Consider the following 57671-nt stretch of genomic DNA (forward strand, 5'->3'; position numbering starts at 1 on the left):
AACGGCAGCGTCTTCAGCAGCTCGCTGCGGCGCGCCTTCATCAGGTCGCGCAGCCAGAAGGACGGGTAGAAAAAGCCCAGCAGGGCACCACCGCCCATGACCTGCGCATACAGCGTCAGCGGGAAGCCCGCCTCGCCGTCGCGCGCGGTATCGAAGGTGTCGATGCCCCACCAGCACAGCAGGGCCACCAGCGACGCGCCGATCACGCGCGCGGCAACCATCTGCGGCGGCGTGACGGTATAGTCGAGCCCCGCCTGCCGCAGCTGGGCGAGAATCAGCCCGTGGCGGCGCGCCGACATCAATGGCTCGATGAAGTAGCTGATCCAGTGGATCGGATACCACACCAGCCGGAAGCCCAGCGGCGGCGCGTCCTTGTACGAGCGGTCCTCGGCCGGCACTTCCGCCACCGCCCTGCTGAGCAGCCAGGCCACCAGCGCGACCGACAGGCCGGCGGCCACGGCCACCAGCGCGATCAGCGCGTTGCCATGTTCGAGCAGCAGCGTATCCATGTTTCTTCCTTTCGCATCAAACGTCGATGGCGATGATCTTGCGGATCACGTACACGCCCATCGCTTCCAGCACGGCCATCACGGCCAGCACGGCCCAGCCGACCCGCGTATGCCACAGCATGTCCATCGCGGCCGGCTCCATCTTCCCCAGCACGATCGCCAACGCCACGGGCAGCAGGCCCACCACCCAGGCCTGCAGCTTGCCCTGCGCGGTCAGCGCGCGGATCTTGCCTTCCATTTGCAGCCGGCTGCGGATGGTGCCGGCGGTGCGTTCCAGCGTTTCGGCCAGTCCGCCGCCCGTTTCCGCGGCGATGCGCATCGCCGATACCACGAGGATCGTGGTCTGGGTCGGCATGCGGTGCGCCAGGTTGTTCAAACTTTGCTCGAGCGTTACGCCGATGCGCTGCTCGCGCAGCATCAGCGAGAATTCCTGGCCCAGCGGTGCCGGCGCTTCCTGCACCAGCTGCACCAGCGCCGAGCCGAAGCCCGCGCCGGCGCGCATGCCGCCGGCCAGCATCATCAGCGCATCGGGCAACTGCTCCTCGAAGTTGCGCAGGCGGCGGGCGCGCAATTGCGCGTACAGCACGCGCGGCGCGAACGTCAGCGCGGCCGCCGTCGCGCCGGCGATCAGGCCGCTGCCGGTGACCAGGTACGCAACCAGGGCGCCGACGACGATGGCGGCCATGTTCAGCACGAACAGCTGGCGCGGGTCGATGAACAGGAAGAACTCGCGCACCTGGAAACGGGCCCGCTCGGTGAAGTCCGAGCGGTAGCGCTTCATCGAACCGGTACCGACGTCGATCGCCAGCCAGGTCAGCATGCCGGCGGCCAGCGCGATGACCACGCTGATGCCGGCGATCATGGCCGTATCGTTCATTACGAAGACCTCCTGCGGTCGACGCCCGTGCGCGGACGCCATTCGCGGCGCTCCACATCCTCGTAGCCGGGCGGCAGCGTGGGCTTGAAGATCCCCATGTCGAGGTCGTTGCCGACGGCGCGCAGTTCCTCGTAGAAGTTCGGCACCATGTCGCAGCCCGTGTAGTAGCCCTGGACGCGCTTGACGCCCTGTCCGTCCGGATCGCCGTAGCCCTGGCTGACGAACTTGAACAGTTCCTGCAGCTGCACCTTGCCGCTCTCCATGCCCGTCAGCTCGGTGATGTTGGTGACCTTGCGCGAACCGCAGGCGAAACGGGTCTGCTGCACCACCACGTCGACGGCCGACGCGATCTGCTCGCGGATCGCCGTCAGCGGCAGGTCCATGCCCGCCATCAGCACCATCGTCTCGAGCCTCGCCAGGCCGTCGCGCGGCGTGTTCGCGTGCAGCGTGGTCAGCGAACCTTCGTGGCCGGTGTTCATGGCCTGCAGCATGTCCAGCGCCTCCGCGCCGCGACACTCGCCGACGACGATGCGGTCCGGGCGCATCCGCAGCGTGTTCTTCACGAGATCGCGGATCGGCACGCCGCCCTTGCCTTCCGCATTGGCCGGGCGCGATTCCAGGCTGATCAGGTGTTCGTGGTGCAGCTTCAGTTCCGCCGCATCCTCCACGGTGATGATCCGTTCGCCCGGCGGAATGAAGTTCGACAGGATGTTGAGCAGCGTGGTCTTGCCGGAGCCGGTACCGCCGGAAACGATGATGTTCTTGCGCGATTCCACGCAGATCTGCAGGAAAGCGGCCATGTCCGGGCTGATCGCGCCGAAGTCCACCAGATCTTGGGATGTGAGGCGGCGCGCGGCGAATTTCCGGATCGTCAGCGCGGGCCCCTTCAGGGCCAGCGGCGCGATGATCGCGTTGACGCGCGAGCCATCCTTCAGCCGCGCATCGACCATCGGCGACGATTCGTCGATGCGCCGGCCCAGCGGCGCCACGATGCGTTCGATGACGCCGAGCACCGCGCGATCGCCGGTAAACGTGAGCGGGTGGCGCATCAGGCGGCCGGATCGTTCGATATAGATCTCGTCATGGCGGTTGACCATGATCTCGCTGACCGTGGGATCGGCCAGCAGTTCTTCCAGCGGGCCCAGGCCGACCGCCTCGTCGAGCACCTGCCGGCTCAGCACCTCGCGGTCCAGTTCGCGCGGCAGGTCCGCCTCCATGTCCTTCATGATGCCGCGGATCACGGTGGCGCTTTCGGTGCGCAGCTGGTCGTCGGTCATGCTCGACACGTCGTGCCGCCGCAGGTCCATCGTATCGAGCAGCTTGGCATGGATGCGCTTGCGCCATTCGAACTCCAGCTCCTTGCGGCGGGGATCGACCCCCGGTACCAGGGCGAAGCCCGTGGCGGCTGCGGCTGCGGGGGCGGCCGCGGCGTTCGTTCCCGCGGCCGGCGCAGCCTGCGGTGCGGCCTGCGCCGCCATGGCGGCCTTGGCGGCCTGTTCGGCGAGGTAGCGCGAATTTTCCAGTTCGTCGGTGGCCTGGCGATTGCGCGCCTTGGCCGAATTCGACCGCGAACCGGGAGCCGCCGCCTGCACCAGTGGCGCCTCGGGCATGCTGTTGAGCACGCGCAGCTTGAACGAAGCGATGCTGATCACGTCGCTCGGTGCCAGCGGGCCGAACTGCGAGTCGATGCGTTCGCCATTGACCGTCAGCCCGATGTACGAGCCGAGGTCCTGGACGATGACGCCGGCCGGCGTGCGGTACAGCCGCGCATGCTCCTTCGCCACGCGCCAGCTTTCCAGCCTGACATCCGTGTCCGCCGCCTTGCCGATGATCGCCTCGTCCGGCACCTCGATGATGCGGGGGGTGCCGTCGTTGTTGATGATTTCGATGTCGAGCATGGGGCCTCCTATTGCGCGCCCGGCGTGGCGGCCGGGGCAGGTGCGGGCGCAGGCGCGTCCACTGGTGCGAACAATTTGCCGGCATCGGTATTCGGCTGGATCGGCTCCTTCAGGAACGGCTCCGCGCCCATGTGCTCGCTGAGCTTCTCCTTGGCGCGTTCCACCCGCTCCACCAGGCCCGGCGCGCGCGTGTCCACCACGGTCGGCGTGACGAACACGACCAGTTCGGTTTCGCGGTTCTGGTAGCGCTTGGAACGGAACAGCGCTCCGAGCACGGGAATGTTGCCCAGCAGCGGAACCTGGTCGATATCCTTGCCGGTGGTCCGCTGCAGCAGGCCGGACAGCACGATCGTCTCGCCGCTGCGCACATTGAATTCGGTCTGGGTACGGCGCGTCAGCAGCGCCGGGCCGCCGATGCCGCTGTTGACGGACGTATCGAGGGAACTGACCTCGGAATCGATCATCGCGCGGATCACGCCGTTGCGGCCCACCTTCGGCTCGATGTCGAGCTTGATCCCGTACGGCTTGAAGAAGATCGAGGTGCCATTGTCGTTCGACACGGCGTAAGGGAACTCCCCGCCAGCCAGGAAGCTCGACTTGCCGCCGCTGCGCGTGGAAAGTTGCGGCTCCGCCAAAATCGCGGCGGTGCCGTTTTGCTCCAAGGCGTTCAGCTGCGCGTTCAAGCCCGCGTTCACCGCGCTCATGATCGACAGGGAGCCCGGCAGCGTCACGCCCTGCGACTTGTCGATATTGCCGATCGGCGGCTGCTGGTTGGTAGGCGACGTGATGTCGATCTGCCGCCCGCCGTTATAACCCCGGTTGATCGGCGCCCAGATGGCGCCGATGGCGCCGCCGCCGGTGGGATTCCACTTCAAGCCCAGCTCGCGCAATTCGTTTCGCGGAAACTCGACAACTTTCACATCCATCAGCACCGTCTGCTCCCAGCCGATCGGGCTGGTGAAATTGACGATCTGCGGATAGCGTTTGGCCAGCTCGGCCACCTTTTCACGGTCGATATCGGACAATTCCTCGCCTTCGACGATCACCTTGTCACCCACCACCGACGCGGTGGCATTGGGGATATGGCGAAGGAACGACGCCACTTCGCGGGTGACGCGCGGCGTTTCGCCCGGCACGATGGTGACCTTGATGCGCTGGTAGCGGCCATCCTCGTTCCACACGAACAGCGACGACACGCCGATGCCGTTGCCGAAGACGATCGTTTCCTTGCCATCGAGCGCGCTGGCGCTGAGGATATTGCCGTTGCCGACGGCGATCCGGGCCACGCCCGGCGTGGGGAAGACGCGCGACTCGCCGACGAACAGCTCAATCTCCGGTACGGGCACGGCGTCGCCGCCTGCGTTGATGGGCGCGTAGGGCTCGACGATTTTCGGTGCGGCGCGGCGGACCTTGGCGGTGCCCGATTCGGTGATGGGGTTGCGGCTGGCGTTGGGCGACAATGCCGGCGCCTGCGGCGCTGGTGCTGGCGCCGCTGCGGCCAGTTTCGTCGCTGCCGGAGCTGCGACTGCCGGCACTGCCGCGGGTGCGGTGCGATTGCCCGCGGGAGCGGCCGGCGCGGCCTGCGCGGCGGCCGGAGCCGCCGCGGGCTTCTGCGGCTCGGCCGCATGGATGGACGCGGTGGCCAGTGCCGCGACGATCGACAGCGACAGGGTCGCGAGTCGGGGTGACAGGGTATTGTGCTTCTGGTTCATCTGGCTCATGTTCAAGAATGGTAAAGGCGGCAAGCCGCGCGGCGGCATGCGTCAGCGCATTCCAATGGTGGTGGTGATGGTTCCGGCGGCATCGGTACTGGCGGGTTGCGCCGGCTGGCTGACCGGCGTCGCGCCCGCTTCGCCCGGGTTGACGATCGCCCGGCCGCCGGTACGGCGCAGGTACAGCGCCTCGGGCGGTACCTTGCTGTTGCCATAGATGACCGGCACGGCGCGGCGCGCCTGGCCGCCGCCGCCAGGCGCCTTGGGCTTGGTCTGCATGCCCAGCAGCGAAGCCAGGTCGTTGACTTCGGCGCCGATCGGCTGCTCGTCCTCCGGATTGCGCAGCAGGGCGGTGAGCTTGCCGAGCTCGCGCGCAACGATCAGGTTCTGCGCCTGCGTCGGCGAGGTATCGATGGTCACCGTCGTGTACTGGTGCTTGTCGCCCGCGGCATCGTCGACCTGACGCTGGCCGGTGGCCAGCACGTGCACGCGCTGCAGCAGCGGGAACGTGAGCTTCTTGCCGTTCTGGTCGACGGTGGCGATCAGGTCGATCATGTCGCCCGGTTCGAGCAGGCCGGAAATGGAGTTGATTTCGTCGACCGGCACCGTCATGGCGCGGCGCCCGGCTTCCACGCGGGCCGAGAACGTGGGCGCCTTTTGCGTTTCCATCAGGCCCCACAGGATCATTTCGCCGGCCTTCACCGGGTAGGCCAGCGCCTGCCCGTCGACGCGTGGAAAGTCGTCGGGCGTCACCGCCACCGAGTGGCTGAACTCGTTGGGCACGTTGCGGATGGCGACGTTGGTGTTGTCCAGCTTGACGCCGCGGGCGATGTCGACCTTGGCCACCACGACCTGCGTGGTCTTGCCCTTGGCGCGGGCTTCGATCGCCTCGACGCGGGTGTTCAGGTAACGCGAGGCGGCAAACGCGGCCAGGCCGCCAATGGCAAGCGCGACGCCCAGGATGATCCAGGTTTTGCCGGGCCGGAAGTGGCGCAGCTCTTTGAGGCGGTCCAGTTTCATGATGTTCAGTTCGGTAAAGAGATGGCGTGGCTGATCTTCCGATAGCCTTTTGCAAATTCGTCCAGCACGATTTGCAGCGTCGTGCGAGCACTGTCCGGGCTGGCGGCGTCGCCGCCGATGGGCACGAACAGCGCGAAGGCCAGCGCGGCGCTGACGACGACGTACTCGATGGAGGTGTGGCCTGTTTGTCGGAGTTTCATTTGAACGAGTCGATCGAAGTAATGGTGTTGAGGACGATGGATACCCGGTTGTCCGGCATGCGGCTGATGACGGCGATGGCTTCGCGGCCCTTGCCGCGGAAAGACAGCGTGCGGCCGTTGGCAGCGCCGCGCGGCAACCCCGCCAGGGCTGCGCCGCCGGCTTCGGCCGAGCGGGCGTCACTTTCCAGCTCCAGGCCTTCGGCGCCCAGCATGCGTTTCACGCGCTCGGCATTGGCTTCTTCGCTGTAGGTGTTGACCAGGACGAAGAAGGTCGAGTTGCGGCCGGCGTCGTTGGAGGTCATCGCATTGAGCAGTTTCGTGCCCGATGGCATGGCCGCGACGATTTTCTCGTTGGCGGCGCGCGTGGCGGCATAGTTCGCCGCGGCACCGCGCAGGTCCGTCACCGCCACGATGCCTTGCGTACCGCTGCCGCTCGGGCTCAACTGGATCGTGATGTAGTGCGACGTGCCGCTGGCGCGTCCAAGCACCAGGCGGCCCTTCACCTTGTTTTCCACCAGGGGCCGCGGCAGATGATCGCGGAACCACGCCGCCGTGCGTTCAGGCGAGCTGTCCGCGGTGAAGCCACGCAGGCGCATGGGCATGCCGTTTACGCCCAGCTGTTCGCCGATGGGATACGGCTGGGCATCCGTTGGCAGGGGCACTTCCGGCCACGGTTCCGCCTTTGCGGAGGCCCAAGTACCGGTGCACAGCGCGAACATTGTGGCAAATGCGAAGACCAAGCACCGGCAACGCCATGCGCCGATGGCGGCGAGTATCGATGCGAACTTCATTGCTTGCGGTCCGCAGGTAGCTCGTCGCGCCAGAACTCGAGTTCGCCGAGATGCGGTTTCTTAATGCCAGGAAGTTCAACAATACTAACTGCAGCATCTGTTGCGATTTTTGCGTCTTTCAGAATCCTGCCGGGAAACAGCACCGGCTGATCAATGCGATTTTCCACTTGTACAGGACCGGTCGCCGTCCACGAATCAGGCAACACGGCCGAGTGGCGCGACACTGTCAGGTTGATGTTCTTAAAGCCTTCATAGGTGGAAGCAAAGCCGGGACCGATATCCTGCAGGTTGGCCAGCTTGACATGAACGTTCGCACGGTAGATACCCGATTTCAGGTCCAGCTGGTTGGCGGTCTTGAACGGCACGGGCATATTGAACGGCTTGTCGTCGTCCGCCCCGGTGATGCCGTCGGCGTGATTGGTTTTGTTCGCAGCGCCAAAACTGACGCTGACGTCGGAGAACTTGCTGATCAGCGCATTGCCCTGGGGATCGACCCACATCAGGTTCTGGTTGGCCTTGAAGTCGCCCGCTTCGTCATTGGTCTTGATGGGCGCGTCGGAATTGCTGTAGAAGCGGCGGCGTACCTCCTGCTCGAGCTGCGCGCGCGGCTTGAAGGCACTCATTCCCGCGTTGTTGGCCATCGCGTCGAACGCCACGTAGCGGCTTGCCATCGCGGTGGCATGGCTGATGCTCTGGTATTTGCCGATCAGCGGAATCAGCAAAAACAAGGGCACCAGTACCAGGGCGATGACGATGAACTCGGTGAGTGCCTGCCCGCCTGAATGCCGCAGGCCGTGCGGGACGAAGCGAGTGCGCGTCATTGGTCCCCCTTGTCGGCATTGACCGCGAAACCTCCACTGGCGTACGGTGCGAATACGTTATTGCCCACCATCGTGTCCAGGCTGGCGTCGACTGCCTTCAGTTCGAAGCCCTTCGGTGTACTGCTTTCCAGCAGCAGGCCGCCAAAGCCGTCGTTGTCCATAGCGCGCAGCGGCAGGAACGAACCGCCGATGGCGTAGCACAGCGTTGTCTGCTTGCCTCCCATAGTTTGCGTCCAGCTGTTGCAGCGTACACCGTGGATGGTTCGCTGCTGTCCCCGCACGGGAGCCAAGCCGGCGACTTTCTGCATCGACGCGGCGAATGCCGGGTTGCTTGCCATCTGCTTTATCAAGTCCGCAGGCGGCTTCGTGGTACTGCGCGGGGTAGGTGCGGCATCAGCGTGCCCACTGGTGTCGCACTCGCCGGAGGCGGTTTTCCTCACCAAGTCGATCTGGCACACGCCTTTGGATGACGCCAGCAGCGCCCTCTGATAAGGCTTGGACAACAGGCTGCAATCGCTGTTGTTGACAATATGCGTGGTGCCGCTGGTGTAGGTAATCAGGCGGTTGGCCGTGGTGTAGCGGTCTTCACGGGCAATGAGTACCCAGTCGGGCCATGCCGTGGGCGGACGCAATGTGACGCCGCTGTCCGCCAGCGACTTCATGCATGACTGGACACCCTGCTTCAATTCGGCCAGTGCCTTGGCGTTGCCTCCCTCGCCGCCGAAGTAGCCTTGCAGCCGGGCGCGATGCACCTTCACGGCTGCGCCACCGCTATAGGTGGCATGAGGCGCTACCGCTTTCAACACTGCGGTCTCGTATTCGGTGGTTGCGTGCGCCGGCCCCCAGTACAGGGCCAGCGGAATGCCGATTGTGACGGCCGCCGTCGCAAGTCGCGTTGTCTTCATGGTTGGCATCATGGATTTTGCAAGGCAAGCGCCGCGGCCTTGACGGCAGCGGAATTGCCGATCAGGTGCGCTTGCCAATAGGGGTTGAACAGGCTGGCCAATTCGGTTTTTCCATCGGTACGAGCGATCGGGCGCTCGAAAAATACTTCGGAACTGGAGACGGCGGCCATCACGTCCTTCGCCTCGGCACCGTCGAAGATCGCCATCTGGCCGGTCGGCTTGACCAGCGACGTACCCGACGACGTGCGCAAGTCGGCGCTGCCGCGCGTGAGGCGTATAGAGAACTTCAGGCGCACTTCCCGCTTGTCCTGATTGGAATGATTCGGCTTGTAGCCCAGCGCTGCCGTCGACAGCTCGTAGAAACTGGGCACACCGCTGTAGTACCAGTCGCCGCCGTTTTTCTTCGCGGATTGCTTGCCGTTGCCGAGCGCATAAGAGCGAATGGTCTTGCACTTCAGCTTTGGTATCCAGCCTGAAAGATCCCACTTCTTCTGTACCGCTGACAGGCTTGCCTTGTCATCTGCAATCCAGCTGTCGAAATTCTGCAACTTTGTATTCGAGTCGTGGCGTGCCGTGCCCATTGGGACAAACTCATTGCATCCCAAGCCCAAGGGATCGGGTGTCTTTTCCACCCAGCCCCGCTTCTCGACAAAATCGTCGCCGTACGCAGCAGCGACCTCAACTTCCTTGAATCGTGTGCGTTCGCTGCCGGAATAGCGCTTGATGATGGGGCCGCCGTCGAACAGCAGGTAGTTGTCCTGCAGAAGTGGCTCCACCTTGACCGGACCAAGCCCTGCATAGTTCGCGTCGGCGACTTGCTCCATCAGCTTCTTGCGCGCGGGCAGGAAGGCCACGAACGCCGCATCCTGCGCTGCCTGCAGCGCGAGCTTGGAAGCCTCGGTTCCGGCCACGACAGCCTGTGCGATGGGGTCGACAATTTCCCTGACTGGCGTGATGACGAAATCGCCATAGGCCAACACGCTGCAGACTCCAAAGTACTCGATAAGCCCCAGCCAGCCTGGGACCGAGTAGATGTATGGGGGATAGCAGTTCAGCGGAGCAACACGCTGGCTGTGCTGTTCAACGTATTCAAGCCATGACGATACGCTGACCATCTGAGCGATGGTCACCTCATTGGCGATCATCGCCCGATTGGTATACGCATCGAAATTCAACGCCCGCGCATGCATCACCGCGGCGCTGTACGCCACCGCGTCCGCAGTATTGACCAGCTTGGTCTTTTCAGCGCTGAGCTGCCCGGTGTTGAACATGAAAAACATCCCCGCCAGCCCGGCGACCAGTACGAACAAACCGAATATCAGCGCCTGGCCGCGTTGGCGGGCCAGCTGCGGAAATGCGCGGATGTTTGGACGGATGGCGGGCATGGCAGTGGGGAACAACGATTATTGCTTGCCGGTGGTCGACTGGTCGCCGAACGTCGACAGCGAGTTCTTGCTTGCATCTTTCGCGGCGGTAGCGGCCTTGCCGGCGGCGGTACCAGCCTGGGTGATCGCAGCAGTACCGTTGGTACCGGAAACCTCTTGGGCGATACCGGCCATCTGGTTACGGACGGTAGCACCGAACAGCTGGGTGACAGCGATGGCTGCCACAGCGATCAGGGCAACGATGATGATGTACTCGGTCATGCCCTGACCTTTTTGTTTGCGAAGTGCAGATTGTTTTGCAGCGAGTTTGTGCGAAATCATGGTGTTTCCCCAAAAGTGTCGAAAGAGACGGCACTTTAATCGATGAAACAGGCTTGAAATCTCGCAAAATGTCACAGTTGAAAAAATATAAAAAAATACATGGATTTTGGACTTTTGGTATCCACAAGTTGCTAATCTTGTGCTACCCTCCGACCCGGAAAAATTACAGCAACTCGTATTTTTCCAATTGGAAACAATGACTTATGGAAAAAATCGTCGACTCTTCATTACTGTTCTTTCGTGAGCAGCGAAATCCCCCGCGCGGACCTGTCCAGACAACTTATGTCACTTGCATAAACGGAGTGTTAATTCCCGGACACAATGATTGCTGACTGCGAATTTGCACTTTTCTCTCTTGAATATTCCGCTGTCCTACCAGCGGTGCTCCCCTTCTCCACATGACTCGTAGTACACGCCAGCGATCGGCAATGTGCCGCTCTCGCAATGCATGGCGTTGCAAGACATTGACCGACCGCGCGCTTTCAGAGTTGTGCAACGGCCTCACCGACAACTTGCCTGCTCGTGAAGAGATCGACCTGGAACATGGCCACTGCCTGTTTGCTGCGCAGTTGCATCGCTAACAATGCTTGCGTTACCGTTGGGCAGTCGAGACAGTCGAGGCCATGCAGCTTCGCCGCGAATTCGGTTAGTTGCATTTATATCGTGTGGACCGATGCAGTTCAGCTGTACGCATCGACCTGGAGATGTAGCCGCAGGGTACTCGTGGCGCCAGGGCGTCGCCTGATGCCGATGCCGTGTCGCCCATCGCAAGCCGGGTGAAACATTGAGCGTCAATATGTGCTTCAGAAGCACGACTACGAAAAGCAATCAGGCAGTGGCCATCTGGACCGGCAGGCACACCAGGTAATGGCGACTTGGCCCCTGCCCCAATTTGCGCTAACTTGATCCCGGTCGAATCATCCTCGCCCTTCTCCGGCAAGCAAGCCAACGAGCAAGGCAATTCCGCTCACTGCGCCCCGGTGGCCTGGTAAGCGCAGTTATACGAAATTCGCTTGCTTTCCGGATCGCCAGTCAGGCCTTCACCTTTGAATACCGCGAGCTGGTATTTGGGCGCGGCGAACATCTCAAGAACGCTCGGGTCGGGCGGAAGCGATGTCGGCGTCAAGCCTGATTGCTCGCGTTGAACGAATTCGACCAGCGGCCTGGAGTCCGCGCGGCACAGGGTGCCCATCGACATGAGCACGCCGAAGGCTGCTCCGACTTTCACATTTTCGATGCAGAGCTCACCCGCCTGGACACGGTCCACAGCAACGAACGGGCCGTCGTCGCCCTTTTTCGCGGCATGCGCCTTCAACACGCGCGACGCTTTAGAAAACGTCTCGTTATCGGCCTGCACGGTACAGGTAACAACGTGGGCGATGGTAATTTCCTCCTCGGCCATGGCGCCGGCCGTCGGTGCGGCCAACAAGCATGCCAATGCCATGCCCAATGGAGTGCGGGGCTTTACGCCTGGTACCTTGTCACGCACTGCGCCCAATTGTTTTTTATTTATCATGCTTATGTCGACCTTTATTTTCTGAAGCGTACAAGACTGCGCTCTTGCTCGATTAATGTGAATTCAATGCCTGCAACTCCGCTCTCATGCATCATTGACGAGAGCAGTCCGAAAATATCTGCCTCGATCTTTCGCCGGGTTCGACGCGATAACCCTGTTAAACGAACTGAAGCAGTCAATATCGATTGCAGTCCGTCGGTGCCCACTGGCGGAAAACAGTCTCACAAAACAGGTGCATCCAGCCCCCGGCAACAGAAACTACTCTACGCATTTCGGCAACGAGTCATACCCCCTTGCAGGAACCCGCCGCAATTCCGCCGCATCGGGAATCCAGCTCCTTCCCTCATCCTTTGTTTCAACCTTCCAGCGAAGTGTATTCCTGTCAACGCGTAATGTCGCCGTGCCGGTCCCGCCCCAGGCGCTGCGATACCGCACTGACGCCATGCTGCCGCTTGCATTTCCCTCCATGGACATCTCGAAATCATCGCTCCCGTCGACGCGATTGTGCAACTGGGCAGTGGCCAGGTGGGCAATGCAGACACGGTCGCCATCCACCTGGATCGCAAGCATGAATACATCGCGTTCGCCTTTCTTGCATCTTTCCTCGTAAACGCCCGTTGCATGGGCGCAGGAATGCTCGATTTTCCAATAGCCGACGATCGGACTGGCACTGGCGATTCTGGCCTGGAGCTCGGCAATGCGCGCGTAGTATGTGCGCTGAATGCATTCGTCATCCTCGCATGCATCCCTGATTCGCAGCCACGCAAGTTGCATAGCTTTCTCCGCTCTCCTGTCGCCGGTGGCCGCAAGGAAGCTGGCATAAACCGCAGCAAGCTCGTCGTCACGCTTTGTCAGGTCGCTGTCGGCGCACACCCGGGCTTCCAACCTGCCCCGGGCCAGTTTGCAATCGAAGCTTGCCGCGTTGGCAGCCGTGCCAACCACACCGATCAGTAGCATCAAAATGCGCTGTAATAACATCGATATATCCGGTCCAATTAAAAGAGGCGAGTGCCCTGCGAATATCCGCGTGATCCTGGCAGCAGTTATACATTCGGTAGCTGACACAATTTGTATGTATCGGCAATTATATCGTCGATAAATCGACAGCATTAGTCTATTGCTCGCGCAAGCGTATCCGAAATCGCCCTGTCGTATCCGCGGAATGCCGCCTAAGGGCCCACGGGCAGCCAGCAATCACCCGAGAGGAAGAAAAAACCAGTTCGTGACAATTCGTGAGTTTTTAACGGAAAAACGATAGTAAAATCCTACGAAATTTTTTCCTCGCGATATGCCGGCTGTTATCCGTAGTGTAATTTCTAAAAAGAAATTTAAATCGATGCCTGAATCGGGTGACCCGGCGAGAGGCAAGACTGCATGGGATCGCGCGGCTGCTTTTCACGGTATTTGAACTGCGTTTCGGTGAAGACGGTGGCGGTCGCGATGCGATCCACATGCCGATGTTGACGATCCCCACGGCCGTTCGCGTATCGGTGCGATATTGCCCGCCGACGAGCCGGTTGCGGCCGGCGACATCGGCCGCAGCGGGCCATGGCAATGGTGTAGCCAATTCCGGAATTGGCGCTTTCGTACCGGAAAAGCGCGCAGTCCGAAAAACGGTTGCCGTCGGTTCAGGATCCGGCGCGGCGACACCGCTTGAATCAGCACTTATCCGTGTCAGTGGTCATCAATCCGGACTGCAGGAATTCCACAAGTCCGCCGGGAATCGTGGCCTGCCCGCCGCGGATGGCCAATGCCATCGCTTGGCGGAACCCGGCATGCCGCATTAACGAGTTTTAACAGGAGCGCAATTGAACATCTTCACCCGACATCTGAACTCGTTGTTGCCGGCAAGCGCCGGGAGTGCGGCGGCATTGCGAGCCATCCGCAGCACCGGACTGCGCAAGGGGTGGCTGGCCGGCGCGGTGCTGGCCGCGGCTGCGGGCACGGTTGTGGCTTGCCCCGGCGACGCCGGTCCCACCGGCAAATGCGGCGCAAAGGCCGCGCCGTCCGGCCAGAAGTCCGGTGCGGCCAGTGTCGACATCGGCGCCGGCAACCCGATCAATGTCATGACCGGCAACAAGTACCAGCGCGAAGAAGACATGGCCGCGCTGCCGGGGGTGCTGGGACTGGAGATCGTGCGCCACTACAACAGCCTCTACAGCAATAGCGGTGCGATGCCGGGGCTGCTCGGGCGGGGCTGGAAACTGTCCTATGAAACGGCACTGGTGGTCAGCGGCCAGACCTTGCAGGTGTTCCAGGCCGATGGCAGCAGCCTGATGTTCAGCCGCGACCTGGCCAACCCGGCGCGGGCGGTCGGCGCCGATCCCGCCCGGGGCAGCATCGCCATCCGGCGCAGCCGCCAGGGCGGCGACGAATATGTATGGCGCTGGATCGACGGGCGGGAGCTGAGCTTCGACCAGCGCGGCAAGCTGGTGCAGATCAAGGCCGCCACCGGCGAAATCCTCAGCCTGATGTATGACACCAAAGGCCTGCTGGTCAAGGTGACCGACCCGCAGGGGCGCAGCCTGCGGCTGGTGTATCCGGACCGCCGGCAGGCCGCGGGTGCGCGATTCCGTGGCGTGCACGGCATCGACAGCCCGGTGGGCCGCTTCGCGTACGAGCATGACGACGCGGCCGGCGCGGCGCAACGCGCGCGCGTTGCCAACCTGGTGCGCGTGCGCTACCCGGGCGGCGCCGAGAGCCGCCAGTACCATTACGAGGACGCCGCCCATCCCTCCTATCTGACCGGCATCAGCATCGCGGGCGCGGCCGCCGGAAGCCGCCCCGCCACCTGGCGTTACGCCACGTATGCCTACCAGGCGGACGGCAAGGCGGTGTTGTCGACCCATGCCAACGATGTCGACAAGGTCACGCTGCGCTACGACCGCCCCGGCCTGACCACGGTGACCAACAGCCAGGGCGGGCGGACCGTCTACCGCTACGCCACCATGGCCGACGACTATCGGCTGCTGGAAGTGCGCGGCGCCGGCTGCGCGCTGTGCGGGCCGAGCAACCAGCGCTACACCTACGACAAGCTGGGACGCCTGACCGGGGTGGCGCAGCTCGACGCGCAAGGCATACCGCTGCAGCAGGCACAGACCGAGCTCGATCGTTATGGACGGGTACTGCGGCACAGCCTGGTCACCTACCGCGGCGGACGCCCGGGCGCGGCGCAGCTGCAGGCGCGCTACGAATACGGCAGCGCCACGGCGACGGGACCGACGCTGATCGCGCGCCCCAGCGTGGTTCCGGGCAAGGAAGCGCTGACGCGCATCCTGTACGGGCGCGAGCGCACCGCGCACCTGCCGCTGGCGGTGCGGCAGACCGGTTTCGTACCGGATTATGAAGGCGTGGGCGCCACGGCGGAACTGCGCCGCGCCACCGGCTACCGTTACGATGCGGCCGGCCGCCTGGTCGAGCAGGACGGTCCGCTGCCCAATGCCGACCGCGACGCCAGCCCCGCCAACAGCGACATCAGCGTGACCAGCTACGACAGCCGCACCGGCCTGCCGCTGCGCAATGTCGCGCCGGGCAATGTCGTCAGCGAAGTCATCGAACGGGACCAGGCGCTGCGGCCGGTGCGCATGCGCGTGACCGACGGCCAGCTGGTGCAGACCACCACCACCCGCTACAACTGGCGCGGCCAGCCGCTGGAAATCGACGTCGAAGCGTACTTCAACGATGCCGCCGGCAAACCCGACGCGGCAACGCGCCAGCACCGCGTGCGCAGCTATCGCTATGACGCCATGGGCTTGCTGACCAGTACCACCACTGGCGGCGTGCTGACCACCCACATCCTGTACGACGCGGCTGGCCGGCCCACGCATCGCATCCTGCCGGACGGCAGCCAGATCGTGCTTGCCCACGACAGCGAAGGACGCAAGCAGTCGGAACTGCGTTACGCGGGTGCTACCGCGGGCGACCTGCGCAACCGCATCGATTTCCAGTACGACGGGGCCGGCCGGCTGGCCCGGGTCGGCGACAGCCTCGGCGTATTACGCCGCAACAGCTATGACCAGAATGGCCAGCTGGTGGCGAGCAGCAACGCGATGGATATCGCCACCCGTTACGACTACGACGAGCGCGGCATGCTGGCGCAGCGTACCGACGCCGATGGCACCGGCGATGCCGCGCAGATCCGCTTGCGCCGCGATATCCTGCAGCAGACGACCTCGGTCACCGATGCCAATGGGGTCGTGACGGAACGGCGCTACGACGATTTCGGCCGCAAGGTGATGGAAGCGAATGCCGATCGCGGCGTTTCGCTGTACCGGCACGACGCTGCGGGCCGCATGGTGGCGCGCGTGGACCAGACCGGCAGCACGGTACGCTACACCTATGACCACGCCAACCGCCTGCTGGCACTGGGCGTCGGCGCGGAGCCCGCGCTGACGCACTATCGCTACCAGGGAACGCGCCTGGCGGCGGTGCTGGTCACGCGCGACGGCAAGCCGGAAAACGTGATGGAACAAACGCAATTCACCTACGATGCGCTGGGCCAGATCACCGAAGAGCGGCGCTGGCTGGCCAGGGTGGATGCCGGGCAGGCGCGCGGCGCGGCGCTGCGCACTGTTGCGCTGAAGCCGGCTGCCGGACTCGATTTCGTTACCCGCAGCAGCTACGACAGTGCCGGCCGGCTGATCAAGCAGGTGCTGCCGGACGGGCACACGCTGAGTTACCGTTACGCGCCGCAGGGCGCCAAGCTGCAGCAGGTGCTGTTCGACGACCAGGTGGTGGTCGGCGACATCGAGCAGACCATCGTCGGCGGCATGACCGGCTACACGTTCGGCAACGGCATCCGCCAGCAGATGCGGTTCGACGGCCGCGGCCGGATGACGCAGCTGCAGGCGCAGCGCAACGCGCCGGAAACCGCGCGCTGGCTGGACCGGCTGCACGCCTGGTGGGACGACAGCAAGCCGGCCGAGCCGCTGGTATACCGCCAGGACAACCGCTACGATCCAGCGGGACGCCTGGTCGATCTTCGGCGCGCTCACGGCGCTGCGGGCGGATTGCCGGCCGGTGTGCGCCGCGAGCAATTCCAGTACGACGCTGTAAACCGGCTGACGGCGGTGGCAGTGGATGGCGCCGCGCCGCAGCGCTATGAGTACGACCGCGGCGGCAATCGCCTCGGCATCGACAACGGTGCCGGACCGGCGCTGCGGTATTCCTATGCCGCCGGCAGCAACCGGCTGCAGGCGGTATCGGCCGATACCCGCGGCGGGCCGCCGCAATCGGCCTGGCTGTATCACGCCGCAGGCATGCCGCTGGTCCAGCTGGCCAGTGGTGCGAGCGGCCTGCTCAACCAGCGCATCGCCTACAACGGCGGACGGCGGCCAGCGGCGGTGTATGCGGCGAATTCCCGCCCACTGGTGCGCTATGCCTACGGCAGCCTGGGCGAACGCGTCGCCAAAACGGTGTATGGCAGCGACGGCGCCGGACGGACCAGCTACAGCCTGTACCGGGACCAGCGCCTGACCGCGGAAACCGACGCCGACGGCCGCATTACCGCCCACTATATCTATTTGTACGGCAAGCCCGTGGCCAAGGTCGATATCGTGCCCGAACGCAGTGCGATTGCGCGCCTGTGGCACAAGGTCGGCGGTGCCGCCGATGCCGGTACCGTGGCACGGCTGTCGGCGATCCATACGGACCACCTGGGCGTGCCGCAAGCCATGACCGATGCGCGGCAGCGCATCGTCTGGCTGGCGCGCAGCGACGCGTTCGGCGCCGCCACCGTGCTGTATGCTGCCCAGGTCGATGGCCAGCGGGCCAGCATGCCGCTGCGCCTGCCCGGCCAGGTGTACGACGCGGAAACGGGCCTGCACCAGAATTACTACCGCGACTACGATCCGCGTACCGGCCGCTACACGACGCCCGATCCGATGGGGCTGGAAGGCGGGCTCAATCCGTACGCCTATGTGTCGTCTAATCCGCTGGCCAATATCGATCCGCTCGGCCTGTACGAGAGCGATATCCATTACTACACCACGTTCGTGCTGGCGATGGCGGCCGGGCTCAGCCAGGCGGATGCCCGCATGCTGGCGCTGGGCACGCAATATGTCGACGAGAACCCGTTGACGGAGCCGATGCCAAGCGGCGTCAGCCTGGAATCGATGCAGAACAATGCCGAAGCACTGAAGAAATATCACTTCGTGCTGCCCGCCGGCGTCAATGGCGACAACATGATGAATCCGAGCAGCGACCAGTTGAACAACCTGGAGAACGCGGCAGCCACTGCGGCGGCGGCGGGAAACCGCAATGCATGCCTTCAACTCGCCGGAGAATTCCTCCACACGTTCGAGGATACATTCTCGCATCGGGACCCCAACAACGTCTCGTTCGATCCGGTCGTGAATATCAACGTGATACGCTGGGGATTCCTGCACCTGACAGTCGACCAGAAAAACCTGGGGCTCGGCCACGGCATGTTTGCCCACGATCCCGACTATACATACAACCACAAGGGCAATGAGTGGGGCGAATGGACGACGGATAATGGCGGCACGGTCAGATTGTTCCTTCCGCCCCACCCCGTCGACTGGAAAGTCAACGAGACGCGTACGCTGAAGATGGAGGAAGCCACATTCAACAAGCTATTGGCTTACGGTGACCCGTCGAAGGCGAAAAGCTGGTCTGCCATCAGCCCGTTCATGGCGGAATTCAATGCCATCAAGGAGAACGAAACCGATACCCCTAAATTTACGAAGAAGTTGGATAAGCTGGCAGATTTGTTGAAGGCGCTCAAGATCGAGGGTGTCGATCTGAATGGTGCCGATCGTTTCAGCGAATCCGAGGCTGCGGCCAATCGGGAAGCGAATCTGAAGAACCTCAAGCCGGCCGATTACAATGGAATCATTCTGCCCCAACAAGGAAAGAAATAATGAATTCACAGCATCTTATCGGCGTCGCAGCGATCCTGATGATTACAGGATTGCTGCGCGTGAACGCCGAGGAGATTGGGGGCGGACAGCTGGTCTGGCTCTTGCTGAGCGAAGGCGTCAAGCAGCAATTCGTACCGAGTCCGGCGACTAGCGTTTCCCAAGTGCAACCGAAGCCTGCGGTTGTTCAGGCAAGGAAGGATGCTCACAGCTGCGAGGTATTGCAGTGGGATCGTGACAAGTTTAACAAGCCTGTAATGGGTATTTTTCGCCCTGGAAAGTATTGTCTGGACCAGGATTACGAGTTCGATTGCTCCTTTTTTAATCACGGCTGTGCTGGCCAGATGATCGAAATCCGCGCCAGCAATGTCGATCTCGACTTCCGTGGTCATACGCTGCGCATGTCCGGAACCCGGGGTTACATCGGCGTATGGGGATTAGGCCAGAATATCCGCGTCCATAACGGCCGTATCCAGGGCGCCGGCCTGGGCGTAACACTGATGAATCGTGGCGCTTCGCCAGGCAATGCCTATCCCGTACTGGAGGTCAAAACGAAGGATGTCTTCAGCGATACCGGCTTCGTGGTGGAGCACATGCAGTTCAGCGACGTGCTCACGGCAGTCGAAGTCGCTGGCAGCGGCAACAGAATCCGCGACAACGTGATCGATGCTCGACTCGACGCCAAGGCCGCCAGCGGCCTGCCCTTTGCACTGCTCAGCTACGGCCCATCGGCGCGCATCGAGCACAATACTTTCCGCTTGCATGACCTTACGCCAGGCTCGAGCGGCTACGCGATGTATCTGCGTTCTGCCGATGGCACGGTCGTCGAGGGCAATACCGTGCGTGTGGACGACACGCCTACCGGCACCATCGGCGTCGGGCTGAGCAGCAGCAAGAGCGTTGTATTGCGGCGGAACCGGATCGATACGGAAAAATCCGTTGAGCTCGATAGGCGCAGCAGCATGATTCAATGAAGTTGAGTCGTCTGATGAAGGCTTCGATTCGAATGGCGAAGGCCTATACCTTGCCAGCGGCAAAGGTCGATCGAAATCCTGACATCAAGCACGTTTACCCCGCTCATTGCATGCATCCCTGAACAGAAATTAACGATGAATTCAAAGCATGCTATCAGCGTCGCAACGATCCTGCTAATTACAGTGATGCCGCGCGTCAGCGCCGAGGAGATCGGCGGCGGACAACTGGTGTGGCTGTTGCTAAGCGAAGGTATCAAGCAGCAGTTCAGGCCTCTTGCGGCGGCAAGCGGTCAGGAGACGCGGGCGGCGCCCGCGGTGGTATCAGCGCAGAAAGCTCCCAACGCGTGTGAGGTACTTCAGTGGGACCGTGAAGCGTTCGGCAAGCCCTCTATGAGCATATTTCGCCCTGGCAAATACTGCCTGGACCAGGATTATGAATTCAACTGCTCAATTTTTGATCATGGCTGTGGTGGCAAGATGATCGAAATCCGGGCCAGCAATGTCGACCTTGATTTTCGTGGTCATACGCTACGCCTGTCCGGGACACGCGGCTACAGCGGCGTGTGGGGATTTGGCCAGAACATTCGTGTTCACAACGGTCGCATTGAAGGGGCCGGTGCAGGCATCATGCTTATGAACCGGAACAATTCTCCTCAGGTTGCGTATCCCGCCATGCTAATTAACGAGAAAGACGTTTTTACTGAAACCAACTTTGTCGTGGAAAACATGCAGTTTAGCAATGTGGTCACTGCGGTCATGATGGCTGGCATAGGCAACCAGATCCGCGATAACCAGATTGATGCCACGCTCAGCGCCAAGACTACCAGCGGCCCGCCGTTTGCGCTGCTCAGCTATGGCCCGTCCGCGCGCATCGAGCGCAATACTTTGCGCTTGCATGACCTCACGCCAGGATCGAACGGCTATGCGATATATCTGCGTTCTGCCGATGGCACGGTCGTTGAGGGCAATACCGTGCATGTAGATGACACGCCCAACGGCACCATTGGCGTCGGGCTGAGTAACAGCAAAGGCGTCTCATTGCGACGAAACCGGATCGATACGGAAAAATCTACTGAGCTCGATGGGCGCAGCAACATGCAGCAATGAATCCAAAGCGTTTGAAAATCGAATCGATTTAATTGGCGACAGACTGCGCCTGGCCCCGTAAAGGCCAGCTGGAACGCCAACCTCTAGAACATTTACCCGGCTGGCTACATTGCGCAAACCCGCACTGAACAGAAATAGATCAACGATGAATTCAAAGCATGCTATCGGCGTCGCAGCGATCCTGCTAATTACAGTGATGCCGCGCGTCAGCGCCGACGAGATCGGCGGCGGACAACTGGTGTGGCTTTTGCTGAGCGAAGGCATCAAGCAGCAGTTCAGGCCTCGTTCGGTGACAAGCGGTCAGGATACGCAATCGGCGCCCAGGGTGGCGCCAGCGCAGAAAGGTTCGAACGAGTGCGAAGTACTTCAGTGGGACCGTAAAGCGTTCCGCAAGCCTTCGCTGGCCATCTTTCGCCCTGGCAAATACTGCCTGGACCAGGACTATGAATTCAACTGCTCAATTTTTGATCATGGCTGTGGTGGCAAGATGATCGAAATCCGGGCCAGCAATGTTGACCTTGATTTTCGTGGTCATACGCTACGCCTGTCCGGGACACGCGGCTACGGCGGCGTGTGGGGATTAGGCCAGAATATTCGCATTCACAACGGTCGTATCGAAGGCGCCGGAGCCGGCATCACGCTGATGAACCGTGGCAGTTCCCCTCAGAATGGCTATCCCTCCAGGCCGCTCAACACGGAAGATGTCTTCACCGATACCGGCTTCGTGGTGGAGCGCATGGAGTTCAGCGACGTGCTCTTTGCGGTGATGGTCGCCGGCAGCGGCAACCGGATCCGCGACAACGTGATCGATGCCACGCTCGACGCCAAGGCCAGCAGCGGGCCGCCCGTTGCGCTGCTCAGCTATGGCCCTTCCGCGCGCATCGAGCGCAATACTTTGCGCCTGCATGACCTCACGCCAGGATCGAACGGCTATGCGATCTATCTGCGTTCCGCCGATGGCACGGTCGCCGAGGGCAATACCGTGCGCGTGGATGACACGCCCACCGGCACGATTGGTGTCGGGCTGAGCAACAGCAAAGGCGTCTCGTTGCGACGGAACCGGTTCGATACGGAAAAATCCACTGAGCTCGACGGGAGCAGCAGCATGCAGCAATGAATCCGAAGCGTTGGAAAATCGAATCGATTCAGTGGCAGAAGACTGCGCCCGGGCCAGCGGTAGAGGCCAATCGGAACGCCAACCTCAAGAACATTTACCCGGCTGGCTACACTGCGCGACCCAACGATGAACAGAAATCCACGATGAATTCAAAGCATGCTATCGGCGTCGCAGCGATCCTGCTAATTACAGTGATGCCGCGCGTCAGCGCCGAGGAGATCGGCGGCGGGCAACTGGTGTGGCTTTTGCTGAGCGAAGGTATCAAGCAGCAGTTAAGGCCTCGTTCGGCGACAAGCGGTCAGGATACGCAATCGGCGCCCGCGGTGGCGCCAGCGCAGAAAGGGCCGAACGAGTGCGAAGTACTGCAGTGGGACCTTAAAGCGTTCCGCATGCCTTCGCTGGGCATCTCTCGCCCTGGAAAATATTGCCTTGATCAGGATTATGAGGTCGAATGCTCGATTTTTAGTCATGGCTGCAGTGGCGAACTGATCCATATCCGCGCTAGTAATGTCGATCTGGATTTCCGTGGCCACACGCTGCGCGTGTCAGGGGCACGCGGTTATGGTGGCGTCTGGGGATTGGGTCAGAATATCCGGGTTCATAATGGTCGTATCGAAGGGGCCGGCGCTGGGATCATATTAGCGAACCGGGGCAGCTCTCCCCTGCGGGCTTTCCCTAGCATGCCCCCTAATTCGGATGACTTTTTTACCAATACAGGATTCGTGGTGGAGCACATGGAATTCAGTGACGTCAACAGCGCGGTTATGGTCTCCGGCAGCGGGAATCAGATCCGCGATAACAAGATAAGCGCCACTCTCCATAGCACGAGCAGTGCCAAAACATCTTTCGCGCTGCTCAGCTACGGCCCATCCGCGCGTATCGAGCGCAATACTTTCCGCTTGCATGACCTCACGCCAGGATCGAACGGCTATGCGATATACCTGCGCTCCGCCGATGGCTCGATCGTCGAGGGCAATACCGTGCGTGTGGATGACACGCCCTCCGGCACGATTGGCGTCGGGTTGAGCAACAGTAAGGACATCTCGTTGCGGCGAAACCGGATCGATACGGAAAAATCCACCGAACTCGATGGGCGTAGCAGCCTGCAGTCGACAAATTTGAACAACATCGAACGCAAGGACGAATAATCCGGCTTCGAAAAGCCTCGGTTCAGGCCCGCCCTGCCGCCCGGACATCAAGGTCAATGCGGTACAACAAGCACCCCAAGCCGAGCCTTCTGAATGTGCGGTGCCCATAACAAAAAAGGCCTGCAACCGAATGTTGCAAGCCTTTTCTATCACAGCGAATCCTGGTGGGAAGTGCAAGTTTCGAACTTGCGACCCCTGCAGTGTGAATGCAGTGCTCTACCCCTGAGCTAACCTCCCAACGAAGCATTATTATAGGTGCGGCATTGATACACGTCAAGGCACTGTTGAGTCACGCAGCAGTGCGCCAGACGCACGTGCCCTTCACCGCCTTGTCCAGGCCGTTGAGCAGCTCCTCGTGTGCGGCCGCTTCGCTGTCCGTTGCCCGGACGACGATAATTTCGGCCAGCGCCACCTGCTCCAGGTTCAGGCCGCCGCCAACCGCTTCTTCCTCGACATCCATGCCCAGGCTGTTTTGGCCGCGCGTCATCGACAGATAGACGTCGGCCAGCAGTTCGGCATCGAGCAATGCGCCGTGCAGCTTGCGGTGCGCGTTTGAAATGCCGTAGAAATCGCACAGCGCATCGAGCGAGTTGCGCTTGCCCGGACGCAGCTCCTTGGCCTGCACGAGCGTGTCGATCACGCCGCCGATATGCTCGTCGAACGGCGGCAGGTTCAGCGCGCGGAACTCGTGATTCAGGAAGCCCAGGTCGAACGGCGCGTTGTGGATGATGACTTCGGCGCCCTGGATGTATTCCCGCAGTTCGTCCGCGATCTCGCGGAAGCGCGGCTTATCGGCGAGGAATTCCGTGGTGAGGCCGTGCACCGCCAGCGCGCCCTCTTCCGAATCGCGGTCAGGATTGATATAGCGGTGGAAATTATTGCCGGTCAGCTTGCGGTCGACCAGTTCGACGCAACCGATTTCAATGACGCGGTTGCCCAGCTTGGGATTGATACCGGTGGTTTCGGTATCGAGAACGACTTGACGCATGGTAGATGAGGCTTTTCAGGAACAGCCGCGCAGTATAGATGATCTCTGCACCACGCGGCGAAACGGGCTGCCGATGGCAACCCGCGGGATTTTTTCGCTTGTATTTCGTTAATATTCCGCCCGATTTACGGCCGTGGTTCGCTTATTTGCCGCGCACCGCATCGACGCCGCGGTTCGCCAGCATGTCGGCCCGCTCGTTGCCGGGATGGCCGTTATGGCCGCGCACCCAGCGCCAGTCGACCTTGTGCACCGATTGCGCGGTGTCGAGCGCCTGCCACAGGTCGGCGTTTTTCACCGGTTCCTTCGCCGCCGTTTTCCAGCCACGCGCCTTCCAGCCATGGATCCATTCGCTGATGCCCTTCTGCACGTACTGGCTGTCCGTATGCAGCGTGACTTCGCAGGGCCGCTTCAGCGCGTTCAGCGATTCGATGACGGCCTGCAGCTCCATCCGGTTGTTGGTGGTGTTCAGCGCGCCGCCGAACAGTTCTTTTTGCGCTTCGCCCGCCACCATCAGCGCGCCCCAGCCGCCGGTGCCGGGGTTGCCCTTGCACGCGCCGTCCGTGAAAATCTCGACTTTATCCATGTTCCCTGTGTTTGTTCGTTGCAGGCACCGCCACCGGCGATTTGGCCTTCTTCTTGCTCCAGGCTGGCCCGATCAGCCGCATGCCCTTGACGCGCTTGATCGCCTGGACGACATACACGGCGCCGAAATACGGCCACCAGCGTTCGCCCGCGCGATCCATGAATGCGTAGCGCGCCAGCCAGCGCTCGGTGCGGCAGGCAGGCGCATAACAGCCGAAGTGGCTGTGGCTCACGCTCATGTTCAGCAATTTTAACCAGTCTTTCATGCGCGGCATAGAAATGAGCTCGGCGCGCGGCAGGTAGCGCGTGCCCGTGACCCTGCCCCGCATCTGGCGCAGGCCCCACAGGCTGGCAGGATTGAAGCCGCAGATGATCAGCTGCCCCTCCGGTATCAGCACCCGTTCCACCTCGCGCAGCACCTGGTGCGGGTCGGCGGACAGTTCCAGCACGTGCGGCAGCACCACCAGGTCCAGGCTTTGCGACGGGAACGGCAATTCGGTGGGATCGAGCGTCAGCGTGACGGGCCGGCCGCCCGCCTCGACGGTACGGCCGGGCAGCGTATCGGCCAGCCATTTATGCGGCATCCGGTTCGCCGCCAGCGCATCGAGCTGCGGCATGCCGATCTGCAGCGCGTTATAGCCGAAGATATCGGCGGTCAGCATATCGAGCCGGCGCTGCTCCCAGGCGCGCGCATAGGTGCCTGCCGGCGTTTGCAGCCAGCTGTCCAGCGCTATAATGGATTTTTCGGATGTTGCGCTATCCATGCGTTCCCTTGGCGATGACTGAATCCACTCCCGTGTCTAGTTCCGTGCATGCTTCCGTGCCTGCTGTTCCAACCGCCTCCCCGGCCGCGTCCGCCTCTGAGGCCGCATCCGGGTCCAGCCCCGCTTCTCTGCACATACTGCCCGTTCCCGCCTTCAGCGACAACTACCTGTGGCTCATCCACGATGGCCGCCATGCCGCGGTCGTCGATCCCGGCGATGCCGCGCCCATCCTGGCCGCGCTGCGCGAGCATGCGCTGACCCTTACCGCCATTCTACTCACCCACCACCATCGTGACCACATCGGCGGTGTGCCGGCCTTGCTGCAATGCCATGATGTGCCCGTGTACGGCCCGCGCCATGACGGCATCGCGGCCGTCACCGTGCCGCTGGGCGAAGGCGACCGGATCACGGTGCCGGGTCTCGGGCTGGAACTGGCGATAATGGATGTGCCAGGTCATACGAACGGCCACATTGCGTACTACAGTGATAGCGAGGAAGCGGGTGGCGAAGGAATGCGCCGGCTGTTCAGCGGCGATACGCTGTTTGCCGGAGGCTGCGGGAGGCTGTTCGAGGGTACCCCGGCGCAAATGGCGGCATCGCTGGACAAGCTGGCTGCGCTGCCGCCTGACACGCAGGTTTTTTGCGCGCACGAATACACCTTGTCGAACTTGCGGTTTGCGCTGGCGGTCGAACCCGGCAACGAGGCGTTGCAGGCGCGCATGGCGGTGGATTCGGCAAAACGGCGGGACGGCGTGCCGACCGTGCCGAGCACGATCGGCATCGAACGTGCGACGAATCCCTTCCTCCGTTACCGCGAGCCACGGATCGCACAGCGGCTTGCCGCGGATGGCAAGGTGGCACCGGATGCGGCGCCGCTGGCCGTGTTCGCCGCGCTGCGCGAATACAAGAACCATTTTTGACAGGAATATGTATGGAGAAAGTCAGGTTTTACTACGACCCGATCAGCCCCTATGCGTGGCTGGCAACCAAGCAGATCGCCCGCATCGAGGCCGCGGGCGTGCACCTGGAAATGGAGCCCGTGCTGCTGGCGGGCCTGCTGAAGGCGCATGGCACGAAGGGTCCGGCCGAAGTGCCGGCCAAGCGCGAATTCCTGTTCCGCGATGTGATGCGCATCGCCGATGCGCACGGGCTGCCGTTCCGGGGGCCACCCGGGCATCCGTTCAATCCGCTGCTGGCGTTGCGCATGTGCCTGGCGATCTCGTCGCTGACGAGCCGGCGGCGCTTCACGTTCATGCTGTCGCAGGCGTGCTGGGAACGGGGGCTGGATATTTCGAGTCCCGCCGTGCTCAAGCAGCTGGCGGCCGAATGCGACCTGAATGGCGAGGCCTTGCAGGCGGCGGCAGGCGAACCGGCCATCAAGCAGGCGCTGATCGATGCCACGGAGAGTGCCGCCGCGCTCGGCGTGTTCGGCGTGCCCACGTTCAGCTACATGGGTGAGCTTTTCTGGGGCGGCGACCGCATCGACCTGCTGCTGCGGCGCATTGCCGGGCACCGGATCGATGAAGCGCGGCTGAAGGAGTTCCTGGCCCGCCCCGCGCTGGCCGAGCGGCAGCTGTAACGGCCGGGGTCAGCGGCGTATCGCGGGGCCAGGCAGCCCGGGTTTGCCCGGGCTGCCGGCTTGCGCGCTCGGACTTGCTTGCTCAGATTTCCTCGTACAGCGGCAGCGTGAGGAATTCGGCAAACGATTCGGACGTCGACATCTCCTCGAAGATCCGGGCGGCGCGCCCGTAGTTCGGGCTCGTGCCGTCCGGGGCCGATGCCTGCACCTTCGGCAGCTCTTCGGCGATCATCGTCCGCACGATGTCGGCCGTGACCTTGCGGCCGTCATCGAGCACGCCCTTCGGCGAGCGGATCCACTGCCACACCTGCGAGCGGCTGATTTCGGCCGTGGCCGCATCTTCCATCAGGTTGTGGATCGGCACGCAGCCGTTACCGCCGAGCCAGCTGCCCAGGTAATGGATGCCCACGTTGATGTTGTAGCGCAGGCCCGCTTCCGTGATCGGCGCTTCCGGCTGGAAGTTCAGCAGGTCGGCCGCGGTCACTTCGACGTCCGGCCGCTGCTTGCCGATCTGGTTCGGCGCATCGCCCAGCACCTTCGTGAACTCGGCCATTGCCGGAGCAACCAGGCCCGGGTGGGCGACCCAGCCGCCGTCGTAGCCGTCGGTGGCGTCGCGCGACTTGTCGCCGATCACGCCGGCCATCGCCACGGCGTTCTTTTCCGGATCGTTCTTGATCGGGATCAGCGCGGACATGCCGCCGATCGCCGGCGCATTGCGCTTGTGGCAGGTCTTCAGCAACAGCAGTGCGTAAGAGCGCATGAACGGCGCGGTCATCGTCACCTTCGGCCGGTCGGCCAGGCAGAAGTCCTTGTCCAGCTTGAATTTCTTGATGCAGCTGAAGATGTAGTCCCAGCGGCCGGCGTTCAGGCCGGCGCTGTGCTCGCGCAGCTCGTACAGGATCTCGTCCATCTCGAACGCGGCCAGGATCGTTTCGATCAGCACGGTCGCCTTGATGGTGCCCTGCGGCAGGCCCAGCTCATCCTGCGTCATCACGAAGATGTCGTTCCACAGGCGTGCTTCCAGGTGCGATTCCATCTTCGGCAGGTAGAAATACGGACCTGCGCCGCGCGCCAGTTGCTCGCGGGCGTTATGGATCATGAACAGGGCGAAGTCGAACACGCCGCCGGAAATACGCTTGCCGTCGACCAGCACGTGCTTTTCATCCAGGTGCCAGCCCCGCGGGCGCACCACGAGCGTGGCGGTTTTTTCGTTCAGCTTGTACGACTTGCCGTTCTGTTCCAGCGCGATGGTCCTGCGGACGGCATCGATCATGTTGATCTGGCCGGTAATCTGGTTGTCCCAGTTCGGCGTGTTCGAATCCTCGAAGTCCGTCATGTAGCTGTCGGCACCGGAATTCAGGGCGTTGATGACCATCTTGCGCTCGACCGGGCCGGTAATTTCCACGCGGCGGCATTGCAGCGCGGCGGGAATCGGCGCAATGGTCCAGTCGCCGGCGCGCACGTGCGCCGTTTCAGCGAGGAAGTCCGGGCGCTCGCCCGCATCGAGGCGTTTCGCACGGACCACGCGGGCGGCCAGCAATTCCTGGCGGCGCGGCTCGAACGCACGCGACAGCTTCGCCACCAGCGCCAGCGCTTCCGGCGTCAGAACGCTTTCGTAACCGGGCTTGATCTCGCCCGTGATTTCCATACCTGCCGGTAACGTGATGCTCATGTCGATCTCCTTGTGCTCTGGTGAAATTGGATGCCTTGCAGTATATTGACTGCAAACATATCTAAACAAGACAAATAATCACTTCATCTGTGCGAATTTGTCATAAATCGAGACCATGGCACAGTTCAAGCAGATTTCCACTTTCGTGGAAGTGGTCGCGCGAGGCAGCTTGTCCGCTGCGGCGCGCGCCGAGGGTATCGCACCGGCCGTGATCGGCCGTCGCCTCGATGCGCTGGAGCAGCGGCTGGGCGTCAAGCTGCTACAGCGTACCACGCGCAAGCTCGCGCTGACCGACGAAGGCGCAGCGTTCCTCGAGGATTGCCAGCGCATCCTGGCGGACCTGGAAAGCGCCGAAGCGGCGGCCGCCGAACGCAGTGCACGGGCTACCGGCCACCTGCTCATTTCGGCCCCCGCCGGCTTTGGCCGGCATCACGTGGCGCCGCTGATTCCTTCGTTCGTGGCCGAGCACCGCGACGTGACGGTGACGCTGAACCTGGCCGACCGCGTGGTCGACCTGATCGGCGAAGGAGTGGACGTGGCCATCCGCATCGCCACCCTGGAAGATTCCAATCTCGTCAGCCTGAAGCTGGCGGACAACCGCCGCGTGGTGGTCGGCGCGCCCTCTTACCTGCAGCGCCACGGCGTGCCGAAAACCCTCGACGACCTGACGCGCCACAACTGCATGGCCATCAGCAGCGCCGGCAGCCAGCGCGGCTGGACGTTCCGCGACGGCAGCAAGAACGTCACGCTGCGCACGGCGGGCAACATGAGCTGCAACGACGGCGCCGTGCTGCACGACTGGGTGCTGGCCGGCAAGGGACTGGGATGGCGGTCCATGTGGGAAGTGGGTGCGGATATCCAGGCGGGCCGACTGGTCACCGTGCTGGACGAGTACGCGGCACCCGGCAACGACAACATCTACGCGGTGTTCGCACAGCGGCGGCACTTGCCGTTGCGGATCCGCGCCTTTGTCGACTTTCTGCGGCGCACGTATGCGCAGCCCGGCTACTGGGCCAAGGGCTGACGAGCCGGCGCCGCGCCCTGTACTGTCCGGCCCGCGAAGCTAAGCCGCGGGCCCGCAGCTGCTGGGGTCCGCCGGGGCCCGCCGGATTCACGCGTGGCGATTGGACACCTTGAAGGATGCATCGCGCGTCATAGTCATGAAGGCGACAGGCAAAAAAAAATCCCCGGAAACCGAGGATTTTTTGATCGTTAGATCCAGCGTATTACAGCGGCTGAATGTTCGATGCTTGCTTGCCTTTAGGACCAGCGGTCACATCGAAAGATACGCGTTGGTTCTCTTGCAGGGACTTGAAGCCGTTCGACTGAATCGCCGAGAAGTGAGCGAACAGATCTTCGCCGCCTTCGTCAGGGGTGATAAAGCCGAAACCCTTCGAATCATTGAACCATTTTACGATACCAGTTGCCATTACAATTCCTATTACAGTTAAATGAGCTTGCGCCCGTGATATCGTTTGAAGCAAGTATGCAATGGCAGACAAACTGCACTACCCTTGAATCTAAACGATCCCGCATTATACCGAATGCAGCGCCAAAAGCACGTCGTGAGGCACGATTTCGTGAAAATAATCCAAAATTTCCAAAAATCTTCACTACTGTCGAGCGAAAAGTGATGAGAAGCACACGATTCACAATGCCATCGCCCGGAAATCAGGCAAAGGATACTGTGGAACAATGATTCACGACACTTTCGGTGCTCGGGAGACTGCACAACGAACAGTCATGAAGAACAGCGCGGAAACCAGAAAAACCAGGAAACTTCAGGTGGAACTACAGTTGCACTGCAGGTTGAAATCTCAGGTTGCTTCGGGATGTCCGTAATGTTTCCTCGTGCCATCGAAATGCCCGCCTCGCAAGAATGCCCTCGCGTCGTTCGGCATATGTGTAACTATAGACAATATCAGCCGTGACCGTTTGATTAATGTCAATCGTGCGGCAGATATGTTGTTGCGCGGGGATTGTCGCTTGCCCAGTCGAGATAGGCCTGGATTTGCGGCAGCAGTTCTGGCCACCCCGCCATATTGCCGCCATGTTCATTCATCAGGCCGCGCACGGCCTGTTCGAGCCGCCGCGCCTGTTCGCCGAGCACGGTAAAACCGAACGAACCTGCCGAACCGGCCACGGTATGCAATGCCGCCTGCAGGCGCGCGAGCTGTTCCCGGTCCGGCGGCGTTCCGGCCGGCGCGAGGGCATCGGCGATCGCCGCCATGCGTGCGGGCACGCTGGCGGCGAACATGTCGCCCAGTGCCTGCAGGTGGGCGCGGTAGTTGGGGTCGAGCGGCGCGGCCACGTGATTACTTGGTGCCGAAGATGCGGTCGCCCGCGTCGCCCAGGCCGGGCACGATATAGGCGTGATCGTTCAGGTGCGAATCGAGCGAGGCGCAGTAGATCTTCACGTCCGGATGCGCGTTCTGCACCACGGTGATGCCTTCCGGCGCCGCCACCAGCGCCAGGAAGATGATCTGGTCGTCGGGCACGCCGCGGTTCTTCAGCACGTCGATGGCGTGCACCGCCGAATTGCCGGTCGCCACCATCGGGTCGCACAGGATGAAGATACGGTCGACGAGATCCGGCAGCCGCACCAGGTATTCGACGGGCTGATGGGTTTCGGGGTCGCGGAATACGCCGATGTGGCCCACGCGTGCCGACGGCACGAGGTTCAGCAGCCCGTCGCTCATGCCGATGCCGGCACGCAGGATCGGCACCACGGCCAGCTTCTTGCCGGCGATCACTGGCGCATCGATCGTCATCAGGGGCGTTTCGATTTCGCGCGTGGTCAGCGGCAGGTCGCGGGTGATTTCATACCCCATCAGCAGCGTGATTTCCTTCAGCAGTTCGCGGAACGTGCGGGTCGACGTGGCCTTGTCGCGCATGTGGCTCAGCTTGTGCTGGATCAGCGGATGATCGGTGATGAACAGGTTCGGGAAGCGCGGATCTTGTTTCATATATATCTAGGTGCAGACGGTTTGTGTCCCGCATTATCCCAGCCAGCCACGCGGGCTGTCCATGCCAGGTTCGAAAAAACCGGGGCAGTTCCTTTAGGACACTGGCAACGCACGCGCAAGGATCGCCGCGCAATCGGTTCCCGCGGGCAGCCGGCCGTACGCCCCGCCCGGCTCGCGCGCCAGCCGCGAAGCGACGAAGGCCGATGCCACGAACCCCGGTGCATGCCGCAACAGCAGGCCCGCCTGCACGGCCAGCACGATCCGTTCGGCCAGCACGCGCGCACCGGATTCGTCGGCCTCGAACCGGGCGAGATCGCCGTTCAGCTGCGCGGTAAAGCGGGCATAGTCGGCATTGCCCGTGCCGGCGATTGCCAGTTCCGCAGCCAGCGCCTGCGCGGCGGCGGGCGAGCGGCCGAACGCACGCAGCACGTCCAGGCACATCACGTTGCCCGAACCTTCCCAGATTGAATTGACCGGCAATTCGCGGTACAGGCGCGCCAGGTCGCCGTCCTCCACGTAGCCGCCGCCGCCCAGCACCTCCATCGCCTCGGCGCCAAATCCGGGCCCGCGCTTGCAGATCCAGTACTTGCCGGCCGGCGTGAGCACGCGTGCCAGCAGTGCCTCGCCGGCATCGTCCGGGTGGTCGAAGCAGCGCGCCAGCCGCAACCCGAACGCCGTGGCCGCCTCGGATTCGAGCGCCAGGTCGGCCAGCACGTTCTGCATCAGCGGCTGCCCGGCCAGCGGCTTGCCGAACGCATGGCGGTGGCGCGCGTGGTGCAGCGCGCGCGTGAGCGCCGCCCGCATGATGCCGGCCGAACCGAGCACGCAGTCGAGGCGCGTGTGGCTGGCCATCTCCAGGATCGTGGCGATGCCGCGCCCCGGCGCACCGAGCAAATGTCCGCACGCGCCGGCGAACTCCACTTCCGACGACGCGTTGGAGCGATTGCCCAGTTTGTCTTTCAGGCGCTGCACGCGCACCTCGTTGTGCGTGCCGTCCGGCAGGAAGCGCGGCACGAGGAAGCACGACAGGCCGGCGCCGGAATCGGTCTGCGCGAGCACGAGGTGGGCGTCGGCCTGCGGCGCGGAGAAGAACCACTTGTGGCCCACCAGCCGGTACGCGCCTTCCGCGTCGTCGCCGAAGATCGCGCGCGCCTGCGCCGGGTCGAGCGGCTCGGCGTGCGTGGTGTTGCTGCGCACGTCCGAGCCGCCCTGCTTTTCCGTCATGCCCATGCCGATCAGGGCGCCCTGCTTGCGGTCGACGGGCAACGGCCTGGGGTCGTATTCGCGCGACAGGATTTTCGGCAGCCAGCGCTGCGCCAGCCGGGGCGTTTGCCGCAGCGCAGGTACGCTGGCGTACGTCATCGTCACCGGGCACTGCGAACCGTTTTCCACCTGGCCGAACAGGATGTAGCGCGCGGCCCGCGCCACCTGCCCGGCGGGCTCGCTGCCATCCCATGGCGAGGCGTGCGCGCCGGCGCCGATCAGCAGCTCCATCAGCGCGTGCCAGGCGGGATGAAATTCGATCTCGTCGATCCGGCGGCCGTTCCGGTCGAAACTGCGCAGCACCGGTGAATGGGCATTGGCCAGCCGGGCCAGGTCGAGCGTTTCCTCGCGGCCCAGTTGCGCGCCCAGCGCCAGCAAGCCCTCCACGGCGCCGGCGCCGCCTTCGCGCTCGACCGCCTCGCGCAGCGCGGGATCGCAGCCGAACAGGTTCAGGTTGCCGAACGGCGGCACCCCGTTGAACACCTCGTGCGTATCGAATTGGCGCATCGCAGTCTCCGCCGGCATCCCGGCCACCATTGTGTTTTTTCCAGCCTAGCGGAAACGACATGGCGCTGCAAGAACAAGGCGCTGTCACGTGACGGCGCCCGGAACAATGCCGGCGTGCCCGGCAGCATCCGGTTGAATAAAACAAGGCACCTGATTGCGGGCACCGCAGCAACAATTTGCGGAAACCTGCGTAAATGTTGCCTCATTTCATGTAATTTCTTGGCGTAAAGTGATACATTCACGCACACGTGACCGACCGTCTCGCCCGGATCGCGCGTACTGCAGGAGTCACTGCAAGAGATACCAGCACAACAGTACAGCAACCTCATGCTTTCCAGTTCCACCACGCCACTGCCGGAAAATGCCCGGCACGCTGTCGACGCCATGCTCGAAGAAGCCGGCGACATTGTGTTCCGGCTCGATCCCTTCGGACAGATCCTGTTCGCCAGCCGCCGCGCCACGGCGCTGCTCGGCGCCGGCCATCCGGTGGCGGGCCGGCGGCTGCACGATTTCGTGTCCGGCCTCGACGGTGCGGCGCTGACGGGCGCGCTGGCAGGGCTGGCCGATACCGGCCTCGCGCGGCTCGAACTGCGCGTGCAGCCGCCACAAGGCGAAGTGTGGTTCGACCTGCGCCTTTCCAGCTATCCGGATGCGGAAGGCTCGACCGGCGTGCTGGTGGTGGGCCGCGACCTGTCGGCGCAGCAGGCCACCGAGGAACGCCTGCGGCACATGGCCACGCACGATACGCTCACCGGGCTGCCCAACCGCCTGCTCCTGGCGGACCGGATCCGGATGACGATCGCGCAGGCGCGCCGCTCCGGCCAGGGCTTCGCCGTGGCGGCCATCGGACTGGACAGTTTCAAGAAAGTCAACGACGGCCTCGGCCATCCGACCGGCGACGCGGTGCTGCGCCTGGCGGCAAGCCGGCTGCGCAAGACGCTGCGCGACAGCGATACGCTGGCGCGCGTTGGGGGCGACGAATTCGTGGCGGTGCTGCCGGGCACGTTCAGCGAACAGCAGGTGCGCCTCGTCACCGGCCGCCTGATGGCCACCCTGCAGGCGCCGTTCGAGGTCGACGCGCACACGATCCATATCGGCGCATCGATCGGCGTGGCCGTCTACCCGCAGCACGCCGAGGACGACCTGCGGATCGTCGCGCTGGCCGATGCCGCGCTGTCGCGCGCGAAGGAAACGGGCAAGGCCCGCTGCGTGGTCTACAGCCCGCGCCAGAACGGCCCGTCCGAACACGACATCTCGCTGGAAGCGGCCATGTTCCAGGCCGTGCGCGAAGGCGAATTCATGCTGCATTACCAGCCGATCGTCGATGCCCGCACGCGCGAGATCGAGGGTTTCGAAACCCTGATGCGCTGGAAGCACCCCACGCTGGGCATGGTCTCGCCGGCACGCTTCATTCCGATCGCCGAAACCAACGGCCTGATCAACCTGCTGGGCGCCTGGGCCCTGAAAGCGGCCTGCGTGCAGCTCAAGCAGTTCCAGGAGGTGGCGAAACGGCCGCTGTACATCTCTGTTAATATCAGCCCCCGCCAATTTCGCAACGACAAGTTTTTAGACGTGCTAGACGATGCCATCACCTATTCCGGCCTGTCCGGCGAACATCTCGTGCTGGAAATTACCGAAGGCACGCTGATGATCGATCCGGCCCACGCCGAAACCATTCTCGGCAAGATGGCCGAGCGCCGCGCCCGCATCGCCATCGACGATTTCGGCACCGGCTACTCGTCGCTGGCCTACCTGAAACGCTTCCCGATCTCGGTGCTGAAGATCGACCGCGCCTTCATCCGCGACCTGCCCGGTTCGCAAAAGGATGGCGCGATCTGCAACGCCGTGCTCGACCTGGCGCGGCACCTGTCGCTGTCGGTCGTTGCCGAAGGGGTCGAAACCGAGGAACAGCTTGCCTATATGCGCGAACGCGGCTGTCAATATATCCAGGGCTACCTGACCGGCAAGCCGATGGCCGCCAATGTCGCCATCGCGGCGCTGAACGAGCGTCGTTACAAAGATGTACTGGGCGAAGATGTCCTGCGCGACGATGTGCTGCGTGCGGATATGCCGCGTGCGGATGCGGCGCGCACCCACGTGTTGCGGGTGGTCCAGTGAACCGGTCACCCATCGCCGCCCCGGCGGACGCCGCCGCCGTCACGGCCCAGGGCGAACAGACGCTGGCCCTGCTGTGGGAACGCACCCGCCGCCAGGGCGACATGCCGGGCTTCGCGAAAGCCATCGGCGCCGTGCTCGGCGCGATGCGCGGCGAGGATGACGGCGGCTTTTCGATGACAGAAACCGTGCTGTCCGATCCGGTGCTGACCAACAAGGTGCTGCGCCTGGCCAACAGCAGCATGTATTCGGCGTTCGGCCAGCATGTCAACACGGTCAGCAAGGCGGTGCTCGTGCTGGGCACCGAGGCGATCGGCCACCTGGCGCTGGGCCTCAAGCTGGTCGAGGAACTGTCGTCCGGCGCCGCCGATTCGAGCCACGCGCACATCGAGATGGAAAAGGCGGTGCTGGCCGGCATGGTGGCGCGCGAACTCGCCGCCACCGTGCGCAGCCCGCAGACGGAACAGGCGGTGGTGTGCTCGATGCTGCACACGCTTGGCCGGATGATGGTCACTTTCTACCTGCCCGAGCAGTGGATGCTGCTGCAGCAGCGCGGCGGCCCCGGCAACGAAGACACGGCGGCGCCGGACCTGCTCGGCATCGGCCTGGCCGATATCGGCATGGCGGCCGCGCAACGCTGGAACCTGCCGCGCAATCTCGTATCGGGCATGCGCGTCATCGAAGCACCCGGTCCGGCCGAGGCGCTCCCGGAAGACGAAGCGTCCGGCGAGCGCCATCCCGCCGCGCTGCCCGCCGCCGACTGGGTGGCGGGCATCGCCACGCTGGCGCGGCATTGCGCCGCGGCGCTGTGGCACGACGACGAAGCCGGCGCCGCCGAACTGCAGCGGCTGAGCGCCGCGTTTGCGCCAATGCTGGGCCTGGAACCGGAACAGGTGCAGGGCGCCATCGCCCAGGCCCGCGAAACGGCGGCCGGGGAACTGGCGATCGCCCCGCTGTCGAAGCCGCTCGAACGCCGTGCCAAGGAACTCGCCAGGACGCGCCAGCGCGCCGCCGGCAACCGCATCCTCGAGAGCGGCCTGGCCGACATGCGCGACATGGTGGACAATGCCAGCCCGGGCCAGATGGTATCGGCGGCGCTGGAAACCGTGTACCAGGGGCTGGATTTCTCGCGCGCGGTCGCTTTCGTGCGCAACCGCCGCGAACAGTGCTACGCGGCGCGGATGAGCTTCGGCAACCTGCCGAAGGAACGGCTGGCGGCCATGTCGTTCGACGATGCGTACGAGGCGAACGTGTTCCACGCGGCGCTGAGCAACGACCGCGTGATCTTCATCGAGAATGCGCGCGATCCGAAGTTCGCAGCCAAGCTGCCGCACTGGTGGAAGGCTGGCCTGGCCGACGCACGCAGTTTCGTGATCCTGCCGTTGTCGGCCAATGGCCAGCCGGCCGGCTTCCTGTACGGCGACTGGGATGAAACCTTCCCGCCGATCGAACTGTCGCAGACCGAGTTCGCGCTGCTGAACGATGCGCGCGCGCTCGTCGTCAAGGCGATCGAGCGGCGGCACCAGGCCGAGCTGCTCAACAGCCGGGCGGCCTGAAGGGTCCGCGTCAAGCTGCCGGTTTCACCCGCCGGTTGCATGCCGGCAGACTTTCACGCCGTTGACGCGGGTTCTGTCGTCAACCGGCGTTGCGGGCGATGTCCGGCGTAGCCACCCGCACGTCGCCGCACTGCGCGCGGTGCATCAGCGCATGGTCCATCAGCACCAGCGCCAGCATCGCCTCGGCGATCGGCGTGGCGCGGATGCCCACGCACGGGTCGTGCCGGCCGAACGTTTCCACCATCACCGGGTTGCCGGCCTTGTCGATCGAGCGGCGCGGCGTACGGATCGACGAAGTGGGCTTGATCGCGATCGACACCGTGATGTCCTGTCCCGTGGAGATGCCCCCCAGCACGCCGCCGGCATGGTTGCCGACAAAGCCCTGCGGGGTCAGTTCATCGCCGTGCTCGGAACCGCGCTGCGCCACCGAGCCGAAACCGGCGCCGATCTCCACGCCCTTCACGGCATTGATGCCCATCATCGCGTAGGCGATGTCGGCATCGAGCTTGTCGTAGATCGGCTGGCCCAGCCCCACGGGCACGTTGCGCGCCACCACGTCGATGCGGGCGCCGATCGAATCGCCGTCCTTGCGCAGCGCGTCCATGTAATCTTCCATCCGCGCGATCAGGGCCGCATCGGCCGTGGCCGCGAAGAACGGGTTGTCGGGCACGTGAGCGAAATCCTGGAACGGCACTTCGATGTCGCCCAGCTGGCGCATGCAGCCGGCGAACTCGGTGCCGAACTGCTCCTTCAGCCATTTCCTGGCGATCGCCGCGGCGCCGACGACCGGTGCAGTCAGCCGGGCCGACGAGCGCCCGCCGCCGCGCGGATCGCGCACGCCGTACTTGTGCCAGTACGTGTAGTCGGCATGGCCCGGGCGGAAGCTCTCGACGATATTGCCGTAGTCCTTGCTGCGCTGGTCTTCGTTGCGGATCAGCAGCGCGATCGGCGTGCCGGTCGTGAACCCTTCGTATACGCCGGACAGGATCTGCACCGCGTCGGGCTCCTGGCGCTGGGTGACGTGGCGCGACGTGCCGGGCTTGCGGCGGTCCAGTTCGGGCTGGATGTCGGCTTCGGACAGGGCCAGCCCCGGCGGGCAGCCGTCGATGATGCAACCGATCGCCGGCCCGTGAGATTCGCCAAAAGTCGTTACCGTGAACAGCTTGCCAAAGGAATTGCCGGACATGAGATCAATCTGAAAGAGCCGAGGAATTAGCAATTTTACCGCTTTAGCATCGCGTGATCCAGCAATTGCAATACTGCCTACTTCGTACACCTCGCGCAACACTTTCCTTACAGCAATGACATTAGCTGCTTATAATAGGGAAGTTGCGCCGGTATCCAGCCCAATCCGCTATAAAGGGACCGGAAGACCCAATTTGGAGAACGACGCATGCCCCCACCGAGCACTCCCCCCGGCACCGGACAAGACGGGCCGCAGGACGACCTGGTGTTCCTGGACGAGTCGCCCGCCCAGCCCGGCACGGCGGCACGCGGCGCGTGGCGCGTGATGATCGTCGACGATGACGAGGATGTCCATTCGACCACCACCTTTGCGCTCGGCAACCTGGACATCCAGGGCCGGCCGCTGGAATTCCTCCATGCCTACTCGGCCGCCCAGGCGCGCGAGCTGCTGCGGTACGAGCATGATATCGCCGTGATCCTGCTCGACGTGGTGATGGAGCAGGACGACGCCGGCCTGCACCTGGTGCGCCATATCCGCGAAACGCTGAAGCTGGCGGACGTGCGCATCATCCTGCGCACCGGCCAGCCGGGCTATGCGCCCGAGATCGATGCGATCCGCGACTTCGACATCAACGACTACAAGACCAAGTCCGAGCTCACCCGCATCAAGCTGTACACGACGGTGACGGCGGCGATCCGCTCCTATGAGCAGATCCGCCGCATCGACGACAGCCGGCGCGGCCTGAATCGTATCGTCGAGGCCGGCACCGCGCTGATGACGCTGCACGGCGTGCGCGATTTCGCCGCCGGTGCGCTGGCACAGGCCGCGGCGCTGCTGGACGAGCCACCGGGCGGCCTGGTGTGCGTGGCGGGCGATGCCGGCGCGGTGCACGTGGTGGCCGCCTGCGGCGCCTGGCAAGGCTGCGAGGGCCGCCACCTGGGGCCCGATACCGAACCGCCCGTGCCGCCCGCGCTGGCGCGCGCGCTGGCCGAGCGGCGCAATGTCCATGGCGATGCCGGCGTCGCGCTGCACCTGGCCGGCAAGGCCTGCCGCACCTTTGCCATGCTGCTCGACGTGTCGCACCGGCCCGCGGAGCTGCAGGAACGGCTGCTGAACGTGTTCGCCGCCAACGTGGCGGTGGGCCTCGACAATGTCGAGCTGCTGTCGCACCTGCACGACGCGGCGTTCTACGACACGCTGTCCAAGCTGCCGAACCGGACCCGCCTGATCGAGATCCTCGACGCGGCGCTGGCCGGCCCGGCCCGTGCCAGCGCCACGCTGTGCCTGGTGGACCTGGATCACTTCGCCGAAACGAACGATGCGCTGGGGCATGCGTTCGGCGACCTGCTGCTGTCCACCGTGGCGGCGCGGCTGCAGAACAGCCTGAGCCGGCACCTGACGGTGGCACGGATCGGTGGCGACATCTTCGGTGTGCTGGGCGACGCCGCCCACGTGTACCCGGCCGGCATCCTGGCGCTGTTCCAGCAGCCGTTCGAGATCGAGGGCCAGACCGTGCAGGTGTCCGCCACGCTGGGCCTGGTGCGGCTGGCCGAGCACGACGGCAGCGGCACCGATGCGCTGAAGGATGCCGATATCGCGCTCAAGCGCGCCAAGTCGCAGCAGCGCGCCGGCCACTTCTATTTCACGCGCAACATGGGAGTGGAAATCCGCGAACGGGTGCGCATGATGCACGCGCTGCGTTCCGCCTTCAGCAAGCACGAGCTGTTCCTGGCCTACCAGCCGCAGATGGACCTCGTCGCGCGCCGCCCGGTGGGCGCCGAGGCGCTGCTGCGCTGGAAGACCGAGGACGGCAAGCTGGTGCCGCCGGACCGCTTCATTCCCATCGCCGAATATTCCGGCCTGATCATCGATATCGGTGAATGGGTACTGCGCACCGCGTGTGCCGAGCTGGTGCACCTGCGCGCCGCCGGACACGAGAATTTCACGATGTCGGTCAACGTCTCGCAGGTGCAGTTCCGCCACCCCCAATTCCTGCAGGTGCTGCGCAACGCCCTGGCGGACACGGGCGCCCCGCCCCGCTATGTCGAGCTGGAAATCACGGAATCGATGGCGATGGAAGAACCGGACACGTTCATCGAAATGCTCGCGCAGGTCAAGGAAACGGGCGTGCACATCGCCATCGACGACTTCGGTACCGGCTTCTCGTCGCTGTCCCACCTGCAGCGGCTGCGCATCGACCGGCTGAAGATCGACCGTGCGTTCGTGACCGAGATCACCGGCTCCACGCGCGGCAGCAGCATTGCCGAAATGGTGATCCAGCTGGGCCGCAACCTCGGCCTGTCGGTCGTTGCCGAAGGCGTCGAGGACGAGCACCAGGCCAGCGTGCTGCAGCAGCTGGGCTGCCCGCTGGCCCAGGGCTTTCTCTTCGCGCGCCCGATGGGGGCCGATGAACTGTCCGGCTGGCTGGCCGGGCAACCGGCGCTGCGCGCCTGACATCGCGCCCTGCGCATCAGCTGTCGAACCCGCCGCGGCATCGGTGTCAGACACCTTTTCCGGAAGATTCACCCGGAAAAAGTGCCTGGCACCGGTTTTTTCTCCCAGCACCCGGTTGTCCCGGTAACGAATTCCCAAACAAAAAACGCTGCCTCGGCAGCGTTTTCCTTTTACCCGACAAACAGCTCAGTTCGTCGCCTCATCCTGCTCGGCCGGCCAGTCCCGGATATACGCCTTCAGCATGCGGTTTTCAAAACTCTGCGCCTCGAGCACGGCGCGCGCCACGTCGTAGAACGAAATCACGCCCAGCAGGGTCTTGGCATTCATCACCGGCAGGTAGCGCGCGTGCTTTTCCAGCATGATGCGGCGCACCTCGTTGACCTCGGTATCGGGCGTGACGGTGATCGGATGGTCGTCCATGTGCCTGCGCACCGTGCCGCCGCCCACCGAGCCCTCGTTGGCATGCAGCGCCTTGAGCACCTCGCGGAAGGTCAGCATGCCGACCAGGTCGCCATACTCCATCACGACGAGCGAACCGATATCCTTCTCGGCCATCGTGGTCGCGGCATCCACCAGCGGCTGGTCCGGGGTGATCGTGTAGAGGATGTTGCCCTTGACTTGGAGGATTTCTGAGACTTTCATGGTGGCCGTCCTGTCCGCGTGAATGAGTGTTTTTATTCTATGCCTTCTGGCGCAATGTAGCGTATGCCCGGGAAAAAATCCAGCCTTGCACGGAATAAGCCGGCGAACAACGGCCTGCATCAACCGGCGGCGGTCTCGCCGCTGCGTGCCACGGCCGGGCCGAAATGGTCGCCCAGCGTGAGCCCGAGGCCGGCTTCGACCGCATCCTCGACGCTGCGTGCCAGGCTGGCCGCATCGCGCCGCGCCTGGACGTCGCGCGGATCGTCCGACTCCTGGGCCACGCCGGCGTTGACCGGGATGCCGCCGAACACGAACAGCCGGTAGACCTCGGCCACGGCCAGCGTGTCCGGGTTGGCCAGCAGCACCCAGTTGTCGCCGGTATCGTTGACATGCTTGCCGAACTGCACGCGCGGCACCGGATCGGTGCGCACGCGGCCCACCCAGCCCTTGTCCTGCATCCGTTCCAGCAGCGTATCGAGTTCGTCGAAACCGATCCGCGTGCGGGCCCGCAGCGCGGTGGAGGAGACCAGCGCCGTGTCGCCGTAGCGGCTGGCGCCGTGCAGCACCTTGAGCACCGCCATCGCATCGACGAATGCGCCGCCCGGCACCGGCTCGTACCACCAGCGTTCGTACTTGACCACCGGCAGCGCCGCCGCCAGCAGCGCCCCGACCAGCGTGATCAGCCACGACACATAGACCCACAGCAGGAACAGCGGCAGCGCCGCCAGCGCGCCGTAGATCCGCGAATACGTGGGAAATTCGGTGATGAAGACGGCAAAGCCCCGCTTGGCCAGCTCGAACGCCAGCGCGGCCAGCACGCCGCCGGCCAGCGCGTCGCGCCAGTCGACCACCTTGTTCGGCACCGTCACATACAGGAACGTGAAGGCGGCGGTGGTGAGCACCAGCGACAGCACCGAATAGGCCAGCGCCCCGAACACGCTGCCGACCAGGCTCGACGTGGCCGACGAAAAGTCGGTCGAGAGCGAGATCGACACGCCGATCAGCAGCGGCCCGAGCGTCATCAGCGCCCAGTAAACCAGGATCCGGCGCGCCCAGCGCCGCTCGGCCTTGACTCGCCAGATGCGGTTGAAGACCCGCTCGATCATCGTCATCATCGCCACCGACGTGGCGATCAGCGTGACCGCCCCCACGGCGGACAGCCGCGTCGCCTGCGCGGCGAAGGTGGTCAGGTACGACAGGATCGTGCTGGAAATCGCCTTCGGCATCACGCTCTGGATGAAATAAGCCTCCAGCGCGGTGCGGAACGTGGCGAACATTGGGAAGGTGGTGAAGACCGCCAGCGCGATCGTCAGCACCGGCACGAGCGCGAACACGGTGGTGAACGTGAGGCCGCCGGCCACCTGCGGCAGGCTTTCATCGCGCAGCCGGCGGCGCGCGAACAGGAACAGGTCGCGCACTTCGGCCCACGACAGGGCGCGCAGTTCGGCCACGCCCCTTGCCACGCTCTGGTATAGAGTGCTTATACGTTGCTTCAAACGGTTCCCGCCCCTGTTCACGATGTAAAGCGTTCTATAATACCAACGATGAATGCGCCCAACCTGACTATCCTTGTTTTGTTCTATTCCCGGCATGGGGCCACCCGCAGGCTCGCCGAGCTGATCGCCCAGGGTATCGAGAGCGTGCCGGGCTGCGACGCCCGGCTGCGCACCGTGCCCGCCGTATCCACCGTCGCCGAAGCCACCGCGCCGGAAATACCGGTGGACGGGGCACCCTACGTGGAGCTGGCCGACCTGGATGAATGCGCCGGCATCGCCGTCGGCTCGCCCACCCGCTTCGGCAACATGGCGTCGGCGATGAAATATTTCTGGGACGGCACGTCGAGCCAGTGGCTGTCCGGCAGCCTGGCCGGCAAGCCCGCCTGCGTGTTCACGTCCACCGGCAGCCTGCACGGCGGCCAGGAATCGACGCTGCTGTCGATGATGATCCCCCTGCTGCACCATGGCCTGGTGGTGCTGGGCCTGCCCTACACGCATCCCGACCTGATGACCACCTCCAGCGGCGGCACGCCGTACGGCGCGAGCCACTGGGCCGGCGTGGATGGCCGCAAGCCGGTCACGGACGAGGAAAAGCGCATCGCCGTCGCCCTCGGCAAGCGCCTGGCCGAAACGGCCGCCAGACTGCGGGGCCGGTAATGTACGGCACCCGGCAGAAGGTACTGTGGTGGGGAGCGCTGGTCAGCGTGGCCGCGCTGATCGCCTGGTGCCTGCTGTGGGAAACCGTGCTGGCGCCGCTCAAGCCGGGCGGCTCGTGGCTGGCCCTGAAGGCCGTGCCGCTGCTGTTCCCGCTGATCGGCGTGCTCAAACGCGACCTGTACACGCTGCAGTGGTCGTCGATGATGATCCTGGCCTACCTGGCCGAAGGCGTGGTGCGCGGCTACAGCGACGCGGCCATGCCGTGGCTCGGCTGGGGCGAGGCGGCACTGGTGTTCGTGTTCTTCTGCTGCGCGCTGCTGTACGTGCATCCGTACAAGCGGGCTGCGAAGAAGGCTGCCCGCGAGCTGCTGGACAAGGTTGCCCGCAGCCGGAACGGCCACAAGTAAGTGAACGCCATCGAAGTCGCCAAAGGTACATGACCGCATTCCTGGACCGCTGCCGCGCGATCGCCGGCGCCGAATTCGTGCTCGACCGGCCGGCCGACATGGCGCCGTTCCTGCGCGACTGGCGCGGCCGCTTCACGGGCGCCGCGCGGGCCGTGCTGCGCCCCGGCTCCGTCGACGAGGTGGCCCGGCTGGTGCGCCTGTGCGCGGACGAGCGCGTGCCGATCGTGCCGCAGGGCGGCAACACGGGGCTGGTGCTGGGCAGCGTGCCCGACGCGAGCGGCACGGCGGTCGTGCTGTCCGTCGCGCGCCTGAACCGGGTGCGCGCGCTCGACCCCGTCAACCGTACCGTCACCGTCGATGCCGGCGTCATCCTGCAGCACGTGCAGGAAGCGGCGGCGGCCGCCGGCTGCCTGTTTCCGCTGTCGCTGGCGGCCGAAGGCAGCTGCACGATCGGCGGCAATCTCGCCAGCAATGCCGGCGGCACCGGCGTGCTGCGCTACGGGAATGCACGCGAACTGTGCCTGGGCCTCGAAGTGGTCACGCCGCAGGGCGAGCTGTGGTCCGGCCTGCGCGGCCTGCGCAAGGACAACACCGGCTACGACCTGCGCGACCTGTACATCGGCGCGGAAGGCACGCTGGGCATCATCACCGGCGCGGTCATGAAGCTGTATCCGGCGCCGAAGGCATCGATCACCGCGCTGGCCGCGCTGCCCTCGCCGGCCCACGCGCTGCGGCTGCTGTCGCTGGTGCAGGACCGCGCCGGCGCCAGCCTGACCGGTTTCGAACTGATGTCGGCCTACTGCCTGGCGCTCGTGGCAAAGCACTTCCCGCAGTTGCCGCGTCCGTTCGGAAGCGTCCATCCGCAGTATGCGCTGCTGGAAATCTCGTCGAGCGAATCGGAAACCCATGCGGTCGAACTGCTGGAAGGCGCGATCGGCGCGGCGCTCGAAGCCGATATCGTGCTCGACGCGGTCGTCGCCACGTCCGTCGCGCACTCGCGCGGCCTGTGGCAGTTGCGCGAACATATCCCGCTGGCGCAGGCGGCGGACGGCAAGAACATCAAGCACGACATCTCGCTGCCGGTATCGATGGTGGCCGATTTCATTGCCGGCACGGAGCCGCTGCTGCGGCAGGCGTTCCCCGGCTGCCGCCTGGTCTGCTTCGGCCACCTGGGCGACGGCAACCTGCATTTCAACGTGGCGCCGCCGCCGGGCATCGACAACGAATCGTTCCTGGTCAACCAGGAAAAAGTGAATCGCGTGGTACACGATGCCGTCGTGGCCTGCGGCGGCTCGATCTCGGCCGAACACGGCATCGGCGCGCTCAAGCGCGACGAACTGGCGCGCTACAAGTCGCCGGTGGAACTGAACCTGATGCGCGCCATCAAGGCCGCGCTCGATCCGCTGAACATCATGAACCCGGGGAAGATCCTGTGAAGGCGTGGCTGCCGGCGCTGTGCCTGCCATTCGTGGCCGCCCTGCCCGCGCACGCGCAGATGTACAAGTGCACGCACGGCGACAGCGTCACGTACAGCGAGGCGCCGTGCGAGCGCGGCGCACAGACCGTGATGGCCGTGCCCGATTCGCCGAAGGCCAGGGCCGCGCCGGAGGAGCTGAAGCGGCTGCAGAAGGAATCGGCCGCGTTGCAGAAGGAACGGCTGGCGCGCGAAGCGCAGCAGGCCCGCGCCGATGCATTGCACGACCGCCAGGCCGCGCGCCGCCGCGACGCGTGCGCGAAGCTGGAACTGGCCCGCAAATGGGCCGAGGACGACGTGCGCCGCGCCAGCCACGGAACCGCCGATGCCGCGCGCCTGAAGGCACGGCGCGCCGCCGAGCGCCACGCGGCAGAGTGCAAGTGACGTCGCGCCGCACGCTGTCGCGCTGGCTGCTGCTGGGCGAGTGGCGCGCCCACCCGGTACGCGCGCTGACGGCGGTGATGGCGATCGCCGTGGGCGTGGCCCTCGGTTTCGCGATCCACCTGATCAACGCCGCCGCGTTCAACGAGTTCTCGGCCGCCGTGCAAAGCCTGTCCGGCCAGGCCGACGTGCAGGTCGCCGGCGCCGAACCGCTGTTCGACGAAGATGTCTACCCCCGCCTGGCACTGCGGCCGGAAGTGGCGGTCGCCTCGCCGGTGCTGGAGATCAACGCCTCGTTGCCGGGCGGGCGCGAACCGTTGAAGGTGATCGGCCTGGACGTGTTCCGCGCCGGCTACATCACGCCCGACCTGATCGGCGCGCCCGCCAGCGGCGTGGCCGGCGACACGCTGGCCGGCGATGCGCTGTTCCTGTCGCCGGCCGCGCAGCAGTGGCTGAACGCCAAGGCCGGCGCGAGCCTCGCGTTCATGGCCGGCACCGGGACGATGACGTTGCGCGTCGCCGGCTCGCTGCAGCGCGCACGGGTGGGCCAGCGCCTGGCCGTGATGGACATCGGCGCGGCCCAGTGGCGCTTCGGCCGCCTCGGCAAGCTGTCGCGGGTCGACCTGAAGCTACGCGACGGCGTCGACCGCGATGCGTTCCAGGCCGCGCTGGCGCGCGAGCTCGAACGGGACTACCCTGGGCGCTTCCGCATCGGCCAGCCGAACGACGCCGACCAGGAAAGCCGCACCAGCAACATGAGCCGCGCCTACCGCGTCAACCTCAGCGTGCTGGCGCTCGTGGCGCTGTTCACGGGCGCGTTCCTGGTGTTTTCCACGCAGGCCTTGTCCGTGATGCGCCGGCGCAGCCAGTTCGCGCTGCTGCGCGTGCTGGGCCTGGAGCGCCGCCAGCTGCTACGCCAGGTGATGGTCGAAGGCGCCAGCCTCGGCGTGGCCGGTTCGCTGCTCGGCATAGCCGGCGGCTACGCGATCGCGGCGGCCGCGCTGCGTTTCTTCGGCGGCGACCTCGGTGCCGGCTACTTCGCCGGCGTGCAGCCCGAAGTGCAGTTCACGCCGGTCGCCGCCATCGTGTACTTCAGCCTGGGCCTGGGTGTCGCGCTGCTCGGCTGCGCCGCGCCGGCCTGGGAGGCGGCCCGTGCCGCGCCGGCCGTCGCGCTCAAGTCGGGCGCCGACGAGGTGGCGCTGGCGCGCCTGTCCCGGCCGTGGCCGGCCATCGCCTGCCTGGCGCTGGCCGGCGCGCTGTCGCAGCTGCCGCCCGTGACCGAGCTGCCCATTTTCGGCTACCTGTCGATCGCGCTGCTGCTGATCGGCGGCATCGCGCTGATGCCGCGCATCGCCGCGACCACCTTCCGTTTCGCGCACCGGCGCTGGAGCGCGGCCACCGCGCACCGCGCCGCGACCGCGGGCCACGCCATTCCGGCGGTGCCCACGCTCACGCTGGCGCGGCTGTCGAACGCCTCCGGCCAGGCCGGCATCGCGCTGGGCGGCGTGCTGTCGAGCTTTTCGCTGATGGTGGCGATGGCCATCATGGTCGCCAGCTTCCGCGTCTCCGTGGATAACTGGATCCTGCAGGTGCTGCCGGCCGACCTGTATGCGCGCATCGCCAGCGCCGGCGCCACCGCCGGCCTGACGCCGCGCGAACAGGCGGTGCTGCGCCAGGCGCCCGGCATCGCCCGCGCCGAATTCCTGCGGCTGCGTTCCGTGTCGCTCGCGCCCGACCGGCCCAACGTGGCCCTGCTGGCGCGCGACATCGATCCCGCGCACCCGGAGAAATCGATGGTGCCGGTCGGCGGCCAGGCCGTCCAGGCGAACGGTTCGCTGCCGCGCGCCTGGGTATCCGAGGCGATGGCGGACCTGTACGACATCCGGCCCGGCCAGACGCTGCGGCTGCCGCTGGCCGGCGGCGCGGTGCCGTTCTTCGTGGCCGGCGTGTGGCGCGATTACGCGCGGGTTGCCGGCGCGGTGATGATCGAACGCGCCGACTACGTGCGGCTGACGGGCGATGCCGATGTCAGCGACGCCGCGCTGTGGCTGGCCAAGGATACGAGCCCGGCCGATGCGCAGGCGGCACTGAAGCGGCTGCCGTTCGGCGCCACGCTGGCGGTGGAGGCGCCGTCGGCGATCCGCGCGCTGTCGCTGCGCATCTTCGACCGCAGCTTCGCCGTCACGTACCTGCTGGAGGCGATCGCGATCGTCATCGGCCTGTTCGGCGTGGCCGCCACGTTCTCGGCCCAGACGCTGGCCCGCGCCCGGGAATTCGGCATGCTGCGCCACATCGGCGTCACGCGCGGCCAGATCCTCGGCATCCTCGCCTTCGAAGGCGGCGCGCTGACCTTGCTCGGCATCGCCACCGGCTTCGTGCTGGGCTGGACGATCAGCCTGATCCTCGTGCACGTCGTCAATCCGCAGTCGTTCCACTGGACGATGCAGATGCATTATCCGTGGCCGCTGCTGGGCGCCGTGGCCGGCGCGCTGCTGGTGGCCAGCATCCTGACGGCGCTGGTGTCCGGGCGGCAGGCGCTGTCCGGCGGACCGATACGCGCGGTGCGGGAGGACTGGTGATGCGTTTCCTGGTTTCCCTGTTCCTGTTGCTGTGCGGGCCGCTGCTGGCGGCGCCGGCCGCGCCCGGGCTGGCGCCCATATTCACGCAGGTGGTGCCGCTGGCGGACGGCAAGGCGCTGGCCTTCCCGCGCGACTTCGGCGCGCATCCTTCCTTCCGCACGGAATGGTGGTATGCGACCGGCTGGCTGACCACGGCCGAAGGCAAGTCCGTCGGCTACCAGGTCACGTTCTTCCGCAGCCGCACCGACACGGACGACGCCAACCCCAGCAAGTTCGCGCCGAAGCAGCTGATCATCGGCCATGCCGCGCTGTCCGATGCGGCGCACGGCAAGCTGCTGCACGACGAGCGCAGCGCCCGTGCCGGCTTTGGCCTGGCGTTCGCCGGCGAGGCCGATACCGACATCAAGCTCGATGACTGGCGCATGACGCGCGGCGCCGACGGCCGATACACGATGCGTATCCCGGCATCGGGCTTCTCGCTGGACCTGGTGCTGGAGCCCACCCAGCCGGTGCTGCTGCAGGGCCGCGGCGGCTATTCGCAGAAAGGGCCGCGGCCCGAGCAGGCCAGCTACTACTACAGCAAGCCCCAGCTGAAAACCTCCGGCACGATCGTCGGCGCCGACGGCAGGCGCACGGCCGTTTCCGGCGTCACGTGGCTCGACCACGAATGGTCCAGCCAGGTGCTCGATCCGGACGCCGCTGGCTGGGACTGGGTCGGCGCCAACCTCGACGACGGCGGCGCCCTGATGGCCTTCCGCATCCGCGGGAAAACCGATGGGAAAACACATCAAGGCGGCGGTGCTACACTATGGGCCCACGCGACGTGGCGCGACGCATCCGGTAAGATCACGCATTTCGGCCCCGAGGATGTGACGTTCACGCCGCGCACGCTGTGGCGTTCGCCGCGCACCGGGGCCGAGTACCCGGTGGCCGTCACGATCGCGACCGGCGAGACCAGCTGGCAGCTCGATCCGCTGCAGCCGGACCAGGAACTGGACTCGCGCCGCTCGACCGGCGCCGTGTACTGGGAAGGCGCGGCGACCGTCCGCCGCGGCGGCCGGCAGGTCGGCCGCGCCTACCTCGAGCTGACCGGCTATGTCCGGCCGATGAAACTATAAAAACCAACCCGTCACCAGAATGAGCAACAGCACTAGCAGCAGGAGCGGCAGCGCCCGCGAAACCGTGTCGCCCTCCGAATCCCGCGAACTGAAAAAAGGCAGCCTGGCCGCATTGCGGGGCCTGATGCCTTTCCTGAAACCGTACCGGTCGCGCTTCGCGATGGCCGGCATCGCGCTCGTCGTCGCCGCCGGCGCCACGCTGGCGATCCCGTACGCGTTCAAGCAGATGATCGACCTGGGATTCGGCGCCAGGGCCGGCGTGCACAGCGCCGAAGCAGTGAACGCCGTGTTCCTCGCATTGTTCGGCGTGGCCGCGGTGCTCGCGGTGGCCACCGCGGCGCGTTTCTATACCGTTTCGTGGCTGGGCGAACGCGTAGTCGCCGATATCCGCAGCGCCGTGTACGGCCACGTGGTACGCCAGAGCCCGGCCTTTTTCGAGACCACCCAGACCGGCGAGGTGCTGTCGCGGATCACCACCGACACCACGCTGATCCAGGCGGTCGTCGGCACCAGCATCTCGATGGCGCTGCGCAATGCGCTGCTGTTCGCGGGCGGCCTGGTGATGCTGTTCATTACGAGCCCCAGGCTCACCGGCATCATCATCGGCCTGCTGGTGCTGACCGTGCTGCCGATCGTGATGTTCGGCCGGCGCGTGCGCAAGCTGTCGCGCGATTCGCAGGACCGCATCGCCGACGCCTCGGCCGTGGCCGGCGAGATCCTGAACGCGATGCCCACCGTGCAGGCCTTTACGCACGAGCACATCGAAACGAAGCGCTTCGGCAACTCGATCGAGAACGCCTTCGGCACGGCGATGCGGCGTATCCGCGCGCGCGCGCTGCTGACGATGCTGGCCATCGTGCTGGTGTTCGGCACCATCGTGTTCGTGCTGTGGCTGGGCGCCCATGCGGTGCTGGCCGGCACGATGTCCGGCGGCGACCTGGGCCAGTTCATCCTGTATGCGTCGATCGTCGCCGGCGCCGTCGGCGCGCTGTCGGAAGTGATGGGCGAGGCGCAGCGCGCCGCCGGCGCCACCGAGCGCCTGCTGGAACTGCTGGCCACGCAATCCGATATCCGCGAGCCGGATCGGCCGCTCGCGCTGCCGCCGCGCGCCGCGAACGGCGCCGCGCTCACGCTGGCCGATGTGACGTTCTCGTATCCGTCGCGCCCCGAAACGGCGGCGCTGGCGCACCTGGACCTGGACATCCGTCCCGGCGAAACGGTGGCCATCGTGGGGCCGTCCGGCGCCGGCAAGACCACGCTGTTCCAGCTGTTCCTGCGCTTCTACGATCCGCAGCAGGGCACGATCCGCCTCGACGGCGTCGATATACGCCACCTCGCGCTGCACGACCTGCGCGGCGCGGTCGGCATCGTGCCGCAGGATACCGTGATCTTCTCGGCCGACGCGATGGAGAACATCCGCTACGGCCGCTTCGACGCCACCGACGAGGAAGTGATGCGCGCCGCGAAACTGGCTGCCGCCCACGAATTCATCGAACGCCTGCCGAACGGCTATCAATCGTTCCTCGGCGAGCGCGGCGTGCGGCTCTCCGGCGGCCAGCGCCAGCGCATCGCCATCGCCCGCGCGCTGCTGAAGAACCCGCCGCTGCTGCTGCTCGACGAGGCGACCAGCGCGCTGGACGCCGAATCCGAGCGCCTCGTGCAATCGGCGCTGGAAGCGGCCATGGTCGGCCGCACCACCGTCATCATCGCTCACCGCCTGGCCACCGTGCAGCGCGCCGACCGCATCATCGTGATGGAAGACGGCCGCATCGTGGAAACCGGCACCCACAAATCGCTGGTGGCGCTCGGCGGCATCTATGCCAACCTGGCGGCGCTGCAGTTCCACAATGTCCACGTCGAGCATTCGCACGAATGAGTCACATGCTTGAGTCACATGAATGAGCAACATGAATAAGCCCATGAACAAGCCGGCCAGCGAAGCGGACCTGCGCCAGCAGTGCACGGTGGTGCTGCCCGGCCACCACCAGCCGACACCGGCGCAGACCTTCGCCGCCATGGCGGCGTGGTGCGAAGAGAACGGCATCGCGCACGACGTGTACGGCGAGGGTGAACTGATCGCATCGCTCGAACGCAAGGTGGCGGCCCTGCTGGGCATGGAAGCGGCCACGTTCTGCATCACGGGCACGATGACGCAGGCCACCGCGCTGCGGCTGGCCTGCGCCGACCGCGGCAGCCGCCTGGTCGCCATGCACCCCACCGCGCACATCCTGAAGCACGAACGGGGCAACCACCAGCTGCTGGACCATTTCCACGCGCTGCAGGCGGGCAGCCCGCACCGGCCGTTCACGGTCGACGACCTGCGGGCGATTCCCGACCATCTCGGCGCCGTGTCGCTGGAACTGCCGGCGCGCGAGATCGGCGGCCAGTCGCCGTCGTGGGAGGAACTGCAGGCGATCAAGGCGCATTGCCGCGCGCAGGACACGCACCTGCACATGGATGGCGCACGGCTGTGGGAAGCGGCCGCCGCGTACGGCCACGACGGGGACCGCACCCTCGCCGACGTCGCCGCCGGCTTCGATACCGTCTACGTGTCGCTGTACAAGGGCATCGGCGGCCTCGGCGGCGCGCTGCTGGCCGGCAGCGCCGCGTTCGTCGCGCGGGCGCAGGAATGGTATCGCCGCCAGGGCGGCAGCGTCATCCACCGCACGCCGTATGTCGTCGCCGCCGCGATGCAGCTCGATGCGCGGCTGGCCGCGATGCCGGCCTGCTTCCGCCGCACGCAGTGGCTGTACGAAGCGCTGCGGGCTTACCCGCTGCTGCGCGTGAACCCGGCGCGGCCGCACGCGAACATGTTCCACCTGCACCTGCCGGTCGACCGCGAGCGTGCCATCGAACTGCGCAACGAAATCGCCCGCGAACACCGCGTGTGGCTGCACAACGCCGTGCATCACGCGCAGGTCGAAGGCACGAGCTATATCGAATGGTACGTGGGCGACCAGCTGCTGAACCTGCCGGACGGCCAGGTGCATGCGGCGCTCTCCGCATGGCACACCGCCCTGGAGGCCACGCAATGACGTTCGCCGCGCTGAAACTGATCGACCCGCTGCTGCGCGCGCTGCAGGAGCTGGGCTACGACGACCCGACGCCCGTGCAGCGACAGGCGATTCACGCCGTGCTGGCCGGCCGCGACCTGATGGCCGCGGCGCAGACCGGTACCGGCAAGACGGCCGGCTTCGCGCTGCCGCTGCTGCAGCGGCTGACGATGGAAGGCGTTGTCGCGCCGCTGGGCGTGCGCTGCCTCGTGCTGGCACCAACGCGCGAACTGGCCGAGCAGGTGTACACGAGCTTTCGCAAGTACGGCGCCCACGTGCCGCTGCGCTTCGCCGTCGCGTATGGCGGCGTGCCGATCGAACCGCAGATCGCCAGGCTGAAGAAGGGCCTCGACGTTCTGGTGGCCACGCCTGGCCGCCTGCTCGACCTGCTGCGCCAGGGTGCCCTCACCTTCGCGCAATTGCAGACGCTGGTGCTGGACGAGGCGGACCGCATGCTCGACCTGGGGTTCGCCGCCGACCTGGATGCCGTGTTCGCCGCATTGCCGCCGCAACGCCAGACGCTGCTGTTCTCGGCCACGTTCCCGGCATCGATCCGCACGCTGGCCGGCCAGCTGCTGCGCGACCCGGTCTCCGTGCAGGCCAGCCCGGCCAACGCGGCCGCCAGGACGGTGCGCCAGCTGGTGATCACCACCGACAAGAAATCGAAGCCGGACCTGTTCCTGCACCTGCTCCGCGAGCGCGGCTGGAACCAGGTGCTGGTGTTCGCCAAGACCCGCAAGGGTGTCGACCAGCTGGTCGGCGTGCTGCAGCAGGAAGGCGTCCGCGCCGACGCGATCCACGGCGACAAGCCGCAGCCGGCGCGCCTGCGCGCGCTGGAGCGCTTCAAGGCCCGCGACGTGCAGGTGCTGGTGGCCACCGACGTTGCCGCCCGCGGGCTCGATATCCAGGGCCTGCCGCTGGTCGTCAACCACGACCTGCCGACGGTGGCCGAGGATTTCGTGCACCGCATCGGCCGCACCGGCCGCGCCGGCGCCGCCGGCGAGGCGATCTCGCTGGTCTGCGCCGACGAGGTGGAACTGTTGCGCGCGATCGAGGCGGTGATCAGGCAGGTGCTGCCGCGCGAGGAAATCCCCGGCTTCGAGGCGGCCCACAGGGTACCGTCGACCGGCACGCCGGCCAGGGCGGCGCAGCCGGCCGGCCGCAAGGTGTCATCGAAGAGCGCGCCGGCGTCGAAGCCGGGCGTGAAGCCGGTATTGAAACCGATGCCGAAACCGCCCACGAAGCCAGCTTTTGCGCCGTCCACGCCGCGCCCTGCCGGCGGCTTCGACCCGGCCACTCCCGAACGGGCCAGGCCACCGAAGCGCGTGCCGCAAGGCGCGGTCGTCGTCGCTGGCGGCCGCGGTGCGAAATCGGCGGCGAAGGCCGCAGCGAAGTCCGCACTGCCGGCGCCCAACAAAGGGCCGACGCGGGGACGAAAAAAGGGCTCCCCCGCGTAAGTCGCCCGCGAGTGGAGCACCTGTTAAAATCGCATGTTTTCAGCCGGAGAATCGCATGCAGCAGTACCAGCAACTGATCGAAACCGTCCTCGCCCAAGGCACGTGGCAGGACAACCGCACGGGCATCCGCACGCTGTCCGTGCCGGGCGCGATGATGCGCTTCGATCTGGCGCAGGGCTTCCCTGCCGTGACGACCAAGCGGCTGGCGTTCAAGTCCGTGGTCGGCGAGCTGTGCGCGTTCTTGCGGGCATCGCGCAGCGCGGCGGATTTCCGCGCGCTCGGTTGCAAGGTGTGGGACCAGAACGCCAATGAAAACGCGCAGTGGCTGGCCAACCCGTACCGCGAAGGCGTCGACGACCTGGGCCCCGTGTACGGCGTGCAGTGGCGCCAGTGGCCCGGCTACAAGCTGCTCGACGCCGCCGCCACCGCGCAGCGCGAAGATGCGCACCGCAACGGCTTCACCGAAGTGGCGCCGCTGGTGGAAGACGGCGTCGAGAAGATCCTGGTCTACAAGGCGATCGACCAGCTGCGCGAATGCCTGGACACGATCGTGAACAATCCTTCCAGCCGCCGCATCCTGTTCCACGGCTGGAACCCGGCCGTGCTGGACCAGGTCGCCCTGCCCGCCTGCCACCTGCTGTACCAGTTCATCCCGAACGCCACGACGAAAGAGATTTCGCTGTGCCTGTACGTGCGCAGCAACGACATCGGCCTCGGTACCCCGTTCAACATCGCCGAAGGCGCCGCGCTGCTGCACCTGGTCGGCCGCCTGACCGGCTACACGCCACGCTGGTTCACGTATTTCATCGGCGATGCGCACATCTACGAGAACCACATGGAGATGGTGCAGGAACAGCTCAGGCGCGAGCCGTACGAAGCGCCGCGTTTCGTCATCGCCGACCGGGTGCCCGATTTCGCCGTGACTGGCAAGTACGAACCGGAATGGCTGGAAAAGATCGAGCCGTCGGACTTCAGCCTTGAGGGCTACCGGCACCACCCGCCGCTGACGGCGCCGATGGCGGTTTGACGCTTTTTCCCGGACAACACGATACCGGCGCGCGCAACGCGAGCGCCACCCTGGCCTGCCGGTGGTGACGCGGCGGCGGCGCCTTGCGTGCCGAAGTACCGCATTTGCTACCGCGCGCCGTGCGTGCGCACCAGCTTGACGAGCTGGCGGTAGGCCGGCGACATCGCCCCGTCGGACGCGTCCACCGAAACGGACTGGTGATCGAGGTGGATCTTCATCCGGTAGGTGCGGCCGTCGCGTACCTGCGCGGCGGCCCGGGCCTGGACGGGAGAATTCCCGGCACCGGCCACCACCTCGCGCACCAGGTGTTCGCACGCCTCGCATTGCTCGGGCGGCAGGCTGCCGGAATCCAGGATGACGGGCTTTTCCAGGCCCGGCGCGGCGACGAAGCCGCCCTCGGTCGATAATTCGATACGCATGATGCCCCCAAAATAAGAAAAGGCCCCGCCGATGCGGCGCATCGGGGAGCCGGATTCGTCGCGGCGGCAGCCTACAGCACGCCCACGTCCTTCCACGCCTGGACGACCGCCTTCGCCTCGTCACTGCCGGCGCCGAACAGTTTTTCCGCGTTCGACTTCGTCAGTTTCGCAAAGGCCTTGAACGTGGACTTCGGCTTCAGGCGCGCATCGAGCAGGCTGTCGTACCAGATCTTGCCCGCGCGTTCCCACGCGAACCCGCCGATCGCCACCGCGGCCAGGTAGAACGCATGGTTTGGGATGCCCGAATTGATGTGAACGCCGCCGTTATCCTTGACCGTCACCACATAATCGGCCATTTTCGCCGGCTGCGGATCCTTGCCCAGCACACTGTCATTGTATGCCGTGCCGGGCGCCTTCATCGAACGGATCGCCTGCCGGTCGGGGCCCGGTTCGGTGAACAGCTGGGCCCCGATCAGCCAGTCGGCCTCGTCGGCCTTCTGCTTCAGGCCGTATTGCTTGACGAGCGAACCGAACACGTCGGAAATGGATTCGTTCAGGGCGCCGGACTGCCCCTGGTAGACCAGGCCGGCCTCGACTTCCGTCACGCCGTGCGTCAGTTCATGGCCGATGACGTCGATCGACGCGGTGAAACGCGTGAACAGCGTGCCGTCGCCGTCGCCGAACACCATCTGGCTGCCGTTCCAGAAGGCGTTGTCGTAGTCGACATCGTAGTGCACGGTCGCATCGAGCGGCAGCCCCGCATCGTCGATGGAATTGCGGCTGAATTCCTCGAAAAACAGGTCATAGGTGGCGCCCAGGCCGTCGTAGGCTTCGTCGACAGCCGGATCGCCGCTGGAGCCCGATCCCTCGGTGCGCACGACATTGCCGGGCAGCGACTGATCGTTGCCCGCATCGTAGATGGTGCGCTTGAGCTCGGCGGTCGTGCCGGCCATCGCGGCCAACACCTGTTTCTGGATGCCGCTCGCAACATTCGTGGCCCTGAAGGTGCGGAACGAGTTATCGACCGACAGCGTGTCGATCGCGAATTCGCGTTGCGCCGTGGTGCCGTTCTTGGCGATCTCGGTCAGGATGTGCGGCGGCAAGAAGCAGTGGATCGAATGGCGGTGCGGTGTCGGCTTGGTGCACATGGTGAACTCCGTGGTTGGATTGGTCGGTAACAACGGGGCCGGGAAAGGCGCAACGGCGGACCGTGGACCGGTCTTCCGTCATGTCGTGACGGACGCGGCGCCGGGTGCGGCGACGCATCCATTCGGCGTCAGCTGCCCTCTCCGTCCCCGTCCTGTTCTTGCGATTCTTGCGATTCTTCCGATTCTTCGTTCTCATCTTTTCCCTTGGAGCGAAATGCCCTGAGTGCCTTCACGATTGCCCCGCCATTGCCGGACAGAACCGCCCCGCCGAGAGTGACCAAGTTCGTGACGAGGCCGATCACGTCGCGCACCTTCGATAGTTTTTCCAGCGTCCCGTACGCCGATTCGAGCGCTTCGCGCAAGGCATCGGCCTTCAGGCCGGCATCCTTCACCGTCAGCGCGATGGCTTGTCCGCGCAGCACGTTGGCCAGCGCGTCGAGCCGCTGCTCGCCCTCGACCCGCACGAGGCGCTCTTCCTCGGGAGACAGCGCGTGGGTCAACCGGAACTCGAACAGCCGCGTCGATATCCTCGTGTAGCGGTCGGCCAGCTGCGCCAGGTCGTCCGCCGTCAGTTCCTTCAGGGTCGTGCTCATCCCGGTATCCTCCGCTCATCGGTCAGAATGCGGTATCGTCCAAGCCCATCGGGCTAGTTGCCGCGCTTGTCGAACTTGTCCCGCAAGCCCAGGGTCGCCTCGCGGTGCCTGGCCAGCGCGGCGATCAGTGACTCGTTCTCGGCCGCGAGGCGTTTCGCCCGATCCTGCTCGCCGACAAGCGTGACGGCATATATCCGCACGGCCAGCGGCTCGGTTTTCTCGAATCGCGGCAGCGCCTTGTCCATCGTCAGTTGCGCCCGCTGCCGGTAGGTGTCGAGCTGGGGACGGGTGATCGAGCTGGCGTACCATTGCAGCGCGCTCGTGGTGGCGTTGACGGCCTCGCTCTGTTCCAGTAGCTGCTTGATCTCGCCGCGCGCGACCCGCTCCGTGGCAAGCCGGGAAACGAGCT

50 protein-coding genes and 1 tRNA gene (2 of these 51 running past the window's edge) are annotated in these 57671 nt (G+C 65.0%); 21 read left to right on the forward strand and 30 right to left on the reverse strand.

What is annotated here, in order from left to right:
* The 14 genes from GJV26_RS28485 to GJV26_RS28550 all read right to left on the reverse strand — a co-directional run.
* On the reverse strand, nucleotides 1-509 hold the 5' portion of the coding sequence (locus GJV26_RS28485) for a type II secretion system F family protein (RefSeq protein ID WP_155711930.1). 424 nt of this gene lie to the left of the window's left edge; 509 of the gene's 933 nt are visible here — the first part of the coding sequence; it begins with the start codon at nucleotides 507-509; its stop codon lies beyond the left edge, outside the window.
* Between the two features lie 16 nt (nucleotides 510-525).
* Nucleotides 526-1386 carry a type II secretion system F family protein gene (locus GJV26_RS28490; RefSeq protein ID WP_155711931.1) on the reverse strand — a complete coding sequence of 287 codons (861 nt, stop codon included), beginning with the start codon at nucleotides 1384-1386 and terminating at the stop codon, nucleotides 526-528.
* Nucleotides 1386-3284: a TadA family conjugal transfer-associated ATPase gene (locus GJV26_RS28495; protein WP_155711932.1), complete on the reverse strand. Its 1899-nt coding sequence runs from the start codon at nucleotides 3282-3284 to the stop codon at nucleotides 1386-1388. The genes GJV26_RS28490 and GJV26_RS28495 overlap by 1 nt, the downstream gene beginning before the upstream one ends.
* An 8-nt stretch (nucleotides 3285-3292) precedes the next feature.
* Nucleotides 3293-4996 carry a type II and III secretion system protein family protein gene (locus GJV26_RS28500; protein ID WP_229419485.1) on the reverse strand — a complete coding sequence of 568 codons (1704 nt, stop codon included), beginning with the start codon at nucleotides 4994-4996 and terminating at the stop codon, nucleotides 3293-3295.
* Nucleotides 4997-5047: 51 nt separating this feature from the next.
* Nucleotides 5048-6016 carry a Flp pilus assembly protein CpaB gene (gene cpaB / locus GJV26_RS28505; RefSeq protein WP_155711933.1) on the reverse strand — a complete coding sequence of 323 codons (969 nt, stop codon included), beginning with the start codon at nucleotides 6014-6016 and terminating at the stop codon, nucleotides 5048-5050.
* 5 nt (nucleotides 6017-6021) lie between these two features.
* Nucleotides 6022-6216: a hypothetical protein gene (locus GJV26_RS28510; protein WP_155711934.1), complete on the reverse strand. Its 195-nt coding sequence runs from the start codon at nucleotides 6214-6216 to the stop codon at nucleotides 6022-6024.
* Nucleotides 6213-6878 (reverse strand): hypothetical protein, encoded by a 666-nt coding sequence (locus GJV26_RS28515; RefSeq protein ID WP_155711935.1) that lies wholly within the window; start codon nucleotides 6876-6878, stop codon nucleotides 6213-6215. The genes GJV26_RS28510 and GJV26_RS28515 overlap by 4 nt, the downstream gene beginning before the upstream one ends.
* A gap of 125 nt (nucleotides 6879-7003) precedes the next feature.
* Nucleotides 7004-7828: a hypothetical protein gene (locus GJV26_RS28520; RefSeq protein WP_155711936.1), complete on the reverse strand. Its 825-nt coding sequence runs from the start codon at nucleotides 7826-7828 to the stop codon at nucleotides 7004-7006.
* Nucleotides 7825-8745, reverse strand: coding sequence for a hypothetical protein (locus GJV26_RS28525; protein ID WP_155711937.1), 921 nt, complete (start codon nucleotides 8743-8745; stop codon nucleotides 7825-7827). The genes GJV26_RS28520 and GJV26_RS28525 overlap by 4 nt, the downstream gene beginning before the upstream one ends.
* On the reverse strand, nucleotides 8742-10133 hold the full coding sequence (locus tag GJV26_RS28530) for a TadE/TadG family type IV pilus assembly protein (RefSeq protein WP_155711938.1): 1392 nt from the start codon (nucleotides 10131-10133) through the stop codon (nucleotides 8742-8744). The genes GJV26_RS28525 and GJV26_RS28530 overlap by 4 nt, the downstream gene beginning before the upstream one ends.
* A gap of 3 nt (nucleotides 10134-10136) precedes the next feature.
* Nucleotides 10137-10439, reverse strand: coding sequence for a hypothetical protein (locus tag GJV26_RS28535; protein WP_155711939.1), 303 nt, complete (start codon nucleotides 10437-10439; stop codon nucleotides 10137-10139).
* Nucleotides 10440-10921: 482 nt separating this feature from the next.
* A complete protein-coding gene (locus GJV26_RS28540) occupies nucleotides 10922-11095 on the reverse strand; it encodes a hypothetical protein (RefSeq protein ID WP_155711940.1) in 174 nt (57 codons plus the stop codon).
* Nucleotides 11096-11406: 311 nt separating this feature from the next.
* Nucleotides 11407-11955, reverse strand: coding sequence for a hypothetical protein (locus GJV26_RS28545; protein WP_155711941.1), 549 nt, complete (start codon nucleotides 11953-11955; stop codon nucleotides 11407-11409).
* A gap of 258 nt (nucleotides 11956-12213) precedes the next feature.
* Nucleotides 12214-12933 (reverse strand): lysozyme inhibitor LprI family protein, encoded by a 720-nt coding sequence (locus GJV26_RS28550; protein WP_155711942.1) that lies wholly within the window; start codon nucleotides 12931-12933, stop codon nucleotides 12214-12216.
* A gap of 830 nt (nucleotides 12934-13763) precedes the next feature.
* On the opposite strand from GJV26_RS28550, the gene GJV26_RS28555 reads away from it, so the two are divergent.
* From GJV26_RS28555 to GJV26_RS28575, 5 genes are all read left to right on the forward strand, one after another.
* Entirely contained in the window at nucleotides 13764-18836 is a 5073-nt protein-coding gene (locus GJV26_RS28555) for a DUF6765 family protein (protein WP_155711943.1), read from the forward strand.
* On the forward strand, nucleotides 18836-19807 hold the full coding sequence (locus GJV26_RS28560; RefSeq protein WP_155711944.1) for a right-handed parallel beta-helix repeat-containing protein: 972 nt from the start codon (nucleotides 18836-18838) through the stop codon (nucleotides 19805-19807). The genes GJV26_RS28555 and GJV26_RS28560 overlap by 1 nt, the downstream gene beginning before the upstream one ends.
* A 135-nt stretch (nucleotides 19808-19942) precedes the next feature.
* Complete coding sequence (locus GJV26_RS28565) at nucleotides 19943-20914, forward strand: NosD domain-containing protein (RefSeq protein WP_155711945.1); 972 nt, start codon at nucleotides 19943-19945, stop codon at nucleotides 20912-20914.
* 145 nt (nucleotides 20915-21059) lie between these two features.
* Nucleotides 21060-22031 carry a NosD domain-containing protein gene (locus GJV26_RS28570; RefSeq protein ID WP_155711946.1) on the forward strand — a complete coding sequence of 324 codons (972 nt, stop codon included), beginning with the start codon at nucleotides 21060-21062 and terminating at the stop codon, nucleotides 22029-22031.
* Nucleotides 22028-23179 (forward strand): right-handed parallel beta-helix repeat-containing protein, encoded by a 1152-nt coding sequence (locus GJV26_RS28575; RefSeq protein ID WP_155711947.1) that lies wholly within the window; start codon nucleotides 22028-22030, stop codon nucleotides 23177-23179. Before GJV26_RS28570 ends, GJV26_RS28575 begins: the two co-directional genes overlap by 4 nt.
* A gap of 162 nt (nucleotides 23180-23341) precedes the next feature.
* Here the strand turns inward: GJV26_RS28575 and GJV26_RS28580 are convergent.
* From GJV26_RS28580 to GJV26_RS28595, 4 genes are all read right to left on the reverse strand, one after another.
* Nucleotides 23342-23416 (reverse strand) — tRNA-Val (locus GJV26_RS28580).
* 52 nt (nucleotides 23417-23468) lie between these two features.
* Nucleotides 23469-24167, reverse strand: coding sequence for a DNA polymerase III subunit epsilon (gene dnaQ / locus GJV26_RS28585; protein WP_155711948.1), 699 nt, complete (start codon nucleotides 24165-24167; stop codon nucleotides 23469-23471).
* Nucleotides 24168-24309: 142 nt separating this feature from the next.
* Entirely contained in the window at nucleotides 24310-24750 is a 441-nt protein-coding gene (gene rnhA / locus GJV26_RS28590; RefSeq protein WP_155711949.1) for a ribonuclease HI, read from the reverse strand.
* Nucleotides 24743-25513 carry a class I SAM-dependent methyltransferase gene (locus GJV26_RS28595; RefSeq protein ID WP_155711950.1) on the reverse strand — a complete coding sequence of 257 codons (771 nt, stop codon included), beginning with the start codon at nucleotides 25511-25513 and terminating at the stop codon, nucleotides 24743-24745. The genes rnhA and GJV26_RS28595 overlap by 8 nt, the downstream gene beginning before the upstream one ends.
* A gap of 128 nt (nucleotides 25514-25641) precedes the next feature.
* Here GJV26_RS28595 and gloB point away from each other — a divergent pair, with 128 nt between their 5' ends.
* Complete coding sequence (gene gloB, locus GJV26_RS28600; protein WP_229419705.1) at nucleotides 25642-26433, forward strand: hydroxyacylglutathione hydrolase; 792 nt, start codon at nucleotides 25642-25644, stop codon at nucleotides 26431-26433.
* An 11-nt stretch (nucleotides 26434-26444) separates the two neighbouring features.
* Nucleotides 26445-27092, forward strand: coding sequence for a 2-hydroxychromene-2-carboxylate isomerase (locus GJV26_RS28605; RefSeq protein ID WP_155711951.1), 648 nt, complete (start codon nucleotides 26445-26447; stop codon nucleotides 27090-27092).
* An 82-nt stretch (nucleotides 27093-27174) separates the two neighbouring features.
* Here GJV26_RS28605 and aceB read toward each other — a convergent pair whose 3' ends face one another.
* The gene (gene aceB / locus GJV26_RS28610) at nucleotides 27175-28764 is read right to left on the reverse strand and encodes a malate synthase A (RefSeq protein ID WP_155711952.1); all 1590 of its coding nucleotides are present in this window, start codon (nucleotides 28762-28764) and stop codon (nucleotides 27175-27177) included.
* 115 nt (nucleotides 28765-28879) lie between these two features.
* Between aceB and GJV26_RS28615 the strand changes: the two genes are divergently transcribed.
* Nucleotides 28880-29788 (forward strand): LysR family transcriptional regulator, encoded by a 909-nt coding sequence (locus GJV26_RS28615; RefSeq protein ID WP_155711953.1) that lies wholly within the window; start codon nucleotides 28880-28882, stop codon nucleotides 29786-29788.
* 202 nt (nucleotides 29789-29990) lie between these two features.
* Here GJV26_RS28615 and GJV26_RS28620 read toward each other — a convergent pair whose 3' ends face one another.
* The 4 genes from GJV26_RS28620 to GJV26_RS28635 form a co-directional block, all read right to left on the reverse strand.
* Nucleotides 29991-30194 carry a cold-shock protein gene (locus GJV26_RS28620; protein ID WP_131145893.1) on the reverse strand — a complete coding sequence of 68 codons (204 nt, stop codon included), beginning with the start codon at nucleotides 30192-30194 and terminating at the stop codon, nucleotides 29991-29993.
* 515 nt (nucleotides 30195-30709) lie between these two features.
* Nucleotides 30710-31075, reverse strand: a complete 366-nt coding sequence (locus GJV26_RS28625; RefSeq protein WP_189441778.1) for an Hpt domain-containing protein — start codon at nucleotides 31073-31075, stop codon at nucleotides 30710-30712.
* Between the two features lie 4 nt (nucleotides 31076-31079).
* Nucleotides 31080-31730 (reverse strand): uracil phosphoribosyltransferase, encoded by a 651-nt coding sequence (upp, locus tag GJV26_RS28630; protein WP_155711954.1) that lies wholly within the window; start codon nucleotides 31728-31730, stop codon nucleotides 31080-31082.
* A 93-nt stretch (nucleotides 31731-31823) separates the two neighbouring features.
* Nucleotides 31824-33500, reverse strand: a complete 1677-nt coding sequence (locus GJV26_RS28635) for an isovaleryl-CoA dehydrogenase (protein WP_155711955.1) — start codon at nucleotides 33498-33500, stop codon at nucleotides 31824-31826.
* Between the two features lie 327 nt (nucleotides 33501-33827).
* Here GJV26_RS28635 and GJV26_RS28640 point away from each other — a divergent pair, with 327 nt between their 5' ends.
* Together GJV26_RS28640 and GJV26_RS28645 are read left to right on the forward strand one after the other, a co-directional pair.
* Nucleotides 33828-35618 carry a putative bifunctional diguanylate cyclase/phosphodiesterase gene (locus GJV26_RS28640; protein ID WP_155711956.1) on the forward strand — a complete coding sequence of 597 codons (1791 nt, stop codon included), beginning with the start codon at nucleotides 33828-33830 and terminating at the stop codon, nucleotides 35616-35618.
* 101 nt (nucleotides 35619-35719) lie between these two features.
* Nucleotides 35720-37171 carry an HDOD domain-containing protein gene (locus tag GJV26_RS28645; RefSeq protein ID WP_155712797.1) on the forward strand — a complete coding sequence of 484 codons (1452 nt, stop codon included), beginning with the start codon at nucleotides 35720-35722 and terminating at the stop codon, nucleotides 37169-37171.
* A 79-nt stretch (nucleotides 37172-37250) separates the two neighbouring features.
* Here the strand turns inward: GJV26_RS28645 and aroC are convergent, their stop codons facing one another.
* The gene (aroC, locus tag GJV26_RS28650) at nucleotides 37251-38357 is read right to left on the reverse strand and encodes a chorismate synthase (RefSeq protein ID WP_155711957.1); all 1107 of its coding nucleotides are present in this window, start codon (nucleotides 38355-38357) and stop codon (nucleotides 37251-37253) included.
* Nucleotides 38358-38564: 207 nt separating this feature from the next.
* On the opposite strand from aroC, the gene GJV26_RS28655 reads away from it, so the two are divergent.
* Nucleotides 38565-40811, forward strand: a complete 2247-nt coding sequence (locus GJV26_RS28655; RefSeq protein WP_155711958.1) for an EAL domain-containing response regulator — start codon at nucleotides 38565-38567, stop codon at nucleotides 40809-40811.
* A 186-nt stretch (nucleotides 40812-40997) separates the two neighbouring features.
* Here GJV26_RS28655 and GJV26_RS28660 read toward each other — a convergent pair whose 3' ends face one another.
* Complete coding sequence (locus GJV26_RS28660) at nucleotides 40998-41453, reverse strand: CBS domain-containing protein (protein ID WP_155711959.1); 456 nt, start codon at nucleotides 41451-41453, stop codon at nucleotides 40998-41000.
* Nucleotides 41454-41572: 119 nt separating this feature from the next.
* Entirely contained in the window at nucleotides 41573-42949 is a 1377-nt protein-coding gene (locus tag GJV26_RS28665) for a YihY family inner membrane protein (RefSeq protein ID WP_229419486.1), read from the reverse strand.
* Nucleotides 42950-42997: 48 nt separating this feature from the next.
* Here GJV26_RS28665 and wrbA point away from each other — a divergent pair, with 48 nt between their 5' ends.
* From wrbA to GJV26_RS28715, 10 genes are read left to right on the forward strand one after another with little or no spacing between them, the layout of a single operon-like run.
* Nucleotides 42998-43606 carry an NAD(P)H:quinone oxidoreductase gene (gene wrbA / locus GJV26_RS28670; RefSeq protein ID WP_155711961.1) on the forward strand — a complete coding sequence of 203 codons (609 nt, stop codon included), beginning with the start codon at nucleotides 42998-43000 and terminating at the stop codon, nucleotides 43604-43606.
* Nucleotides 43606-44013, forward strand: a complete 408-nt coding sequence (locus tag GJV26_RS28675; protein ID WP_155711962.1) for a DUF2069 domain-containing protein — start codon at nucleotides 43606-43608, stop codon at nucleotides 44011-44013. The genes wrbA and GJV26_RS28675 overlap by 1 nt, the downstream gene beginning before the upstream one ends.
* Nucleotides 44014-44042: 29 nt before the next feature.
* Nucleotides 44043-45449, forward strand: a complete 1407-nt coding sequence (locus GJV26_RS28680) for an FAD-binding oxidoreductase (protein WP_155711963.1) — start codon at nucleotides 44043-44045, stop codon at nucleotides 45447-45449.
* Nucleotides 45446-45871: a DUF4124 domain-containing protein gene (locus GJV26_RS28685; protein ID WP_155711964.1), complete on the forward strand. Its 426-nt coding sequence runs from the start codon at nucleotides 45446-45448 to the stop codon at nucleotides 45869-45871. Before GJV26_RS28680 ends, GJV26_RS28685 begins: the two co-directional genes overlap by 4 nt.
* Complete coding sequence (locus GJV26_RS28690) at nucleotides 45868-48447, forward strand: FtsX-like permease family protein (RefSeq protein ID WP_229427915.1); 2580 nt, start codon at nucleotides 45868-45870, stop codon at nucleotides 48445-48447. Before GJV26_RS28685 ends, GJV26_RS28690 begins: the two co-directional genes overlap by 4 nt.
* Nucleotides 48447-49565, forward strand: a complete 1119-nt coding sequence (locus GJV26_RS28695; RefSeq protein ID WP_155712798.1) for a lipocalin-like domain-containing protein — start codon at nucleotides 48447-48449, stop codon at nucleotides 49563-49565. Before GJV26_RS28690 ends, GJV26_RS28695 begins: the two co-directional genes overlap by 1 nt.
* A gap of 19 nt (nucleotides 49566-49584) precedes the next feature.
* Nucleotides 49585-51441 carry an ABC transporter transmembrane domain-containing protein gene (locus GJV26_RS28700; protein WP_155711966.1) on the forward strand — a complete coding sequence of 619 codons (1857 nt, stop codon included), beginning with the start codon at nucleotides 49585-49587 and terminating at the stop codon, nucleotides 51439-51441.
* A 31-nt stretch (nucleotides 51442-51472) separates the two neighbouring features.
* Nucleotides 51473-52600 carry a threonine aldolase family protein gene (locus GJV26_RS28705; protein ID WP_229419487.1) on the forward strand — a complete coding sequence of 376 codons (1128 nt, stop codon included), beginning with the start codon at nucleotides 51473-51475 and terminating at the stop codon, nucleotides 52598-52600.
* Entirely contained in the window at nucleotides 52597-54075 is a 1479-nt protein-coding gene (locus tag GJV26_RS28710; protein ID WP_155711967.1) for a DEAD/DEAH box helicase, read from the forward strand. Before GJV26_RS28705 ends, GJV26_RS28710 begins: the two co-directional genes overlap by 4 nt.
* Before the next feature lie 55 nt (nucleotides 54076-54130).
* On the forward strand, nucleotides 54131-55102 hold the full coding sequence (locus tag GJV26_RS28715; RefSeq protein WP_155711968.1) for a thymidylate synthase: 972 nt from the start codon (nucleotides 54131-54133) through the stop codon (nucleotides 55100-55102).
* A gap of 107 nt (nucleotides 55103-55209) precedes the next feature.
* Here GJV26_RS28715 and GJV26_RS28720 read toward each other — a convergent pair whose 3' ends face one another.
* From GJV26_RS28720 to GJV26_RS28735, 4 genes are all read right to left on the reverse strand, one after another.
* Nucleotides 55210-55521 carry a protealysin inhibitor emfourin gene (locus GJV26_RS28720; protein ID WP_155711969.1) on the reverse strand — a complete coding sequence of 104 codons (312 nt, stop codon included), beginning with the start codon at nucleotides 55519-55521 and terminating at the stop codon, nucleotides 55210-55212.
* 71 nt (nucleotides 55522-55592) lie between these two features.
* Entirely contained in the window at nucleotides 55593-56669 is a 1077-nt protein-coding gene (locus GJV26_RS28725) for a M4 family metallopeptidase (RefSeq protein WP_155711970.1), read from the reverse strand.
* A 128-nt stretch (nucleotides 56670-56797) separates the two neighbouring features.
* Nucleotides 56798-57262 (reverse strand): hypothetical protein, encoded by a 465-nt coding sequence (locus GJV26_RS28730; RefSeq protein ID WP_155711971.1) that lies wholly within the window; start codon nucleotides 57260-57262, stop codon nucleotides 56798-56800.
* A 53-nt stretch (nucleotides 57263-57315) separates the two neighbouring features.
* On the reverse strand, nucleotides 57316-57671 hold the end of the coding sequence (locus tag GJV26_RS28735) for a hypothetical protein (RefSeq protein WP_155711972.1). Its footprint extends 478 nt past the window's final position; the window shows 356 of its 834 coding nt (coding positions 479-834); its start codon lies beyond the right edge, outside the window; its stop codon occupies nucleotides 57316-57318.

The organism is Pseudoduganella dura (assembly GCF_009727155.1).
GTDB lineage: Bacteria > Pseudomonadota > Gammaproteobacteria > Burkholderiales > Burkholderiaceae_D > Rugamonas > Rugamonas dura.

Bases quoted from the DNA above. Each gene is read 5' to 3' on its own strand.
- GJV26_RS28565 (WP_155711945.1), top strand. From the start codon at position 19,943: ATGAATTCAAAGCATGCTATCAGCGTCGCAACGATCCTGCTAATTACA.
- GJV26_RS28645 (WP_155712797.1), top strand. From the start codon at position 35,720: ATGCCGGGCTTCGCGAAAGCCATCGGCGCCGTGCTCGGCGCGATGCGC.
- GJV26_RS28715 (WP_155711968.1), top strand. From the start codon at position 54,131: ATGCAGCAGTACCAGCAACTGATCGAAACCGTCCTCGCCCAAGGCACG.
- GJV26_RS28655 (WP_155711958.1), top strand. From the start codon at position 38,565: ATGCCCCCACCGAGCACTCCCCCCGGCACCGGACAAGACGGGCCGCAG.
- GJV26_RS28570 (WP_155711946.1), top strand. From the start codon at position 21,060: ATGAATTCAAAGCATGCTATCGGCGTCGCAGCGATCCTGCTAATTACA.
- GJV26_RS28660 (WP_155711959.1), bottom strand. From the start codon at position 41,453: ATGAAAGTCTCAGAAATCCTCCAAGTCAAGGGCAACATCCTCTACACG.
- GJV26_RS28540 (WP_155711940.1), bottom strand. From the start codon at position 11,095: ATGCAACTAACCGAATTCGCGGCGAAGCTGCATGGCCTCGACTGTCTC.
- cpaB (WP_155711933.1), bottom strand. From the start codon at position 6,016: ATGAAACTGGACCGCCTCAAAGAGCTGCGCCACTTCCGGCCCGGCAAA.
- GJV26_RS28500 (WP_229419485.1), bottom strand. From the start codon at position 4,996: ATGAACCAGAAGCACAATACCCTGTCACCCCGACTCGCGACCCTGTCG.
- GJV26_RS28695 (WP_155712798.1), top strand. From the start codon at position 48,447: ATGCGTTTCCTGGTTTCCCTGTTCCTGTTGCTGTGCGGGCCGCTGCTG.
- GJV26_RS28620 (WP_131145893.1), bottom strand. From the start codon at position 30,194: ATGGCAACTGGTATCGTAAAATGGTTCAATGATTCGAAGGGTTTCGGC.
- GJV26_RS28615 (WP_155711953.1), top strand. From the start codon at position 28,880: ATGGCACAGTTCAAGCAGATTTCCACTTTCGTGGAAGTGGTCGCGCGA.
- GJV26_RS28605 (WP_155711951.1), top strand. From the start codon at position 26,445: ATGGAGAAAGTCAGGTTTTACTACGACCCGATCAGCCCCTATGCGTGG.
- dnaQ (WP_155711948.1), bottom strand. From the start codon at position 24,167: ATGCGTCAAGTCGTTCTCGATACCGAAACCACCGGTATCAATCCCAAG.
- GJV26_RS28495 (WP_155711932.1), bottom strand. From the start codon at position 3,284: ATGCTCGACATCGAAATCATCAACAACGACGGCACCCCCCGCATCATC.
- rnhA (WP_155711949.1), bottom strand. From the start codon at position 24,750: ATGGATAAAGTCGAGATTTTCACGGACGGCGCGTGCAAGGGCAACCCC.
- GJV26_RS28730 (WP_155711971.1), bottom strand. From the start codon at position 57,262: ATGAGCACGACCCTGAAGGAACTGACGGCGGACGACCTGGCGCAGCTG.
- GJV26_RS28700 (WP_155711966.1), top strand. From the start codon at position 49,585: ATGAGCAACAGCACTAGCAGCAGGAGCGGCAGCGCCCGCGAAACCGTG.
- GJV26_RS28680 (WP_155711963.1), top strand. From the start codon at position 44,043: ATGACCGCATTCCTGGACCGCTGCCGCGCGATCGCCGGCGCCGAATTC.
- aceB (WP_155711952.1), bottom strand. From the start codon at position 28,764: ATGAGCATCACGTTACCGGCAGGTATGGAAATCACGGGCGAGATCAAG.
- GJV26_RS28675 (WP_155711962.1), top strand. From the start codon at position 43,606: ATGTACGGCACCCGGCAGAAGGTACTGTGGTGGGGAGCGCTGGTCAGC.
- GJV26_RS28595 (WP_155711950.1), bottom strand. From the start codon at position 25,513: ATGGATAGCGCAACATCCGAAAAATCCATTATAGCGCTGGACAGCTGG.
- aroC (WP_155711957.1), bottom strand. From the start codon at position 38,357: ATGTCCGGCAATTCCTTTGGCAAGCTGTTCACGGTAACGACTTTTGGC.
- GJV26_RS28510 (WP_155711934.1), bottom strand. From the start codon at position 6,216: ATGAAACTCCGACAAACAGGCCACACCTCCATCGAGTACGTCGTCGTC.
- GJV26_RS28490 (WP_155711931.1), bottom strand. From the start codon at position 1,386: ATGAACGATACGGCCATGATCGCCGGCATCAGCGTGGTCATCGCGCTG.
- GJV26_RS28640 (WP_155711956.1), top strand. From the start codon at position 33,828: ATGCTTTCCAGTTCCACCACGCCACTGCCGGAAAATGCCCGGCACGCT.
- GJV26_RS28710 (WP_155711967.1), top strand. From the start codon at position 52,597: ATGACGTTCGCCGCGCTGAAACTGATCGACCCGCTGCTGCGCGCGCTG.
- GJV26_RS28545 (WP_155711941.1), bottom strand. From the start codon at position 11,955: ATGATAAATAAAAAACAATTGGGCGCAGTGCGTGACAAGGTACCAGGC.
- GJV26_RS28705 (WP_229419487.1), top strand. From the start codon at position 51,473: ATGAATAAGCCCATGAACAAGCCGGCCAGCGAAGCGGACCTGCGCCAG.
- upp (WP_155711954.1), bottom strand. From the start codon at position 31,730: ATGAAACAAGATCCGCGCTTCCCGAACCTGTTCATCACCGATCATCCG.
- GJV26_RS28635 (WP_155711955.1), bottom strand. From the start codon at position 33,500: ATGCGCCAATTCGATACGCACGAGGTGTTCAACGGGGTGCCGCCGTTC.
- GJV26_RS28550 (WP_155711942.1), bottom strand. From the start codon at position 12,933: ATGTTATTACAGCGCATTTTGATGCTACTGATCGGTGTGGTTGGCACG.
- GJV26_RS28725 (WP_155711970.1), bottom strand. From the start codon at position 56,669: ATGTGCACCAAGCCGACACCGCACCGCCATTCGATCCACTGCTTCTTG.
- GJV26_RS28525 (WP_155711937.1), bottom strand. From the start codon at position 8,745: ATGATGCCAACCATGAAGACAACGCGACTTGCGACGGCGGCCGTCACA.
- GJV26_RS28520 (WP_155711936.1), bottom strand. From the start codon at position 7,828: ATGACGCGCACTCGCTTCGTCCCGCACGGCCTGCGGCATTCAGGCGGG.
- GJV26_RS28575 (WP_155711947.1), top strand. From the start codon at position 22,028: ATGAATCCGAAGCGTTGGAAAATCGAATCGATTCAGTGGCAGAAGACT.
- wrbA (WP_155711961.1), top strand. From the start codon at position 42,998: ATGAATGCGCCCAACCTGACTATCCTTGTTTTGTTCTATTCCCGGCAT.
- GJV26_RS28720 (WP_155711969.1), bottom strand. From the start codon at position 55,521: ATGCGTATCGAATTATCGACCGAGGGCGGCTTCGTCGCCGCGCCGGGC.
- GJV26_RS28535 (WP_155711939.1), bottom strand. From the start codon at position 10,439: ATGATTTCGCACAAACTCGCTGCAAAACAATCTGCACTTCGCAAACAA.
- GJV26_RS28560 (WP_155711944.1), top strand. From the start codon at position 18,836: ATGAATTCACAGCATCTTATCGGCGTCGCAGCGATCCTGATGATTACA.